Below are 53,437 nucleotides of genomic sequence, written 5' to 3'. Positions count from 1 at the left end.
GAGCGGTTCCTAGACAGCTCCACTCTCGCAACGGGAGGCCTTCGTCCGTCAGCAGATCACACTCGATTCACGCAACAACGTCCCTGGACATCACACCTAGCGCTGGTCACTCCGGCGCGGGCGGCTTAGCGCGGGTGACCGAACGTCGCAGCGCGGGCGGGCAGGTCGGCGTGGATGCGAGCTGACGCCTCGGCGGCCAGCGGGTTCATCGAGACGCCGTTCTCGCTCGCGAGCACCCCGCCGACATAGACCTGCTTCAGGTTGCGCAGGCTCATCGAGAGCACGTACGTGCGCACGGGGTGCCAGAGCGGGCCGACATCCGGAGTGCGGGGGTCGACGACGACGAAGTCGGCGAACTTACCGACCTCGAGGCTGCCGACGCGGTCGGCAACACCCAGGATCTCGGCACCACCCAGGGTGTGCAGGCGCAGCACCGTCTCGGGGGTCATCGACAGCGGGTCCTTCGTGCGGGCGCGCTGCATGAAGATGCCGGCGCGCATGTTGCCCCAAGGGTCGGCGAGGTCAGTGCAGGCCTGGTCGTCGAGGCCCATCCCGATACGGATGCCGAGCTCGAGCATCTCGGGAACGAGCGCGACACCCGACGCGAGACGTCCGTTAGACGCCGGCTGCCACGACATCGACGCGCCGCCCTCGGCGGTGGCCCGGATGATCTCGGGCGTGGTCTGGATGAAGTGACCGAACATCATGTCGGGGCCGAGCGCTCCGGCATCCTGGTACATCGCGAACTTCGCCTGCTGCAGCGGCACGGCCTCAGGCGACTCAAGGAAGTGCGCCTGATTTGTCACACCGAACCTGCGCATCGCCTCGACTTCGAGCTCGGCAGCCTCGGGGCGCGGCGACCACTGCACCTGGCCCATGATCGAGGCGCCGAGGGCGAGGGACGGGTCCATCGCGCGGGTGTGGGCAACCTCGGCGGCGAAGCGATCGAAGATCTCGTCGTCAGTGCCGGTGGAGACATCCATGCCGATCGCGTCGACAAACCGGAGTCCGGCGTCGCGGCATCCGTCGGCCTGACGCGTGTGGTACTCGACCGGGCGCAACGGCGCGTTGCCGCCGAGGCGCTTGCCGTCGACCATCGACTCCCACGCCTGCAGCGGGTCGGTGAAGTTGTAGGCGGTGGTGACGCCGTTGGCGAGGAAGTCGAGCGATCCGTGCAGCGTGGACCAGTACATGTCCTCGGGGCTGAGGTTTGCGGTGAACCCGAGCATCGAGTCGCACCAGCCGTAGAGCGTCTCGTTCGCGCCGAGCCCCCGCAGGCCGCTCGTGAACAGGTGGCTGTGGCTGGAGATGAACCCGGGCGCAACAAACGCGCCGGCAACGTCGAGGGACTCGTCGGCGGTGATTCCTGCGGGCGGCTGGCCAGAACCGGTCGCGGCGATGATGCCGTCTTCGACGAGCATCCAGCCCTCATCGAGGTAGCCGAGGTCGTCGGCGCCGGCGGCGACGGTGATGAGGCGGGCGTTGATGACGAGCAGGGATGCCATGAGTTCTCCGGTGGTGCGAGGTCCCGCAACGCTACCGCTCCCATGTTTCGCTGCTGCTACGCCGGCGCTCCCGCGCGCCTTTGCCGCGTCTGACTCGCGTCCTTCCCCCTCTTCGGTCGCGCCCTCCTGCGGGTTCCCCGCACCCCCACCCACATTTCGGCGCGACCGAACCCGGGAAGGCGCGCCGTGCGCGCTGAAGCAACATCTCCGGTCGCGCCTTCGTGCGGGGTCGCTGCAACCAAACCCGCATCTGGGCGCGACCGAACGTAGACATAGCCCCGTCTGGAGAGGTTCACCGTCGCGGATGTCGCACACCCGTTCCTCCACAACCCGAACAATCCGAGGCGCTCTCCTCGATCTGATCGCACTGCCGCTCACGGTGATTCGGAGGATCCACAGTCGAGACGTGCGCCCCAGCGAGCTACCCACCGACCTCGGATCGACGTTCTCCGTGAAGCGTGCCCGTCAGCGCGGCGTCACGCCGTCACGCCTTCGCGCGTCCGACCTCGAGATCCCGTTCCGGGGCGTCCGTCGGGTACGCGCGAACCAGGCCGACACGATTGAGACCCAACTGCTCGCGTCGATGGACGCCTACGCGCAGCGCATGACCGAGCATGAGTTCTTCAGTCACGTCTCGGCCGCCGTCCTCTGGGGTATTCCGCTCCCCCGACGGATGCTGAGCGCCGACGCACTCGACGTTGCCGTGCTCTGGCCGCGGCGCGCACCAGCTTCCGAGGGCGTACGCGGACACGCGCTGCGCCCGTGGATGTGCGAGATTGTGCAGCATCCGGAATTCGGGGTTTCCGTGTCGTCGCCGGCGACGACGTGGGCAATGCTGTCTTCCCGTTACCGATCGATCGATGACGCTGTCGTTGCTGGAGACGCGGTCGTTCGCGACAGGATGCACCGTGATGATCCGCCTCCACTCACGGATCTCACCGCCCTCCAGCTCGCGGCGAACGCGGGCCGGCGCATCAGAGGTGAACTCCTTCACGGCGCCTTGCCTCTGGTTCATCCGCGGTCGCGGTCGCGCCCCGAGTCGATCATGCGCCTGCTACTCGGACGTGCCGGTCTGGGCGAGTTCTTGCCGAACTTCGATGTGTTCGACGGTGACGTCTGGATCGCGCAGGTTGACTTCGCGCTTCCCCGCACCCGGCTCGCGCTCGAATACGAGGGTGAGCACCACCTCACCGACCCCGCCCAGTGGGCGAAAGACATCGCGCGTGTTGAGCGCCTGATAGAACTCGGCTGGCGGGTCATCCGTGTGACCAAAGCGGACCTCTTCGGCGCCCCGGGGCAACTTGTATCCCGCATCCATCGAGCTGTTGACCGGGCTCGCTGACGCAACGTCCTGCTTCAGTCGCGCCATTGTGCGCATCCTTCCGCCGACAGTTCCCACCAAGGCGCGACCGAAGTATTCGTCCCCTCCTTTTGTCGCGGCCTTCCTGCGGGCTCGCCCCCGTTGATTCAGTCGCGCCTCTTGCGCGGGCATAAGCCCCCAACAACCACACCAAGGCGCGACCGAGCGCAGAGTATGCCCGGATCTCGTGCGGCGGCGAGCAGGAAGAAGCGTGGAGGCCTCCGCTTCAGTCGCGCCGATGTGAGGGTGCACACCCACGGGTCCCGCACGAAGGCGCGACCGAAAACGCTGGCCCCAGCTTCAGTCGCGCCGATGTGCGGGTGCAGGCTCATGGGACCCGCACGAAGGCGCGACCGAAAGTTCTTCCGGGCGTCAAAGACGGTCGGCGGCCAGCTGGAGCACGGATTCGGTCAGGGCACGGATGCCGAGGGCAACGTCTGCGGCCGAGACGGCTTCGTCGGGGTGGTGGCTCACGCCGTCGGGGTTGCGCAGGAACAGCATCCCGACATCCGTGATCGAGCCGATCGCCATGGCGTCGTGCCCGGCGCGACTGAAGATCACGGGCGGCTCGTCGCTACGGCGCTCGACGGCGTGCACGATGCCCTCGCGCACGACATCCTGCAACAGGAGTCCGCACCGCACTGCCGGCGCGTTGTGCACTTCGCGCGCCTGCCAACGCAGTCCCCGGCGGCCCATGATGTCGTCGAGCTCTCGACTGATCTCGTCCCAGACCCGGTCGCGTTCGCCATCCAACTCGCCGCGCAGGTCGACGCTCAAGTGCGCCTCTCCGGGCACGACGTTGACCGCGCCGGGGAACGCCTCGAGTTGGCCGACCGTCCCGATGATGTGGTGTTCGCTGCGGCAGATGCGTTCGACCGCCAGCGCGGCCTCACTCGCCCCGAGCAGCGCATCCCGGCGCATGTCGTAGGGCGTGCCGCCGGCGTGGCGGGCTTCGCCCTCGACAGTGAGCTGAAAGCGGCGGGCGCTGGCGATCGAGGACACGACGGCGAGCGGTTCGCCGGCGCGATCGAGCTCTGGACCCTGCTCAATGTGCGCCTCGAGGTAGGCGACGAGATGGTCGGGTCGGCGCGCGGCTTCGCCGATCCGACCCGGGTCGAGTCCGAAGTCGCGGAAGGCCTCGCGCAGGGTCACGCCGTCTTCATCGGCGAGCGTCCACCAGGCGTCGTTCCAGGTACCGGCAACGGCAGAGGATCCGAGCAGCGCTTTGCCGAACCGCGTGCCCTCTTCATCCGAGAAAGCAGCGACCTCGACAGCGAACGGCAGCGGCACCCGGGAGACCCCGTCGCTTTCCTGGCGCAACAGGCGAACGACTTCGAGGGCCATGAGCACACCGATGATGCCGTCGAACCGGCCCGCATCCTTCACGGTGTCCAGGTGCGAACCGATCATGAGGGCCGGCGCAGCGGGGTCAGGGTCGGCGCTGCGCTCGATGCGGCCAAGCTGGTTGCCCGCGGCATCCTGCCAGGATCGCAGCCCGACCTCGCGCATCCACTCGGCGGCGAGCCGGTTGACCCGGGCGTGCTCGGGCGAGAGGTAGACGCGCTCGATCTCCCCCGGCTGCGCGCTCACGCGCGCCAGTTCGTCGCAGCGCGCCATCACCCGGCGGGCGGCGGCGGCGATGCGATCGGGGGATGCTTCGAGCAGGGGCATGGGTCAGCTTCCCGCCAGAGCGTCGGATGCGGCATCCACGCCGGCACCGGACGGCACCGCAGCACCGAACCGGCGGAGCACGGCCTCGAGTGCCACGAGGGTCTGCAGCACGGCATCCGGGCGCGCGTTGTAGCCCATCGTGCCGATCCGCCAGACCTTGCCGTGCAGCGGCCCGAACGACGTGCCAATCTCGATCCCGAAGTCCTCGAGCATCTCGGCGCGCGCCACATCGCCCGGCACACCCTCGGGGATGTAGACCGCGACGACGTTGCTCATCTTGTGCGAGACGTCGCCGAAGACCGTGAGTCCCATGGCCTCGACACCGGCGAGCATCGCAGCGCCGACGCGGCGGTGGCGGGCGATGACGGCTTCGCGGCCCTCGAGCAGCAGCAGCCGCGCGCACTCGCGAGCGGCGTAGAGCATCGAGGTCGCCTCGGTGTGGTGGTTCAGGCGCCGCGGTCCCCAGTAGTCGAGGATCATGCCGAGATCGAAGTAGTTGGAGCGAACAAAGTCCGGCGACGACGGGTCACCGGGTTCCCGGATGCCTGCCTCGACCTTCTTGCGCGCCGAGATCACCTCGACGGCGCGGTCGCTGAGGGTGATCGGCGCCGACCCCGAGGGTCCACCGAGGCACTTCTGCAGGCCCGCGGTCGCGGCATCCAGCCCCCACGCGTCGGCCTCGAAGGGGTTGCCGCCGAGGGATGCTGTCGCGTCGGAGTAGAACAGCACACCGTGGCGGGCGCAGATCTCGCCGATCTCGTCGAGCGGCTGCAGCATCGTCGTTGACGTGTCGCCCTGCACGAGGGCGAGCAGGGTCGGCTTGACGCGCACGATCGCCTCTTCGATCGCCGACGGCGTGAAGACCTGCCCCCACTCCGTCTCGATCGTGTGCACCTCGGCCATCGCCCGCTCCGAGATCTCGGCGAGCAGGTGACCGAACCGGCCGAAAATGGGCACGAGCACGCGGTCGCCGGGACGGATGAGGGAGAGGATCGCCGCCTCGATCCCGGCCCGCGAGGTGCCGTCGATCAGCAGCGTTGCCTCGTTGCTCGTTCCCCAGACGCCGCGATACAGCTCCTGGGTTTCGGTCATCGTGGCCGTCATGAACGGGTCGTACTGGCCGACCAGCGGCGCCGACATCGCACGCAGAACGCCGGGGTAGGCATCCACAGGTCCCGGCCCCATGAGGAGGCGGCGGGGTGGGTCGATCGGTCCGGGGATGGTCGACGAGAGGTCGTGCGTCATGTCAGGGTCCTTTCGGCCGGGTCGGTCGCGACGAGAGCCGCGAGGCGCCGGGCCAGGCGGACGAGGGCGATGTCAGTTCCCGCGCGCGAGATCAGGCACACCCCGACGGGCGCGGGGCCGAGGGTCGAGCGCACCGTGAGCAGCGGGATCGAGAGCGCAGGCAACCCCGCGACAGCAGCTGGAGTCGTCATCCGCAGCGTCGCCAGGCGGGTGGCATCGATCTCGGCCGGAGCGGCAGTGCGCGCCGGTGCGGCACCCGGGACGGTCGGCAGCAACAGCACGGCGTCACGGACGAGGTGGTGCAGGCTCTCGCGCAGCGGGGCGAGCGCCCCGCGAGCGTCGGTCTCCGCCGCGGGAGAGACCGAGGCCGCAAGCCGGAAGCGCTCGGCGACGGCGGGGCCCACCGCGCCGGGATGCTCACGCAGCCACTCCCCGTTGTTGCGCCACGCTTCGGCGCCCTGGACCGTGCGAAACGGCGCAACGTACTCGTCGAGGTCGCCGATCTCGACCCGCGCCAGCCGCGGGGGATCATCGGATGCCGCGAGCCGCGCGACGAGGGAGTCGAAGGCTTCACGGGTTGCCGGGTCCGCGGCATCCAAAACCTCATCGGGCACGAGGAACCGCCACGGCAGGTCATCACCGGACTCGCCGTAGACGCTCTCGGTGGAATCCGACCCGTCGTAGCTCAGGCACCACTCGGCCACCCGCTGCAGGGTCGCGCCGTCGCGCGTCAACCACCCGACGGTGTCGAAGCTCTGCGCGAGAGGGAGCATCCCCTGCCGGGGCACGAGGCCGTGCGTCGTTCGCAGACCCCACAGGCCCTGGTACGACGCAGGGACGCGGATGGATCCTGCAGTGTCGGTCGCGAGGCCGACATCCGCCTGCCCGAGGGCCACGGCACTGGCCGGCCCGCTGGAAGAACCACCGGGCAGAGCCCCCGGCAGCGCGGCGTTCGGCGGCGTGCCGTAGTGGGCGTTGTCACCCGCGATCGAATAGGCGAACTCGTCGGTGCGCGCGAGTCCTCGGACCGACGCTCCGGCCCGGATGAGGTCGGCAAGCGCGGGAGCCGTGGTCTTCTCTGCCCGCGCCTCACGCAGGTAGGTGGGGTTGCCGGCGCCGATGCGGAAACCGGTCAGGGCGAAGAGGTCCTTCACCGCCACGGTGAGGCCCGCAAGCGGCCCCTCCCACGCACCCTGCCAGAGCGGGTCGCCGACGCTGCGCCAGATCGACCGATCGAACGCGGGAGTGCGGGGCGTCACGTGGGCCGCCGTGATCAGCCACTGGCCGTCGATGCGCTGCCACACCTGGGTCTGGATGCCGCGCCCTCCGCCGTGAAAGCGGGATTCGGCGACCAGGAGCGCGATGCCGGGACCAAGCGACCGGTACTCCAGGCGCTCGATCGTGCGCGGGGCCACTCCGCCGCGCGTGACGCGGAACGCGCTGATGGCCTCGTGGCCGACCAGGAGGCCGGCACCGTCAGCGCGGATCGTCTGCGGACCCGGTGCAAACGCCGCATCGAGCGCATCAAGGTCGTTCGCGAGGATCGCGCGCTCATAGGCGTCGAAGGCCGTGAACAGGTCGGCGGGGATGTCGTCGGGAAAGCCGCTCGGCGGCAGGGTCGCCTCAGCCACGGTCCACCTTCGCAAAATCGGCCTCACGGATGCGGGCATGCACCCCACACACGACATCCACGACCTGCGAGATGTCGAAGTCGGTGGCTGCCGACAGGTAGGCGTACGCGAGGTGTTCATCGAGCCCCCAGCGTGCCTCGATGAGACTGACCGCGGCGCGCACGGCGTTGCGCATCGCGACGTTGAGGTCGACATCCATGCCGGTGGGAACGAGATACTCGTCGGTGCGAACGAGGGGGCCAGCGAGCTGTCCGAACTCGGCGAGCGCGACCTCGCGCGGGATCACCTCGAACCGCAGTGTCGCACGCAAGGATGCCTCGAGTGCGGTGAGCGCGACCTCACCATCTCCCTGTGCGAAATGCGGATCACCGACGTACGCAAGCGCGCCCGGAACCTGAACCGGCAAGTAGAGCACCGACCCCTCGGTCAGCAGCTTGATGTCGATGTTGCCACCGTGCGGGCCGGGGGGAACCGAGTGTGGGCGCTCGTCGTCGGCGACCGCGACCCCCATGATCCCAAGGAAGGGTGCAAGGGGGAACTCGATTCGACCCTCGCCACCCTCGGTCACCGGGAGCACGCCGACGAGGCCCTCGGGCCGCGCCTCGACGGGAGTGAAGACGCTGACGTTGTGCGCGCCGCGCGGCAGTTCGCCGATCAGCGCTCCCTTGCCGTGACGGTTCGAGATCACGCCGTACGGCACGCGCGGTTCGAGGCTGACCACGGTGATCTTCAGGAGGTCGCCGGGTTCGGCATCCGTCACCCGGATGGGACCGGTCACGACATGCGGGCCGTCGGTGTCGGGGTTTCGCGTGAGCGCCGAGGCCACCTCGACGGCGTCGTCGAGCACCGCCTCGCGGGGGATGCCGTGGCTGCCGAAGTAGGCCACCGGGTCGGTGCCGTGGTCATCGAGGATGCCTTCGTGGCTGACCGTGTCGATGGTCACCGTCTCGCCGGATGCGACCGCGAGCACCGCGGTGTCGGTGACACACGGCAGGCGCCCCCACATCACGGTCTCGGGTGTGGAGCGCAGGTAGTGGTCACCGGGAATCTCGCCGACACCGGGTTGGAGGATCGGGAAGGGGAAGGTGGTCATCGGGCTCCTTCGTCCGAAGCGGGATTGGTGGCCAGGATCTCACGACCGTGACGGCCTGTGATCCCCCGGTTCGCGGTGTAGGCCGTCTCGCCGTGGACCCAGGTCGTGCGTACGGCACCACGCAGCAGCGCGCCGTCCCACGGCGAAAGCTTGTTGCGATACTCCAGGTCAGCGGCGCGAACGACGGATGCCGCATCCGGCGCGAACGCGACCAGGTGCGCGGGAGCGCCCTGCCGGATCACGCCGCGGCTGCGGATGCCGGCGATTGCGGCAGGCCCGGTCGTGAACCACGGGATCACGGCTTCGAGCGGGATGCCGCGACGGGATGCCTCTGTCCACACGGCACGGAGCCCCGTCTGTACCCCCGATATCCCGCCCCACGAGAGGCCGAGGTCGCCGTCTTCGCGCTCCTTGAGATCGCGGGTCGCCGGCGAGTGATCGCTGACGACCGCGTCGATCGTGCCGTCAAGCAGCCCCGCCCACAGGAGGTCTTGGTTGTGGCCATCACGCACGGGCGGGCAGCACTTCACGGTGCCCGACCCATCCGGGAGGTCCTCGGCCCGCAGGGTCAGATAGTGCGGGCAGGTCTCGGCGGTGAGCCGGATGCCGGCGGCCTTCGCCTCGCGGATGACATCGAGCGCGTGCCCGTCCGAGACGTGCACGATGTGGGCGCGCGCTCCGGTGCGGCCCGCGGCAGCGGCGACAGCGGCGATCGCCGATTCTTCGCTGATCGGCGGTCGGCTCGCGAGGAATCTGGCGTAGCTGCTGCCGATCGCCGGGTCATCGTGCAGGTGGGCGGGGTCTTCGGCATGAGCGATGAGCAACCCGTCGAAGACAGCAAGCTCGGTCAGCGCGGACTCCAGGGCGGCGGCATCCAGATGCCCGAACTCGTCGATCCCCGAGGGCGAGAGGAAGCACTTCACCCCCACCACCCCGGCCGTGAACAAGGGACGCAGCGACCCGAGGTTCTCGGGCACGGCGCCACCCCAGTACGCGACATCGACGGCGAGCTTGCCGGCCGTCGCGGCGCGCTTGGTCGCCAGCGCCTCAACGGTCGTCGTGACCGGCAGCGAGTTCAGCGGCATATCGACGACGGTGGTGATACCCCCCGCCGCAGCGGCGGCGGTACCGGTTTCGAAGCCCTCCCAGTCGGTGCGGCCCGGTTCGTTCAGGTGCACATGCGAGTCGACGAGGCCCGGTAGGAGCACCTCGTCGTCAGAGAGGATGAGGTCGGCATCCGGGTCGTACGGAGCAATCCCCGCAATGAGGCCATCACGGACGAGGACGGTCGCGGCGGAGAAGCCGCCGTCAAGGAACACCCGGCGTGACGCGAGGGCGATGGCCGGGGACGACATGCCGTCACCGTATGATCCGCGCATTTCTCGCATGTTACCTGTACCAACATTTCGGATCACGTCTGCCGTCGTGCCGGGTCGAGCGCGTTACGGTGTCCGCATGGAGCTGACGCACTTCAATGACCTGCCCGAGGCCGAGGCGATCGAGGTCGTGTCGGTGTGGGCGCGCGTCCCGACCTGGGCCGAGGCCGTCGCAGACGCGCGCCCGTTCTTCTCCGTCGACGAGCTCGAGGCCACGGCAGCACGACTGGCCGGCACGTGGCGTCTTCCCGAACTGGATGCCGCACTCGCCCACCATCCCCGCATCGGGGAGCGCCCGCGGGGCGAGGGTGCGGAGGCTAACGCCTCGCGACGCGAGCAATCGGCGATGACGGATGCCGCGGCATCCGTGACCGAGCAGATCGCCGCCGGCAACGCCGACTACGAGGCGCGATTCGGGCGGGTCTTCCTCATCCGTGCCGCCGGACGCACGCCCGACGAGATCCTGGTCGAGCTGCAGCGGCGCCTGGACAACACCGCCGAGGCCGAAGTCGACGAGGCGCTCGACCAGCTACGGCAGATCGCGATGCTGCGCCTTCGCGCCGCCATCGAACCCGACCCTTTGACCGGAGAGTGAAGACCGTGACAGCGCACCTGACCACCCATGTTCTCGACACGACCAGCGGGATGCCTGCCACAGGCGTCGCGGTCACGCTGCGCGACGCATCCGGTGAGGCGATCGCCGAGGCTGTGACGGATGCCGACGGTCGTGCCGGGCTCGGACCCGAGCTACTTCAGCCGGGAACCTACGCTCTCACCTTCGACACCGGCGCCTACTTCGCAGCTCACGGCACCGACTGCTTCTATCCGAGCGTCACGGTGGACTTCACGATCACCGACGCTCGCCACTATCACGTGCCGCTGCTGCTGAGCCCGTTCGCGTACTCGACCTATCGCGGCAGCTGAGGCGCCGTAACGCGGCCGTGACACACGCTCCCTAATGTTCGTCACATGAAGATCATCATCATCGGCGCAGGCATCGGCGGCGCCAGTGCCGGGATCGCGCTGGCACGACAGGGCCACGACGTCGTCATCTACGACCGGATGCGAGAGAACAAGCCGGTCGGTGCGGCGCTCTCGCTGTGGTCCAACGGGGTGAAGGTCCTCAACTGGCTCGGCCTTGCCGACGAGGTCGCCGCGCTCGGCGGCCGCATGGATGACATGGCTTACCTCGACGGCCTCACCGGTGAGGTCATGTGCCAGTTCTCGCTCGAGCCGGTCACCGCGCAGACCGGTCAGCGCCCGTACCCCGTGGCGCGAGCTGACCTGCAGGCACTTCTCATGCAGACCGTCGGGATCGACCGCATCCACCTCGGGCGCAAGGCGGTGTCGGTAGCCGACGACGGGCAGACCGTGACGGTGACCTTCGACGATGGCTCGACCGACAGTGGTGACCTGTTGATCGGCGCCGACGGTGCGCGGTCGATGGTGCGTGACCACGTCACCGGCGGCGGTATCGAACGCACCTATTCGGGGTACACGAACTTCAACGGTCTGGTGGCCCAGGATGCCGAGATCGGCCCCGCGAACCAGTGGACGACCTACGTCGGCGACGGAAAGCGCTGCGCCGTCATGCCCGTAGCCGGCGACCGGTTCTACTTCTTCGTCGACATCCCCCAGCCGGCGGGGCACGCCACCGAGGCCGGCGAGCCCCTCGCTGCGCTGCGCGAAGCGTTCGGGCACTGGGCGCCCGGGGTGCAGAAACTGCTGGAAGCGATCGATCCGGCATCCTCGCTCAACCGCGTCGAGATCTGGGACATCGACCCGTTCGACACGTGGGTCAAGGGGCGCGTGGCGATCCTCGGGGATGCCGCCCACAACACCGCGCCCGATATCGGCCAGGGCGCGTGCTCGGCGCTAGAGGACACCTTCGCCCTCGCGATCTCGCTGGCTACGAACACGAACTCGGTCGAGGACGCCCTCCTGCGCTACGAGCGCTCGCGCACTGAGCGGGCCGGTGACCTCGTGAACCGAGCCCGCAAGCGCGCTGCCGAGACGCACGGATTCGTGCCCGGTGCGACGGAGGCCTGGTACGAGAGCCTGCGCGGCACAGACGGAACCGACATCATCCGTGGCATCGTCGGCAACATCGAGGGCAGCCCGATCAACCTCGGCGTCGGGACCCTCTGACCCCTCGGGGGGCGCGAAGACCTAGACCACGAAGAGGGAGTGGACCTCGCCCGCGACGGCGCGACCATTCAGCGCCTCGAGCTCCATGAGCACCGTCGTGCCGATCACCTCAGCGCCGAGCGTCGTCATGAGCTCGCGCGCGGCTGCGATCGTGCCGCCGGTGGCTAGCACGTCATCCACCAGCAGAATCCGCGTGCCCGGGGCAAGGTCGTCGTGCGCCTCGATGGCCGCCTCGCCGTACTCGAGGGCGTATGAGACGGATGCCGCGGGCCGGGGCAGCTTTCCGGCCTTGCGGATCGGCACGAGGCCCACGCCTGCCTCGGCGGCGATGACACCCGCGAGCAGGAACCCCCGAGCCTCGATTCCGCCGACCACATCGAACCCGCCAGCGAACGGCTCGATCAGCGCACGCGTGACGGCGCGCAGGGCAGCGGCATCCGCGAGCAGCGGAGTGATGTCGCGGAACTGGATGCCGGGACTCGGGTAGTCGGGGATCGTCCGGATCAGGGACTCTGCGCGGTCGAGAGCGGCGGTGTCGGGCACGCGGACAGACTACGGCTTACGCGCGTCGCGCGCGTGTCGGACCTCTGCAGCAAGAGGACCGCCTGACACGCATATGCAAGCGCTTACATCGGTGCAGTATGGTGTGCTCCATGACTTCTGCAGAATCCGTCGCTACCCCCGCGCCCTCCCGCGAGGAAGCTCCCGGCGGCGAATGGTGGCGCACCGCCGTCATCTACCAGATCTACCCCCGCTCCTTCGCTGATCAGTCGGGTGACGGCATCGGCGACCTGCGCGGGGTGACGAACCACCTCGGCGACCTCGCGGCCCTCGGCATTGATGCCATCTGGCTCAGCCCGTTCCAGCGCTCGCCCCAGAAGGATGCCGGCTACGACGTCGCCGACTACTGCGACGTCGACCCCCTCTTCGGCACCCTTTCCGACTTCGACGAAATGCTCGCGCAGGCGCACGCCCGCGGCATCCGGATCATCGTCGACCTCGTTCCCAACCACTCCTCAGACCAGCACGCCTGGTTCCAGGAGGCTGTCGCCTCTCCCGCCGGCAGCCCCGAGCGCGCGCGCTACATCTTCCGCGACGGCAAAGGCGCGAACGGCGAGCTACCCCCGAACAACTGGGAGTCGGTGTTCGGAGGGGGCGCCTGGACGCGCCTGACCGAGCCCGACGGCACGCCCGGCCAGTGGTACCTGCACCTGTTCGACGCCTCGCAGCCCGATTTCGACTGGTCCAACCCCGAGGTGCGTGAGGAGTTCCGCCGCATCCTGCGCTTCTGGCTCGACCGCGGCGTCGACGGCTTCCGCGTGGATGTCGCGCACGGGCTCGTCAAGAAAGAGGGCCTCCCCGACTACACGCCGCCCAAGGATGCCGGTTCGATGGGTGGCGGCGAGGCAGCAGTCCCCTACTGGGGTCAGGACGGAGTGCACGAGATCTATCGCGACTGGCACGCGCTGCTCGCCGAATACGACGGCGACCGGGCCCTGTGCGCCGAGGCTTGGCTTCCCTCGGTAGCGCAGACCGCGCTGTGGGTGCGTCCCGATGAGATGCATCAGGCATTCAACTTCGAATACCTCGAGACCCCGTGGAATGCCGAGAAGCTGCGCCTCGTGATCGCCGACTCGCTGGCCGGCTACGGCGCGGTCGGTGCCCCCAGCACCTGGGTGCTCTCGAATCACGACGTTGTCCGCCACGCGTCGCGTCTGGCCCTGACCGCCGAGAACCCGCAGGGTGCGGGCATCGGGCCGAAGTCGCCGGGCAAGCCGATCCCCGAGGTCGGGCTGCGCCGCGCTCGCGCCGCCACCACGCTGATGCTCGCTCTTCCCGGATCGGCCTACCTCTACCAGGGCGAGGAACTGGGCCTGCCCGAAGTCATCAACCTGCCAGACGAGGCACGCCAGGACCCGACCTGGTTCCGCACGAACGGCGAGCGCTACGGGCGCGACGGATGCCGCGTCCCGCTGCCGTGGACCTCGGAGGGCCCCGCCTACGGGTTCAACGAGACTGGAGAGTCCTGGCTGCCGCAGCCCGCCGAGTGGGCTGGCCTTGCCCGCGACGCTCAGCGCGACGACCCCGATTCGACGCTCACCCTTTACAAGAGCCTGCTCGCCGAGCGGCGGGCGCGGGGCCTCGGGGCGGGGACCCTCGAGTGGGTAGACGGTCTCGGCCCGGATGTCGTGGCCTTCCGCAACGGCTCGATCACCGTGGTGGCGAACCTGAGCGCCAGGCCCATCGAGCTGCCCTCAGGCGTTGTCGTCGTCTCCAGCGGCCCGCTCACCGGCAGGATGCTGCCGGTCGACCAGGCGGTGTGGCTGACCGGCGAGTAAGCCGCGAGGGTCGTCATGGTCGGAATCGATGAGGTAGCCCGCGCGGCCGGGGTCTCGACCGCGACCGTGTCGCGCGCGCTCAGCGGCAAGCACAACGTTTCGGACTCGACCCGCGAACGCGTGCAAGAGGCCGCGCAGCGCCTGGGCTACGTCGTGTCCTCGTCGGCGTCGAGCCTGGCATCCGGCCGCACCCGCAACATCGGCGTCGTGATCCCTCACCTCGACCGGTGGTTTTTCAGCACACTCCTCAGCGGCATCGCCGAAGAGGTGACGCGGGCGGGCTACGACATCACGCTGTACAACGTGACGCCCGACCGCGAGCACCGCCGCCAGGTGTTCGACACCTTCCTGCGCCGGCAGCGGGTCGACGGGGTGATCGCTGTTGCGCTGGAGCTCGGCGAGCACGAGTCGCGGGCGCTGCTCTCGCTCGGGATGCCGGTGATCGCGATCGGCGGGCCGAACGAACTGCTTCCCACGCTCTCCATCGACGATGTGGGCCTCGGGCGCCTGGCCACCGAGCACCTGCTTGCGATGGGACACCTCGACATCGGTCACATCGGAGCCGACCCCGAGTTCGACATCGACTTCCACATTCCGTCCAGCCGCAGGCACGGTTTCGAGTCGGCGCTGCGGGCAGCGGGCATCGATCCGCGACCGGAGCTGTTCGAGCCCGGCGACTTCACGATCGAGGGCGGCTTCCGCGCAGCGAAGCAGCTCCTGGGCAGGCCCGGAGCATCGCCGACCGCCATCTTCGCGGCATCCGATGAGATGGCTATCGGGGCGATGCTCGCCGCTCGCGACCTCGGATACCGCGTGCCCACAGACCTGTCCATCGCAGGGATCGACGGTCACGAACTCGGCCGATTCTTCGACCTGACGACCGTCGACCAGTTCCCCGCGGGGCAGGGCGCTCGTGCCGCTGCCACGATCCTCCACGAGCTCGAGCAACCGGCAGGCAGCGTCCCCGACCGCGAAGAGCTGCCCTACGAACTCGTCGTGCGGGGCAGCACCGCGCGTATTGGCACCTGACCGTGGGTCTTCTGCAGCTTGCGCGGGCGCCCGTGCAGGCGTAGTCTCGCCCGCCGTGACACTTGACGCGCCCGAATCGGGCGTACCCGAGACGCCCGTCGCTAAGCGCATCCTCCTGGGCCAGCCGCTGTCCTCCGATGCGATGGACGAGCACCTGCTCCCGAAGAAGATGGCACTGCCGATCTTCGCCTCCGACGCACTGTCGTCGGTGGCCTACGCGCCGCAGGAACTGCTCATGATCCTGCTGACCGGTGGGCTCGCTTTTCTCGCCTTCTCGCCGTGGATCGCCGCCGCTGTCGTCGTGCTGCTGAGCGTCGTCGTGCTCAGCTACCGGCAGCTCATCAAGGCTTATCCCTCGGGCGGTGGGGACTACGAGGTGGCCCGCACCAATCTCGGCGAGGTACCCGGTGTCGTCGTGGCGGCCGCCCTGTTGGTCGACTACGTCCTCACCGTGGCGGTGTCGGTGGCCTCGGGGGTCGACAACATCATCTCCGCCCTCCCCGGGCTCGACCCGGCGCGCGTCGAACTTGCGATCGGCTTCGTCGTCGTCATCGTGCTCATCAACCTGCGGGGCGTGCGCGAGGCATCCCTCGTCTTCGCAATCCCCACCTATGTCTTCATCGGCTCGGTGGTGTTCATGATCGGCACCGGGCTCGTGCGCACCGCGCTCGGGGACCCGCCGGTCGCGTCGTCCGCTGAGTTCGCGGTGCAGGCCGAGAGCCTGTCGCAGGCTGCCGTCATCCTGCTCGTTCTGCGCGCCTTCTCGAGCGGATGCTCCGCCCTGACAGGTGTCGAAGCGGTCTCCAACGGAGTCCCGGCCTTCCGCCGCCCCAAGGTGCGCAATGCCCAGACCACCCTCACGATGATGGGCGGCGTCGCGATCCTGATGTTCGCGGGCCTCACGGCACTAGCCCTGGTATCGGGAGTGCACTACGCCGAAGACCCCTGCACGCTCGTCGGGTTCGACTGCGCGAACCAACCGCAGCCGAGCCTCATGGCACAGGTCGCTGCCGCAACGTTCGGCATGGGGTCGATCCCCTTCTACCTGATCCAGGCTGCGACCGCGCTCGTGCTGCTGCTGGCAGCCAACACCGCCTTCAACGGCTTCCCCCTTCTCGGGGCGGTCCTGGCCCGCGACGGCTACGCCCCGAAGGCGCTGAACACCCGCGGCGACCGTCTCGTGTTCTCCAACGGGATGCTGGTGCTCGGTCTTATCGCGATCGCCGTGCTGGTGATCTACCAGGCCAACCTCACGACGCTCATCCAGCTGTACATCATCGGGGTCTTCGTGTCGTTCTCGATCGGCCAGATCGGCATGGTGCGACACTGGCGCCGCATCATCCGGGCCACCACCCGCGTCGAAGCGCGGCGAGATCCGGCATCCGGCCTCGAACGCCGTGGCGCGATCACGGGACTGATCATCAACACGACCGGAGCAACCTTCACCGCCGCCGTTCTGATCATCGTGACCGTGACGAAGTTCACGCACGGGGCCTGGCTCGTCTTCCTGGCGATCCCGATCCTTGCCACCCTGATGCTCGGGGTGAACCGGTATTACCGCGACGTCGAGCACGAGATCCGAATGGATGACGAGATCCACTTCGGCTCGGACGGTGACGTTGCACTCGTCATGGTCAGCCGGCTGCAGAAGCCGGTGGCGAAGGCGCTCGACTATGCGATGGCCGCGCGCCACGACAAGACGATAGCCCTGCACGTCGCGACCGACCACGAGGATGCCGACGCCCTGCAGCAGGAGTGGAAGGCGCACGGAATCCCCATTCCCCTCGTGATCATCGACTCGCCCTACCGCACCTACGCGGGGCCCATCGGCGAGTTCATCCGGCGCTACCGCGAGAAGAACGGGCCTGCCGTGATGACCGTGTACCTGCCGCAGTACATCGTCGGGCACTGGTGGGAGACACTGCTGCACAACCGCCGCTCCCGGCGGCTCGCGCAGCAGCTCATGCTGATTCACGGCGTCACGATCACGCTCGTGCCGTGGTTGCTTGACTCGTCGGAGCTGATCTACGGGCGCCGGTCGCGCCCCCTGCCCGGCCAGGAGCGGGCGGGGCGGCCCTACGATCCGGTCGAGAACTTCGAGCACGCCGAGCATTCGAGCCTCGAGCGTCCGCAGGATTAGCGCGCAGCATCCGTCGCACCGGGCCCGCCGACCCGATCCGCCGACACGTACGGCGCGTACGCTGGAGGGGTGACCGTTCCTGCCGTGACCCCGCTGGATCTCGCCGCCGTCCGCGCCGATTTCCCCCTGCTCGCGCAGGAGGTGAACGGCCACCCACTCGCCTACCTCGACTCTGCCGCGACGAGCCAGAAGCCGCAGCAGGTGATCGATGCCGAGGTGGAGTTTCTGACCCACACGAACGCAGCGGTCCACCGCGGCGCCCACACGCTTGCTGCCGAGTCCACTGACGCGTTCGAGGATGCCCGTGAGGCGGTTGCGGCGTTCGTGGGCGCCGGCGAGGGCGAGCTCGTCTGGACATCCGGCGCCACCGCTGGCATCAATCTCATCGCATACGCGATCGGGAATGCGACCCTCGGGCGGGGCGGCGAAGCAGCGAGGCGCTTTGCGCTGCAGCCGGATGACGAGATCGTCGTGACGGAGTCCGAGCACCACGCGAACCTCATCCCTTGGCAGGAGCTCGCCGCCCGCACGGGTGCGCGGCTGCGCCACATCCCGGTGCTGGACGACGGACGCCTCGACATGGATGCCGCTGCCAAGCTGATCGGCGACCGCACCCGGATCGTCGCGTTCCCGCACGTGTCGAATGTGCTGGGCATCATCAACCCGATCGACGACCTCATCGCTCTTGCGCGCAACGTCGACGCGATCACGGTGATGGATGCCTGTCAGTCGGTTCCCCACCTGAGCATCGACCTCCCGGCGATCGGCGTGGATTTCGCCGTGTTCTCGGGCCACAAGATGCTCGGCCCGTACGGCATCGGCGGGCTCTACGGCAGGCGCGAGCTGCTGAATGCGCTGCCCCCGTTCCTCACCGGCGGGTCGATGATCACGACAGTCACGCTGGATGAGGCCCAGTACCTGCCCTCGCCGCAGCGCTTCGAGGCCGGGACGCAGCCGGTCTCGCAGGCCGTCGGCCTCGCCACCGCCGCCCGCTACCTCCAGTCGCTCGGGATGGACGCGGTTCACGCGCACGAGGTCGAGCTCGAGCGGCGCATGCGCGACGGACTGCGCGAGATTCCCGGCATCCGTCTTCTCGGAGACACTGACGCCGCACCCCGCGTGGGTCTCGCCTCGTTCGCCGTCGACGGCGTCCACGCCCACGATGTAGGGCAATTCCTCGACTCGCGGGGCGTCGCAGTGCGCGTGGGCCATCACTGCGCGCAGCCCCTGCACCGCCGGTTCGGTCTCACGGCCTCGGTGCGGGCCTCGGCATCCGTCTACACGACCCCCGACGAGGTCGACCGATTCCTGGACGCAACCCGTGGCGTCCGCGCATTCTTCGGAGCATCCTGATGAGTCTTGAATCCCTGTACCAGGAGCTGATCCTGGACCACTCGAAGCGTCCGCACGGCTTCGGTCTTGCCGAGGCCGATGACCACTCGGGCACGAGCTACCAGCGCAACCCGATCTGCGGTGACGAGGTGACACTGCGGGTGCGGGTCTCGGATGACGGCCAGACGATCCGCGATGTGACGTGGGAGGGCCAGGGCTGCTCGATATCGCAGGCGTCGGCATCCATGCTCGTGGACCTCATCGACGGCGTCCCGCGCGAGAAGGCAGCGGAACTGATCGATGGCTTCCGCGAGGCGCTGCGCTCGCGCGGCACGATCGAGCTCGACGAGGACGTCTACGAGGATGCCGCAGCACTCTCGGGCGTCTCGAAGTTCAGCGCCCGCGTGAAGTGCGCGATGCTCGCCTGGGTCGCCCTCGAAGAGAGCCTCGCCCAGACATCCTGACCCTCCCACGGCACCCGCGTGAGCCTCAGCGGATGCGGCGGCGGTAGCGCAGCATCGCGAGGACGTAGCCGATCACCAGGATGCCGAGCGTCCAGGCCAGCGCGATCCAGATGTCCGTTCCCACGGGCTGCCCCGCGAGCAGCGCGCGGATGGTGTCGACGATCGGGGTCACAGGCTGGTTCTCGGCGAACCACGCGACCGGCGCCGGCATCGTGTCGGTCGGCACGAAGGCGGAGCTGATGAACGGCAGGAGTATCAGCGGGTACGAGAAGGCGCTCGCCCCGTCGACCGTCTTGGCTGACAGTCCCGCGAGTACCGCGAGCCACGTGAGAGTCAGCGTGAACAGCAGCAGGATGCCGACGACGGCCAGCCACGCGAGCACTCCGGCACCCGAGCGGAAGCCGAAGATGAACGCCACCCCGATGACGATCGCCAGCGACACGAGGTTCGCAGCCAGCGAGGTCAGCACGTGCGCCCACAGGGCGCTGGACCGTGCGATCGGCATCGACTGGAACCGCTCGAACATCCCGCCCTGCAGATCGAGGAACAGTCGGTACGACGTGTACGCGACGCCCGAGGCGATTGTGATGAGCAGGATGCCGGGCAGCAGGTAGTCGATGTAGGACTGAGCGCCGGTGTCGATCGCACCGCCGAGGACGAAGACGAACAGCAGCAAGATGCCGATCGGCATGACAGCTGTCGTGATGATCGTGTCGGGGCTTCGCAGGATGTGCCGGAGCGACCGGCTGGTCAACGCCGTTGTGTCGGCGATCACGTGCGTGGTCATTTCGCCTCCTCAGGCGTTGGGGTGTCGGCATCGGCCGCGGCGGGTGCGCCGATGATGGCGAGGAAGACCTCTTCGAGCGTCGGCTGCTTCTCGACGTACTCGACCTGGGCGGGAGGGAGCAGTGCCTTGAGCTCGGCGAGCGTACCGTCGGCGATGATCCGCCCCTCGTGCAGGATCGCGATCCGATCGGCGAGATGCTCGGCCTCATCGAGGTACTGCGTCGTAAGCAGCACGGTGGTGCCGCCGGCAGCGAGCTCGCGGACGGCATCCCACACCTCGATGCGCGCCTGGGGATCCAGGCCGGTCGTCGGCTCGTCGAGGAAGATCACCGGGGGGTTCCCGATGAGGCTCATCGCGATGTCGAGGCGCCGCTTCATGCCGCCCGAGTACGTGCCGGCGGGGCGACTCCCGGCATCCGTCAACCGGAACCGGGCCAGCAGCGCATCGGCGATGCTGCGCGGGTCGGGGAGGTGACGCAGCCGCGCCACGAGCGCCAGGTTCTCGCGGCCGGTCAGCACGTCGTCGACCGCGGTGAACTGGCCAGTGAGACTGATCGTCTCGCGCACCCGGGCCGGGTCGGCGGCGACATCCGCCCCCGCGACCTCGGCGGTGCCGGCATCCTGATGCGTGAGGGTCGCGAGGATGCGGACGAGCGTCGTCTTGCCCGCGCCGTTGGAGCCGAGCAGGGCGACGATCGCACCGGTCGGCACGTCGAGGTCGACGCCGCGAAGGACGTCGAGGTCTCCGAAGGACTTCGTCAGTCCGGATACGCGGATCGCGGATGCCGGCGCAGATGTCGCGGCGGTCATGATGTTTCTCCGTCACCGGTCGCGGCTTCGGCCCGGGCGATTGCGTCGATCAGCCGGCGCTGTTCCTTCGTGATCCACGACCCGAGGCCATAGTTCGCCTTGAACTCCTCGACGAAGGCGACGGGGTCGTCACCGACGATGTCTCGAACCGGGGTTCCGTCGAGGGCGGCGCGTTCGAACAGGTCGGCGAGGTCGTCGAGCATCTGAAGCATGAGCGGGCCGCCATCTGCCGTTCCGCCGACGTACATCAGGTATCGCTCGATCCCGTCGACCGCTGTGCGGTACGGCGCGGGCAGCTGCTTGACGCGCTCCTTGTATGCGCGCCAGCGGCGCTTGTCTTCCATCGAGCCCGTCACGAGCTCGATCCACTTCGCGGCCATAGTCAGTCGCTCCCTTCGGTCTGGTCATCGGTGGTGTGAAGCTGATCGAGGCGCTCGGACAGGAAGCTCCAGGTGCGCCAGAACTCCTCGAGGTCGTCGCGTCCTCGGTCGTTGAGTGAGTAGACCTTGCGGGGCGGGCCTTTCTCGGACGGGACCTTCTCGACATCCACGAGCCCGCGCTGCTCGATCCGCACCAGGAGGGCGTAGATCGTGCCCTCGGCGATGTCGGTGAAGCCGCGCTCGCGCAGCCGCGCCGTGATCTCGTACCCGTAGGCCGAGCCGGTCGCCAGCAGCGCGAGAACGATGCCCTCGAGCGTGCCCTTGAGCATCTCGGTCATCTGCTTGCCCATCGGCATCCTCACTACTCAGTGTTATTGACTACCAGTAGATAGTAACACTGAGTACTGAGTCCGCAACCCCCGGGAAGACCGAAGGGTCGCAACACGCCGTACGCTGCACCTCGGCAGCGGCGTGTTGCGACCCTTCGTGTGAAACGGATGCCGCGAGCGGCGACTCAGGCCGGCAGGAGCTCCCGCTCCAGTCGGGCGTAGCTAGTCTCCATGCCCTCGGTCATACCGGTGGCCAGGACCATGTCGCGCGTGTCCTTGTCGGGGTACTCGATCACGAGCGTGATGAGGGTCGCGCCGTCCTCTTCGTAGAGGGACATGTCGTTGAGCGTCGACGGGAAGTCGGTGCCGGTCATGTGCTCGGTGGTCACCGCACGCCTCGGGGCCTCGCTCACGAGTGTCTCGCCGTCGAAGCCGAACGTCTCACCCTCGACCCCCTCGTCGGGCGTCCACTCATAGCGGTAGCGCCCGCCGACCGTCGGATCGACCTCGCACACCGTCATCCGCCAGCCGTCCGGACCCAGCAGCCACTTCTTCATGAGCTCGGGCTCGGTGTGGGCCCGCCACACGAGATCGCGGGGCCCCTCGATCAGCCGCGTGATGCGCACGTGCGTGTCACTGAGGATCTCAGTCTGCGTGCCCTTGCCCTGCGCGTACTCGCGCAGGTCCTGCAGCACTGCGTCGAGCTGATTGATGGCCAGGGTCGAGCCTTCGACGGCGCCGAACTCGACAACCTGCTCCAGGGCTTCGAGCGAGTCGAAGTAGGTGATGTTGGTGAGTCGCGAGCCCTCGGGCGTCGCCTCGAAGAGGAACTCGACGCGCATCGTGGGCATGCCTTCGAGCACGTCGCCGTCACCGTTGAGAAACGAGTCGAGCACCTCGAATCGGTGTGGCTCGTCGATGGCCGTGAACTCCCAGCCGCCGCGCGACACCTCGCCCTGCGGGCTGGTCATCTGATACTGCGTGCGCCCACCGGGAGTGAGATCGAACGACGTGAAGGTCGCCGGCCATCCCGGAGGGCCCCAGAAGCGGTCGAGCTGGGCAGGGTCGGTGAACGCACGCCAGAGTCGCTCGACGGGCGCGGCGAAGTCGCCGACGAGCGTCATCGTGAGCGCGTCGGGGTCGGTGGTGACAGCGGTGACGGGCATCGTCAGTTCCCTTTCGTGGTGATGGATGCCGATGGGTCGGCTGGCTCGGCGAGCAGGTCGTCAAGTCGCTGGATGCGCGCCCGCCACAGGTCTTCGTAGCGGGCGAGGAGGGCACGAGCCCGGGCGATCATGGTCGGATCGGCGCGAACGAGACGCTCGCGCCCCTCCGCTCGCTTGATGATGAGGCCGGCCTCTTCGAGGACGGCGACGTGCTTCTGGACCGCCGCGAACGACATGTCGTAGTCCCGCGCGAGCACCGAGACCGAGTGCTCGGACTCGATTGTCCGCCGCAGGATGTCGCGCCGGGTCGCTGCCGCGAGCGCGTGGAACAGGCGGTCGATCTCGTCATCCGTGAGGTCCCTTTGTACAACCATTTGGTTGTACGTTAAGGCACGCCAAGGCCGCCGTCAACCCCCTCGGATCAATCTCGATAGTGGCCGCGGAGCCGCTCAGATCGCGCGGGACCCTTCCGCGCGATCCCGGATCGGATCGAGAATCGCCTCCGCAGCCCAGGTCGCAGCGTCGGCGATGTCGCGACCACTCATCCCCAGCTGTCGGCGCATTGCCACCCAGGTCGCCGCCGAGTCGAGGTGACACAGTGCTGCGACAATCTGCTGTCGCTCGTTCTCTCCCAGAGAAGGGACCTCGTGCCTCAGGAGCGCGCTGAACGCCTCGCGATACGGGGCAGGCTCGGCACCGTTGACGCCGCGCATCGAGGTTTCGGCGACCACATAGGCCAACTCCGGGCGACGATCGTACGCTTCCATGGCCTCGCGAATCGCGATCGGGACATCGAAGATGGACTCGCACTGCGATCGAGAGAACGTCGTCCTCTCGATCCAAGCGGATGTCGCAAGCAGCAAGTCGACGCGGGTCGGGTAGTGACGGAACACCGTGCGCTCTCCGACTCCCGCCCGCAGCGCGATCACGCGAAAGGACACGTCATCCGTGCCCACTTCCTCGATCAGTTCGGCGTATGCCGCGAGGATCGCCGATTGGGTGGCAGACAGTTCGGCGTCCGCGTCGGTTGCGGCCACTACGCCGCCCTGCTCGCCTTCGTCTCACGTGGGAGCACTTGAGCCATCGCGGACTCGAAAGCCTCGAAGGTCTGGTCTCCGCTCATGTCGAAGCCCGTCCGCATCCGCGCCCAGAACTGCGCAGATGCGAAGTAGCGGGCGTTGGCGGCGATCCGCAGCGCGTCACGTCGGTTCAGACAGGGGACCGACTCCTGCAGCATCACCATGATTGCGTCGGTCATCGGCGTGGCCTGCTCGTCGCCCATCGGGGAGAGTGAGGCACCCCGGGCCGCCACGAAAGCGAAGGCCGGCTCCGCGGCATACGCGGCGAAGCGATTCCGCACGGCTTCCCGGAACTGCGCGAACGTGTGGAACTCGGCGATCCGAAAGTGCTCCTCCTCGATCCAGCGACCCAGCGCATCCAGAAGGTTCGACCTCGTCGGGAAGCGGCGGTAGAGGGTGCGCTCTGAGACGCCGGATGCTTCGGCGAGGTCGAGGTACGTGATGTCCTCGAATGTCCGATGTCGCAGCAGGGTCGCCGCGCAGGCGAGAATCGCACCAGAGGTGTCGATCGTCTCGTCAACGACCACTGTCGCGCTCTCCTCTCGTCGGCGGCGGCTCCGGCGGTAGGACGTATCGGTCCGAATCGTCGAGGGTCAGAGCTAGCGACGAGACGTATTGCACCTCGCCCCGGGGCCCCAACTCAGCCGACATCAGCATATCCGGCCGCTCAAAGGTGTACCCCGTGACGTGGCAACGAAGTCGCTCTCCGGAAGGATTCCCGTCCGCATCCAGAATCGGCGTCGGGATGCCGTCTGAGGACCGGCGCAGGTAGTACCGACCCCGCGTCGCGATCGCCATGAGCGGGGTCACGATGAGAGCTACCCCAATAGCAATCAGCACCGAGAATGGCTGCAGATTCGGTCCGAACGCCCCGGCAAAGGTCAGCAGCGACAGCAGGGAGGCAAGGCTCACCGACAAGAGGCCGACCGGGTTCCAGTCGTGCAGCATGCCCCGCCGGAACTCGGGGTAACGCGGCGAGATCTTCAGGATCAGCTTGTTGATGACAATGTCGGCCGAGATCGTCACGAGCCAGGCCATCACAACGTTGGCGTACAGACTCAGGACGAACGAGATGAGGCTGAAGACATCCATGAGCATGAGGGCAAGCGCGATGATGAGGTTGAACAGCACGAACACCGTGCGCCCGGGATATCGCTTGCGCACCCGGGTGTACACGTTCGACCAGGCCAGCGACCCGGAGTAAGCGTTCGTCACATTGATCTTTATCTGAGCGATCACGATCAACAGCAGGACGAGGGCCAATGCGAGCCAGTCCGGCACGAGCGACTCGTACATCCCCAAGAACTGAGCGACCGGCTCGACTGCTCGGTCCCCGATCATCGGATCGACCTTCGTGACCAGATAGACCGCCAGGAACAGTCCGATGAGCTGCTTGGTCCCGCTGAAGACCACCCACCCCGGCCCGCTGAAGACAAAAGACACCCACCACGAGCGCGAGTTTCGCGCGGTGCGTGGCGGCATGACACGGATGTAGTCGATCTGCTCGGCAAGCTGCGGGGTCAGCGCGAAGCACACCGCAGCACTGGCAACGATCGCGCTGAAACTGACCTCGCCGTCCGAGAGTCCCGTGAACTCGACGAACTCGACGACCGACTCCGGTTGGGTACCGACGATCCAGATCAGGGGAAGCAGTGCCAGCGCCAACCACAGCGGCGTCGTCCAGAACTGCAGTCTCTCCAGCGCCCGCATCCCGTAGATCACGATCGGGATTACGACCACGGTCGAGATGACATACCCGAGCGGTAGCGGAATCCCCACCGCCACAGCGAGTCCCTGCGCCATGATCGCGCCCTCGAGCGCGAAGAAGATGCAGGTGAATCCTGCGAACACGACGGTGGTGATGATCGACCCGTAGTAACCGAAGCCGGAGCCGCGTGCGACGAGGTCGAGGTCGAGGTTGTACCGCGCCGCGTAATAGGCGACGGGAAATCCCACCGCGAAGATGATCACGGATGCCAGCAGGATGCCGAGCATGGCGTTTGCCGTCCCGTGCTCGAGCCCGATACTGGCGCCGATAGAGAAGTCGGCGAGAAAGGCGATCGACCCTAGTGCGGTGCCTCCGACGGACAGGGCGCTCCACCGGCGGAAGGAGCGCGGAACGTAGCGGAAGGCATAGTCCTCAAGACTGTCTTCTGCAGCCGCTCGCGCGTCGCCCGCACGGTTCAGGGTCCGCATGCCCAGCGCACCCACTCTCACCTCCGAGATGTCGTCTGCTTCGGATTGTGCCGAGAGTGTGTTTCACCGGCGTTGCCGCGAGGAATCGATCTGAATCAGATCGCCATCGCGGCGCGTACATCGTCGATCGCCGACGCCCCACCCTCACCGCTCATCGTGATTCGACCCGACTGCAGCACGTAGTACGTGCTCGTCGACCGCAGCGCGAAGCCGACATGCTGCTCCACCAGCAGGACCGAGAGATCGCCACGACGCGTGAGGTCGATGATGACCCGTTCGATATCCGCGACGATATTCGGCTGGATACCCTCGGTGGGTTCATCGAGCACCAAGAGTCGTGGCTTGGTCAGCAGGGTACGAGCGATCGCCAGTTGCTGGCGCTGACCGCCCGACAGAAGACCGGCCCTTCGCCCCAGGAGTTGTTTGAGGACCGGGAACAGGTCGAACACCTCGTCGATGTCGGAGTTGCGCTTTGCCACCAGCTGGAGGTTTTCGAGCGTGGTCATCTGCGGGAAGGACTGCTGCCCTTGCGGCACGTAGCCAAGGCCGCGGTGCACCCGCTTCGAGGGCGGCATCTTGGTGACATCCTCACCGTCGATGCGTACCTGTCCACTCATCACCGGAATCAGGCCTGTAGCGACGCGCAGGAGGGTGGTCTTGCCCGCACCGTTATGACCCATCACCGAGACGGCGGAGCCGGTCGGAATCTGGATGGTGACGTCATGGAGCACCTTGGTGCGCCCATAACCTGCTGTGACGCCGGTGATCTCGAGCATCAGTGGCCCCCCTCGCCTTCCACGGCGGCGTCGGCGGCCGTCCCCAGATAGACCTCCTGGACCCGCCGGTCCGCCTGCACCTGTTCAACAGTCCCGGCAGCCAGGAGCTTGCCCGAGTGCATCACGGTGACCCACTCGGCGTAGTTGCGCACGAAGTCCATATCGTGCTCGATGACGATGATCGTGCGCTGATCGCCGATGCGCTGGAGCAGTTGCCCGGTCTCGTCCCGTTCGTCGGCATTCATGCCGGCCACGGGCTCGTCCAGGAACATGACCTTCGCGTCTTGGACGAGGAGCATGCCGATCTCAAGCCACTGCTTCTGCCCGTGCGCGAGGATGCCGGCAGGCTTGTCGCGAAGCCCGGACAGGCCGATCGTCTCTAGCGCGGACTCCACGTACTCGGGCACTCCGCGCCGAGCAAGAGGAAGTCCCCAGGCCCGGCGATGCAGACCGCCCGCGATGTCGAGGTTCTGGAGCACCGAGAGCTCGTCGAACACTGTCGCGGTCTGGAAAGTTCGCCCCACGCCGGCACGCACGATCTTGTTCGCCTTCATCGAGACAAGATCCATCCCGTTATAGGTGGCAGTCCCGGTCGCGGGAACCAGACCGGTGAGCGCATCCACGAGGGTCGTCTTGCCTGCTCCGTTCGGTCCGATGAGAAAGTGGACCTGCCCCTTGAGCATGAGCAGATCGACATCGTCGACTGCCTTGAACCCGTCGAAGCTGACCGTGAGGTGGGACACGGTCACGGAGGTTTCGGCATCGGGGACGAGGACGCCCGAGTCGGATGCTGCGGGCGACGTGCTCGCGTTCTCACTCATGCTTTCGCCTCGCCTTCGATCGGCAACGGCGCGGGTGCAGACGTGCGGTCACGCGCCAACAAGTCTTTGACCCGCCCCACCAGGGAGGCCAGGCCGTTGGGGAGGAAGAGGGTCACGACGACGAAGAGTAGACCGAGCAGGTACACCCATCCGTCGGGCCAACTCGAGGCGAGGCTGGATTGACCCCATCCGATCGCCATGGCACCGAGCACCGGGCCGAACAGGGAGGCACGGCCCCCGAGTGCGACACCGGCGATCATGAGGATCGACGCGGAGGCCCCGATCTCTTGCGGAGTGATGATCCCGACCAGGGGGACGAACATGGCGCCCCCGATGCTGGCCATGACCGCGGCGATGACGAAGGCAGCGAGCTTGACGTTGGCCGGGTCATAACCCAGGAACCGCACGCGCTCCTCGGCGTCGCGGGTCGCCAGCAGCAGCTCGCCGAAACGGCTGCGGTAGAGCTGCCACACCACGACCATGCAGACGACGAGAAGACTCGCGGTGATGAGGTAGACCATCACCTGGTTGGCGGGATCCTTCAGGTCGTACCCGAAGAACGACGTGAAGCCGCTGAGGCCTGTGTCACCTCCGGTCTCGCGGATCGTTGAGCTGATCCAGATGGCGAGCGCGACCGCGAGCGCCTGAGTGAGGATGGCGAAGTAGGCGCCTTTGACGCGGCGCTTGAACAGCGCAAAACCAAGGATGCCGGCCACGATGATCGGCAGCACGAGGATGGCCAGCAGAGTGAACCAGGGGCTGCGGAAGGGCTCCCAGAAGACAGGGAGCGGGGCTAGCGGGTCGTAGAGGATCATGAACCCGGGCAGCGCGTCCGGGCCGGCAGTTTCGAGTGTCAGGTGCATGGCCATGGCGTAGGCACCGAGGCCGAAGAAGACTCCCTGCCCCATGACGAGCATCCCGCCGCGTCCCCACGCCAGTCCGATCCCGACGGCGACGATCGCCCAGGCGCAGTACTTGCCGAGGTTGTTGACCCAGTGCATCGTCAGGATCGACGGCGCCACCGCGAGGAGGATGACGGCGAAGATGCCGATGCCGATGAGCGAGTACCAGGGCTTGAGCTTGGTCAGGATGGTCATGCCAACCCCCTCGTGCGGACGGTGAACAGACCCTGCGGGCGGATCTGCAGGAAGACGACGACGAGCACGAAGGCGAGCACCTGAGCAAGGCTCCCGCTGGTCAGGTCGGCGAAGAAGGCCATCGCAATGCCGATCGCGAAGGCGGCGATCACGGTGCCCTTGATCTGCCCGATACCCCCAGCCACGACGACGAGGAAGGCGGGAATGATGTACTGGGTCCCCATCTGGGAGTTGGTTCCCCCGATGAGGGAGGCTGCGACACCCGCGACTCCAGCCAGTCCCGAGCCCACGAAGAAGGTGATGCGGTCCACGGTGCGGGTGCGTACTCCCACGGTCTCGGCCAGGTCGCGGTTTTGCACCGTGGCGCGAATCCGGCGCCCGAACGAGGAGTACTTGAGCCAGGCGGCGAGGATCGCCACGCACGCCGCGGCAAGTCCGATGGTGAACACCTGGCGCAGTGGCCAGGCGTAGCCGAAGACGTTGATCTGGCCCTGGAGCCAGCCGGGGTTCTCCACCGGCACTCCCTGGGCGGGGAAGATCTGCAGCGCTGCCTGCTGCAGGATCAGGGCCACACCGACGGTGACCAAGAGCGTGTCGAGGGGGCGGCGGTACATCCACTGGAGAATTCCCGCCTCCAGCAGAAGACCCAGGAGCCCGGCGACGACGAAGGCGACGGGCAACGCGACAGGGATAGAGATGTTGCTGTCGGGGATGACGAGCTGAACGAGGAATGTCGTGAAGGCGCCGACCATGATGAACTCGCCGTGCGCCATGTTGATCACCCCCATCTGGCCGAAGGTCAGGGTGAGGCCGAGTGCTGTCAACAGCAGCAAGGCGCCCAGCGCGGTGCCGTTGAGCAGCGGCGGAATCAGTGCATCCATTCGAGTTCACTCCCTTCTGTTCTCGCGCGTGTTCATGGATGAGCCGGTGCTGCGGGGCCCCGGACAGGCCGGGACCCCGCAGTGCCTTGTGTGTGTCAGCCCGCGGCTGCCACGAGGGCGTTGCGCACGTCCTCGGGGAACCAGGAGTACTGCTCGAGGTACGGGTCGGGCTCGATGAACCCGTCCGATGCCCAGACGATGTCGAACTGGTTGTCGGCGTTGATGCGTCCGATGTGGCCCGGCTTGGAGATGTGGTGGTTCTCCCCGTTGAGGGTCACGACACCCTCGGGAGCGTCCACCGTGATCTCGTTGTCCAGGGCAGCCTGGTTGATCGCGTCGACGTCGAAGGAGCCAGCGGCTTCAACGAGGGCCTTGTAGAGGTAGAGCGAGATGTACGCGGCCTCCATGGGGTCCGAGGTCACGCCGCTGCTGCCCGGGTAGGCCTGCCAGGCCTCGATGAACGCCGGGTTGTTCGGGGTGTCGAGGGACTGGAAGTAGTTCCACGAGGCGTAGTTGCCGGTGACCTCGTGACCCATCGCGGGAGCTTCTTCTTCAGCGATCGAGACCGAGATGATCGGTGTCTCTTCGGGAGTGAGGCCCGCGTCGTAGTACGCCTTGATGAACCCGACGTTGGAGGAACCGTTGATCGTGTTGAAGATGTAGTCGGGGTCAGCCTCGACGATCTTGGCAACCTGGGTCGTCCAGTCGTCACGATCCAGCGGCACGTACTCTTCGCCGACGATCTCGATGCCGAGCTCCTCTGCGTAGAGCTTGATGATCGCGTTCGCGGTGCGGGGGAAGACGTAGTCCGATCCCGCCAGGAACAGGGTCTTCACTCCCTGCGATGCCAGGTAGTCCATGGCGGGAATGATCTGCTGGTTGGTCGTGGCACCGGTGTAGTAGATGTTCGGTGAGGACTCGAGGCCTTCGTACTGGACCGGGTAGAAGAAGAGGCCGTTGTACTCCTCGACGACAGGCTTGACAGCCTTACGCGACGAGGAGGTCCAGCCGCCGAAGATCGCGGCGACGCAGTCCTGCGTGAGCAGCTTCTCGGTCTTCTCGGCGAAGGTGGGCCAGTCGGTGGCGCCGTCTTCCTGGATGTATTCGATCTGCTTGCCCAGGATGCCGCCGTCGGCGTTGATCTCATCAGCCGCCATGTGCAGCACGTTCGAGACCGTGGTCTCGGAGATCGCCATGCCTCCGGTCAGCGAGTTGAGGAATCCGAGCTTGACGGTGTCGCCCGAGGTGTCGACGCAGCTCTCCGCGGCCGCAGGGGCTTCGCTCGAGGCTGCGTCGTCGGTGCGGGCGCCGCATCCGGCGAGGACGAGGGCTGCGGCTGAGGCCATGGCGCCTGCCGCAAGCAGCGTCCGTAGACGCCTGCCAGTGGTGATCATGCTGTGCTCCGTTTCAGGTTGCGTGTGCGAGAGCGCAAGCCGCACCGTCCGCACGGATGGCGCGACGAATACCGCTTGCGTGGCGTTCCGCGTCGGATGCGCCGTTCGCCCGGTCAGAGGATCTGTGGTGCGGGGTGGGACCCCTCGCCGAGGTCTGAGCGAAGAGGTCCCGAATCGCCGGTGGCAGAACACCGCCGACTGCTGCAGGTGAGTTCACCATGGACCCGTGGCATTACATTGCCATTACTCGAATGTGTCGACCATGTAAAACTGCCAAAGCCAGATTCTTGCTATTTCCTTGAAATTGCGGGGTTTTTCGCTGGCTTGAGTCAAGTGATCACACCGATCATGATGAGTGAGTAACGCAGAGATGACAGACTTTTGTCACTGCTCGGGATGCTGTCCGACAAGCATCCTGACAGTGATCCGACTCGCCGGCCCCTCAGTGAGGGCCAAGCCGAAGGGAGCGCCCCGTGCATCTGTCACCTGCGGATACCGAGAAGCTGCTGCTCGCCGTGGCGGGCATGGTGGCCAGAGACCGTCAGGCACGCGGCGTCAAGCTCAACCACCCCGAGGCCGTAGCCCTCCTGTCGACGTGGGTGATCGAGCGCGCCAGGGAAGGTGTCGGGGTAGCGGAGCTCATGGCGGCGGGGCGCACAGTGCTCACCCGCGATGACGTCATGGAGGGCGTGGCCGACATGCTCGTCGACGTACAGGTCGAAGCCACCTTCCCCGACGGCCGGAAGCTCGTCACCGTTCACCATCCGATCGACTGAGAGGGTCACCGTGGCATCGGGAACATCATCAGGACCGGGAGCCATCCGCGTGCGTCCGGGGCAGATCGAGCTCAACAGCGACCGCGCGGCAGACGAGCGGCTCGAGTTGATCATTCTCAACACGGGGGATCGTCCCGTGCAGATCGGCTCCCACATCCATCTGCCCGACGTCAACGACGCGCTCGACTTCGACCGCGCAGCAGCTGCGGGCTTTCGACTCGACATTCCCTCGGGGACGTCGGAGCGTTTCGAGCCAGGGGTCTCCAAGCGCGTGGCAGCGGTGAGCCTGCGCGGGCATCGCCGAGTGGCAGGCATCCGTATCCGTCACGAGGAGGGAGACCTCTGATGGTCAGTATCGATAGGGAAAGATACGCCGCGATCTACGGGCCCACCACCGGCGATCAGGTGCGCCTGGGCGACACCGACCTCTGGATCGAGATCGAGAGGGACCTCACCGCCGGCGGCGAAGAGGCAGTGTTCGGGGGCGGCAAGTCGATCCGCGAGTCCATGGCGCAGAGCACTGTTTCGCGCGCCGATGGCGCCCTGGACACCGTGATCACGAACGCGATCATCCTCGACTGGTGGGGAATCGTGCGCGCCGATGTCGGCGTCCGCGAGGGCCGGATCGTCGGGATAGGGCGCGCGGGCAACCCCGACATCGCCGATGGGGTGGACCCTCGGCTGATCATCGGACCCTCCACCGACGTCATCTCCGGGGAGGGAAAGATCCTCACCGCGGGGGCCATCGACTCGCACGTTCACCTGCTGTCCCCGTCGCAAATTCACGAGGCGCTCGCGGCGGGAATCACCACGGTCGTCGGGGGAGGAACGGGACCCTCGGAAGGATCGAAGGCCACCACCGTCACTCCCGGGTCCTGGCATCTCGAACACATGCACCGCGCTCTGGACGGCCTTCCGGTGAACGTCCTGCTGCTGGGCAAGGGGAACACCGTCTCGGCCGCGGCATTCGAGGAGCAGGCGCTCGCGGGGGCAGCGGGTTACAAAGTCCACGAGGACTGGGGCTCGACTCCCGCAGCTATCGACGCGAGCTTGCGCGCGGCCGAGGAATGGGGCCTCCAGGTAGCCCTGCACAGTGACTCGCTCAACGAGGCGGGCTATGTCGATTCGACGATCGCCGCGATCGCGGGGCGCACGATCCATGCGTTCCACGTCGAGGGGGCGGGGGGCGGTCACGCTCCCGACATCCTCTCGATCGCGAGTCTTCCCTACGTTATTCCCGGCTCGACGAACCCGACACTGCCCCACACGGTCAACACGGTCGCCGAGCACCTCGACATGCTGATGGTCTGTCACCACCTCAACCCGGGTGTACCCGAGGATCTCGCCTTCGCGGAGTCCCGCATCCGGGGGACAACGATCGCCGCCGAAGACATCCTGCACGACATGGGCGCCATCTCGATCACCTCCTCCGACGCGCAGGCGATGGGACGGATCGGCGAGGTCATCACCCGCACCTGGCAGGTCGCCCACGTCATGAAGGCCAGGCGCGGAAGCCTCGGCACCTCCCTCCCCGCCGACAACGAGCGGGCCCGTCGGTATGTCGCGAAGTACACGGTCAACCCCGCGATCGCTCACGGCATCGACGGGGAGGTCGGCTCGATCGAGGTGGGCAAGCTCGCCGACCTCGTGCTCTGGGATCCGCGGTTCTTCGGTTTCCGCCCGAGCGTGGTCATGAAAGGTGGCGGGCTGGTGTGGGGCGCCCTCGGCGATCCGAACGCCTCGATCCCCACCCCGCAACCGGTGCTCATGCGTCCCGCCTTCAGCGATGCGATCGGCGGCGCCCTGTCGGTGTCGTTTGTCTCTCCCGCCGCGCTGGCGGCGGGGATCGAGGAGCGCCTCGGGCTGACACGCCGGATGCTGCCGCTGCAGTCCACCCGCGCGGTCACCAAGGCCGACATGCGCAACAACGATGCGCTGCCACGAATCGACATCCGGCCCGACACGTTCGACATCCGCATCGATGGCGAGCTCGTCGAACCCGCCCCCGCCGCCCGCCTGCCGCTGGCCCAGCTCTACCAGTTGTTCTGATGGCACTGTCCTCGACCTCCGCCGCGATGCTCCTCGCGGATGCCAGGCTGCCCTCCGGCGGTCACGCGCACTCCGCCGGCGTGGAGCCCGCGCTGATGTCGGGCCTGCAGGCAGCGGAGCTTCCCGCTCTGCTGCGCGGTCGGGCAGCCACGGTGACCCTCATCGAGGCGGGGACTGCTGTCGCCGCACGCCACGTGCGCATGATCGACGGTGATCTGGACGCTGTCGAGGCGGCATGGGCGGCCCGTACCCCGAGCGCCGCGCTGAGGGATGCCGCGCGCCACCTCGCCCGCGGATACCTGCGGGTCGGGACCGAGCTCCTCCCCGGCGACTCGGCTATCCACACCTGGCGCGGGCGGGCGACCCCTCCGCCGCGGGCCTGCGTGCTCGGGGTCATCGCGGCGGGGCTAGACATGCCAGCGCTGGATCTGGCGCGACTGGTCGTCTACGAAGACATACAGGCAGCTGCAGCCGCGGTCCTCAAGCTCGAGCCTCGCGATCCGCTCGATCTGGTCTCTCTCGTGGTCGAGGTCTGCAGCGAGATCGAGAACGAGCTACCGCTGATTGCGCAGATCACCGACCCGACCGACATCCCCGCCCTGTCCGCACCGCAATCCGAACAGTGGGCCCAGGCCCACGCCCAATCGACCAGGAGGCTCTTTCGTGCCTGACCACTCACCCCGCGCCCTGCGGCTTGGCGTTGCCGGCCCCGTCGGCACCGGCAAGTCCTCACTCATCGCGACGATCTGCCGCATTCTTGCCGACGAGATCCGCATCGGCGTCATCACCAATGACATCTACACCGACGAGGATGCCCGGTTCTTGCGCTCTGCCGGAGTGCTCGATCCTGAGCGCATCGTCGCCGTGGAGACCGGGGCCTGCCCGCACACCGCCATCCGCGACGATGTCACCGCGAACCTGCTCGCCGCCGAAGACCTGGAGCGTGCCTTCGCGCCCCTGGACCTCGTCGTCATCGAGTCGGGCGGCGACAACCTCACCGCCACCTTCTCGCCCGCGCTCGTGGATGCGCAGATCTTCGTCCTCGATGTAGCTGGGGGCGGCGATGTCGCCCGAAAGGGTGGTCCCGGTATCGCCCGGGCCGACCTGCTTGTCGTGAACAAGACCGACCTCGCGCCCTATGTCGGGGTAGATGTCGAGCAGATGGTCGCCGACGCCACCCTCGCCCGCGACGGCCGCACGGTGCTCGCTCTCTCGCGCACCGACGCCGTCTCGGTCGCGGCGTTGCGCGAGTGGGTGCTGTCGATCCTCGCCGCACACCGCGACGGATCGCACGTCCCCCAGGATCCCGGCCCCATGGCCCCCCACTTCCACGCCGACGAGGAAGGCGGCGGGTTCCTGCACAGCCACGCCGACGGCGAGCACGCTCACGCACACGCGGACGGGGCCCTGCACGATCACGCGGACCACGCCCACTCGTGAGACCCACCGTCGTCGAGGTGAGTGCGCGGGGCGACTCTGTCGCGTGCGCACTGGACGGCGAGCTGGTTCTCCCCCGCCTCGTGCATCGCCGGGGGCACTCGGTCGAGATCGCGCTGGTCTCGGGCCGAGCGATGCTCATGCCCGGGGACCACGTCGAGCTCGACATCCGTGTCGGGGACGGATGCTCAGTGCGCCTGGTCGACATCGGCGGTCTCATCGTCTACGGGCGAGAGGAGGTCGGCCAGTCGCAGTGGCACGCGCGCCTTGACCTCGGCGCCGATGCTCACCTCGTGTGGGATGGCCTGCCCACGGTGGTCACCGACGCGGGCTCTCTCACGCGGTCGATGACCGTGCGACTGGGCGCCGGAGCATCCGTGATCGCCCGCGAAACGCTCGTCCTCGGTCGCTCCGGCGAGCGCGGCGGCGCGCTTACTGCCGATGTGGAAGTGACGGATGCCGCGGGCCCGGTGCTGCGCGAGCGCCTGCAGGTTCGCGGCGACCAGCCCCGGCCCGGCATCCTCGGCTCACACCGCGTGGTGGATTCAGTCCTCTACCTCGGCGAGGGGATCGAGGCGCCGCCTGTGCCCGACGCTGTGCGTCTGGACCTGGAGCGCGGTGGCACCGTGCTGCGTTACCTCGGCGACCACGCCCACGACAGCCCGCTCGAGGACCTGCTTCCGCTCGGCACGACGCTCCGGTGCGCTCGGAGCGCCAGCGATGATGAGGGTTTCGCGCCTTACGCCGACACCGGCCGGGTCGATGCTGGTCGTCCGCGCTTGGGACGGTGAGTGTCGAGTTCGAGCACCATTGCGTGCGCGGCGCGCGCCGCGAGTTGCGCCTCGACGTGATCGAGCCACCGAAGTTCCGCCTCCGCACCGAAAACCATCGACTCGTTGAGAAGCGACCAGGCGAGCTCTTCCGGTCCGCCGACGATCTCACCACCGAACGTCGCCCTGCGCAGGGACTCGAGGCGCCGAGTCGAGGCTCGCCGCTGCGTATCGATGACCTCGAACGCATCGACTCCCGGCAGCGTCGCTGCGAGGGCGAGCTTGATCGCGAGCTCGTCCCGGGTTCCGGGGTTGCGTTCGACCGGAGACGCCAGCCAGGCGCGCGCCTCGCCGCGGCCGGCATCCGTGATCTGCCAGTAGATGTGGCCGTCCGTGTCGGGTGCGCCCCGCGAAACGAGGCCGTCGCGCTCGAGCCGCTCGAGAGTGCTGTAGATCTGGCCGACGTTGAGCGACGAGCTCGAGCCGGTGCGCCGCTCGAACTCCGACCGCAGCTGGTAGCCGTAGCACGGCCCCTGCGCCAGGATCGCCAACAGGCTCTGCCTCACCGACATTCGAGTCTCCCTGCGCGCGATATGTATACCGGGTAGTGTCGCGCTCCTTATGGATACCGCCGCGACGACGCTATGGAGTGGTGCTGGCCGGGCGTTTGGCGGAATCCGCTATATGGTCTGACCACATTAGGGGTGAGCGTCGTGGGCTTCACTGAACGATTGGCGATGCGCCGACTCTCGGCGTAGAACGGCACCGTGTTCGGTTCGTCTCGGCGCCGCATGGTCGGATGCCTCGCCCTCATCCCCGCTGTCACGATCGTCGCCGTCGCCTGCTCGCCGGCGGCTGCCACCGCTCCCTCGCCTGCACCCCTCGACCCGACAGCAGGAATCATCGTCGGCGACGGCGCGGTCGACATCCAGCTCTGGAGCGACCCTTCCTGCCCGCACTGCATGAGCCTCGACGAGGCGATCGGTGACGACCTCGCCGCCTTCGTCGGCGATGGCACGGCGACGTGGACCCTGCATCCGATGACGTACGTGAGCGCCAAGCGCGGTGACGTCACCGACTACTCGACCCGGGCCGCGGCACTTCTCCTCGGCGTCGCAGTGGCGGGCGAGGATGACGCACTCCTGCCGCTGTACGGACTGATCCAGCAGAACCAGGTCACGGCAGATCACTCACCTAGCGACGAGGAACTCCTCGGATTCGCGGCCACGGCTGGCGCGACATCCGACCTGTCGACAGCGATCGCTGACTACGCGGGACTCGCGAGCGCCGCCAATGACGCGTGGCTCGGCAAGCCGATTCCCGGCACCGACCAGGTCGTCGACCACGTCCCGTTGCTGGTCATCGACGGCACCGTGTTCGAGATCCGCGAAGACGGCACGGATGCTGCGCGCTTCGCAACTGCGGTAGCCGACGCCGCCGCAGACTGATCCTCAGCCGAGCCCCTCCCGGCGCGGCGCAGACGCCGCATCCCCCTCGCCGACCACGGGCTTGCGCGACAGGCCGACGGAGCCGGAGGCGGCATCCTTCGACAGTGCCGCGGCGACCGCGGCCGACTCGTCGACATCCGGGTACTGAGGCCGCAGCTGCACGGCCTGGCGCTTCTTCTGCTCGCGCTTCGCCTTGCGTGACGAGTACGTGAGGTTCAGGGCCTCGACGAGGTATCTGCTCCAAACGCAGCAACTTCGCCGAGTACTCCACCCGTGCCGTCGCTCTTCTTTCCGCCGGACCCGGCGCAGACCCCCGAGTGGCTATGATTCGAGAACATCGAAACAGGGAGCGGGCCAGACCCGCCCGAACCGAACCGCATTACGGTCGCTTTGGAGAGAGATGTCTCAACTCGGAAACCTCAAGCAGCAGGTCAACGGCATCGGAACTGCGGCCAAGGCCTCAGCTGCCAACCTCAGCTCGTTCAACCAGCAGTTCTCCACGAAGATCGGCGAAGTGCAGTCACTCATCGGCGGCGCTGCGTCGGGTGCCGATCAGCAGGCGATGCAGTCCTTCCAGGCTGCCGCAAAGGCCGTGCAGCAGGCCGTCGCTGCACTCGAAGGAGCCGCGCAGGCGGCCAACAGGTGGACACAGAGCGCCTGAGCCCCAGCGTCAACTCACGACGATGTCGGACAACGGGAATGCCCTCCGCGCAGCAGCCGTCAAGGCGGAGCGGTTCGCAGATCAGGCCAAGCGCGTCACCGTGATAGCGAGGACGATGTCGACTCATCTGCGCGGAATGGCCGACGAACTCAACGCCACGATCGGGGGGGACGCGAACAACTTCTCGAACCGGGGAATCTCGTTGCTCAACGAGGTGGGCCAGCACGAAGAGTACATGGCGCGAGCGACCGAGCAGATGGCACGGATCGCGGCGTCTCTCGCTGAGAGGCTGCGCATGAGCGCGCGCCGCGAGGATGACGCGTCGGCAGCTCGCTGACCGCTGGATCTGGGGACCCGCGATGCCGTCATCCCTCGAAGAGATCGCCAGGAAGGTCGAGGCGACAGGACGAGATCACGCGCTTGAGAAGTGGGCCGCGGACGTCAGGAGAGAGGTCGACGCACTCGCGTCGCAGTTCTCAGAGCTCTCGGCCTCCATCGCCGCCGCCGGCGACCGCGGCGAGGCCGGCTCAGACCTTGCCGACATCCGTGTGGCGTTCGGTTCGATCTATGGCGACCTGCGGGCGGTCTGGGAGTCCTCGTCCGAACTGGACAGGCTGCTCCGCCAGATCGTTCATCATCTCGTCCGCACCTCGCCGTCCGCGGCACTGGCAGCTTCGAGCCAGTCCGCGACGCCGGATGATCGCCTGCGGGACCCCTCCAAGTACGATCTGGCCGAACTCTCCTTCGCCGTCGTCTTCGGCCCGGAGGCTCTCCCCGCAGCGCGTTCCACCGACCTTGCCGTGGATCTCATCAGTCCATCCGTGGGAAGCATCAACGCCGTCATAGATGCGTTCGGACCGGTTCCCGAGCTCCTGCAAGCCGTAGGCCATGCGTTCACCGCATTGGGAATACTCTCGAGCGGATGGGACCTGGCCCGCGGCCTGTACAGACGTGACTGGTACCTGGCCGCCGACGGCGCCATCACCTATGCTGTCGGCGTAGTCGGCCTCGGAATCCTGCTGGCTGGAGCTGCTGCACCCTTCATGCTGACGGCGTTCGAACTCGGCTGGGCCGGAGCGGGACTGATCGCTCACCGGTGGGGCGGGGAGAAGCCGGTCAGCCTACACCTCGCCAGTTTTGCCACGGCGTTGCTGGGACCTCGCACACATGATGACTCAGCGTGAACGGAGCTACCCGACCTATGGATGACAAGGAACTTCGCGAGTCCGCGCTCCTGCTCACCCCCGCAGAAGTGAGCGCTCTCCTCGGATTCACTCAGACCGCGGGCGCCCTCAGGACGGCGGAAGTCCTGGGTCTCACGCTCGTACCGCCCGATGTCACCGATCCCCTGAAGGGCCTGGAAACCCTGGTCGAACGGGGTCTCGTCCTCGCGGACGGTGAGTTAAGAACCGCCACCGGCCAAGCCGAGACCGTCGCGCTCGTCGTCGCGGCGGCGGAGGAGTGGGTCCGCTTCGGCTTCATCCGCGGAGAGATGATGGATGTCGCCGTCGCTGCATCCGGTCCCGCGGGGCGCGTCCTGGTGAGCGCGACACGGGGGACCCAATACCAGGTCGTTCCCCTGAACCCTCAGCGCACGCTCGCCGACTTCGCCGCCGACTCCACCGGCCGATTCCTGGACCACTACGACAACTCCACCGCCGTGGTGAATCGACTCCGCGCCGCTAGTGACTCCACCATCGCGGTCCGGCGAGCGGGCGAGAGCTGGTCTGTTTCGCATCACGTCGGCGGGGACGTCGAGAACCCAGACTTCACCACAGTAGCCGGGCGAGACGAAGCTCTGAGAGGGGTCAGTCAGCTCTGGTCGTGACCCACGATGGGGACGCTCACACCAGCACGATACGTCTTCCGGCCCCGCCGTCGAAGCTCGGAAGCACAGGAGCGGTACCTGCGGGAACCGCTCGCGAAGAGCCCCAGGCTCGGATCTCGGCGAGGTCTTCAGGGTTCGACTGGGAGAACGGAATGGTGTTCTCGAAGAACGAGAGCACCGTCTCATCGTCATACATCGCGGACTGGTGGTTGTTGAACATTGACAGAGCGATGTCGTTCACCACAGCGTCGATCTCCGCACCGCTGAATCCCTCCGTCGCATCGAGCAAGCGAGCGCACAGATCCGGGGGCAGGTCGAAACGAGCCTTTGAGGTGAAGTACAGTCGCAGGATCTCCTCCCGGTCCGAACGGTCAGGGAGGTCCACGAAGAAGATCTCGTCGAAGCGCCCCTTTCGGGTCAGCTCCGGTGGCAACGCCGAAATGTCATTCGCCGTGGCGACCATGAAGACCTTCGACGTCGACTCCTGCAGCCAGTACAAAAATTGCCCGACCAACCGGCGTGACGTTCCGCCGTCGTTCGATCCAGAAAGCGCCTTCTCGATCTCATCGATCCAGAGCACGCAGGGAGCGACCCGGTCCGCCGTCTCCAAGGCTTCCTTCAAACGTCCTTCCGATTGTCCGACGTACATCCCCAGGATCGCCGACATGTCCAAGCGGTAAAGGGGAAGCCCCCAGTCCTGGGCAATCGTCTTGGCAGACAGCGATTTCCCGCAGCCCGGGACGCCGACCAGGAGCACACCCTTGGGCGGCTTGATGGCAAGACCCGAGAAGTCCGCGCGCATCAACTCCGACTTCTTTCGCAGCCAGTTGCGGAGGTTTCGCAGGCCCCCGACTCTGTAGTCGTCGCGCAGCTTGACCCGCTCGAGGCCTGCCAGTTCCCCGAAGATCCGGTCCTTGTGCTCGCTAAGCTTGGTCAGGTCCTCCTGCGCCAGGCTGCCCCTCGCGAGCATCGTCGCTATCACGTTGGTCGCCTCCGTCTGGGTCACCCCGAGAAGGGTGGACGCAGCCTGGCGGAGTTCGTCTCGCTGCCATGAGATCTGCACCTGGGCGCGATGTGCGTCCACCATGCTCGTGATCTCGGTCAGCAACTCTTCCTCGTTGGGCAGATCAAGCTCGGCGCTCATCCCGAGTCGGCCCAACCCGCTCCAGACGGGCTTGTCACTGACGATGATCACCGTGCCAGCCTTTGTCTCCGCGAGCCGTGCGAGTTCCGCAAGGTGTCGTGAGGTCGAGGACTCGTCCATCAGATCTTCGATATCGGTGAACGCGAAGTTCACGTACTCGGTCCGTCGAAACAGTGAAGTCGCGTACTCCATGGCCGCTGCCAATGATGTGTCGTCGGAAACTTGCTGACCACTGGGGAGCTGTTTCAGCCCCTCCGTGCGGCTCTGCAGGTAGAACGGCATCGTCTTGAACTCTGCGGCGACAGACGCGATCAACGACAGACACCGGTTCAACTCAATCGAGCGAATCACCACCAGGGGAACCCGCGCGGCGAGGTAGTTGCGAACGAGCTCTCGGGTCTCGGCAAATGCAGGCATGGGGTCGTCGTTCCTTACTTCCTTGCGGAGCGTGAAAAGAGCCGCGCCCTCTTATGTGGCTCCGCCGCTTCGGTTGTCGTTGCAGAAGTGGGCCTCGGATAATCATCCAACGCCCGCACCAGAGTGTTTTCCCGGACCACTCGCAGCAACCGGTCGTTCTCAGTGCGCAGGGACCTGCCTGCAGCGACTTCGGTCGAGAGGCTCTGTTCGATCTGTCTCTGAAGGTCTGCCAGGTCCGCGCTGAAGCCTGCGTAGAGTGCATCGCGAATCGGCTCGGGGAGCCGCTCATCGTAGATGAGCTCGAAGCGCGGCCTGAGCCGCTGTCGTTGCGCCACGAGGGACCTCGCAAGCTCGTGCGTGCTTGGCGCGCGACCGATGGCGGCGCTGAGTTCGCTGCTCCACTTCCTCATGAAACTCTCCAGCGCGTCGTTGATCGCTCGCTGCACATCCCCCCAGGTCTGGCGGTCGAACGTTGAGACGTCAAGCGGCGGAAGATCTTGCGTCGCCAGAACGGACGGGTTGTCTGGCCACAGCCGGAGCGCCGACATCCAGGCTTCATAGGGTCCGGCACCTGGCCTGACCGAATCCGGTCGCTGGCCGAAGATCATCGCGATCGGGAATCGCCGGCACGGGTCACCAGCTGTTCACCCGGGGGGACGGGCGACCAGGAGGGCAACCCACCCGCGATCCGTCGATCGCGCCCGATGGATGCCGAGGTCGTGGCGGCCCGCGGCGCCAGGAGGTCTCGACGAATCACGGTAAGAGGTGAGTCGGCACTTTCCTCCAGAGGGCGCGGAACCATGTTCACCGGAGAGGGCCGTCGAATGAAGGTGGGCGCGGAAGCGTCATAGATCGGCTGCGAAGGCGTGACCGGTGTGACCACCGGCGCCAAGTCATAGCCCCCAGGCAGGGGCGGGTCAGAGGGCGCCGACCCGACGTCGTACCCAGACGCAGCCGGCTCCGCCTCGGACGGGCTTGCGGAAGGCGTGGCGTTGAACTCCTCAAAGGCCCGGGTCACTATTGCGTGCTGGGCGTGGAGTTCCACGAGCTTCTGGTCCGCCGCCGCGTGTGCGGCTTGGTCTCCAGCGGCAGCCTGGCCGAGCAGGCTGTTGTACTCCGCCTCCAGCTGCCCATAGCGGTCGAGCGCTCGCTGGTACTGCTCCGCTGATGCCCCGGTCATTTGTCTGCCCCTGCCTCGTTGGCGTTGAACGCAACACCGATCTGCCACATTCTCAGCAGCCCAATGAGCTCCGTCTCGCGCTGATCGAATTCCGCATAGTCCTGGCTGGCGTCGTAGAACTCCTTCATCGTCAAGCGGTATAGCTCGACCGAGTCCGCAATGGCTCGCTCCCGATTTCGTTCCAGCTCGGCGATGTCCTTCTCGGCACGCTTCTTCGCGATCATCCACAGCCCTCCGGCCAGACCGCCCACGAGCACCAACAAGATCAGCGCCAGCACCCACAGATGAAGGAGGAGCATGACGATGAACAGGAAAAGCCCCGCTGCCCCGGCGAGCACGTATTTCGCCGGCTTGACCCTCCTTGCATCGATGTACTTCTCGAACGTCTCCTCCCAGTGTCGGCGGAGGGAGGAAACCGAGTCTGCATCCGAAACATCCGAGCGGGTCTCCCAGCCAGGAAAGCCGTACGTACTCGCCCACGGAGTGTGGTCCGCACCCAGCACCACCCGCACCCAGGTCGGTACTTTGCTCCGGTAGTTCGCGACGAACTGGCTGATGCCCGATTCGATCTCGCCCCGGGTCGCACCGACTGCCAGTTGCTGCGTTCGAGGACTCACGGCAAGCAGCTCCGGCTCCATGGCGACGAACGTCTGCAGGCTCAACGCATCGATCGTGGTTGCGAGAGCCTCATCCATGACCTCCGCCTGGACCAGAGCTCGGTCGAGATCGCCGTCTTGCTCGATGATCGCCTCCTGCATGGCGATGTCGCGCCGAAGCGGGAGTTCCTCCTCGTCGTAGTTCGTGACGAGCTGCTCGAGAAGCTCATCCAACTGATCGATAGTGCCGCCCTGTGCGGCGAAGACGCCCTCGTGGATCTTGCGGAAGTGATCGATGAGCACGGGAAGGGATGACGATGCCTCGATCAGCTCTTTGAGAAGCGGCCATTCGGGGCAGAAGCTCCGCAGATTCGGGTACTCGTCATCGTGCAAGAACAGGCCCGAGACTTCGGCGTACGAGCGCCAGTCCTGTACCTGCTTATCCACGAGCTCAGGGTCCTGCCGGAGCTGCTCCATCCATGAGGCCAGTTGATCACCCGCGAACTGCGCTCCAGCGGGACCAAACGCACCCTGCGCGAGCGACTCGAAGATCACCGCAAAGTGCCGTCCGAGTCCGCGCGGATCCTGTCCCCGAAGGTAGTGCTTCAGCCACCGAACAGCGAGCTCTTCCCGGCCTTGCCTCCGCAATACCAGGGCGAAGAACATGGAGGTCTTGCGAGGGTCTCTCCGGAATGCCTCCTCGACGGAGATCTTCGCTATCTCTTCGTTGTCCTTCGACCACGCGGCAAGTGCCACGAGCGCCGGAGCAAGCCAGTAGCGGGGGGTCTGAATCATCAGTTCCTCGCTGACCTGGGTGACGGTGTGGTTGCTCACGTTTCCCACGTCGAAGGCCTGAAGGATTCCGATCGACGCGCGCCGCACCGCCTGGTAATGACCGTACTCGCGCTCGAGGTCGTCCTTCAGACCGCTGAGCTTGGTCTCTGCGCGCTGAACGATTGCGGTACGTCGGGCTTCATTGACATAGTCCTCGAACGCAGCGCGAAGGATCTCAAGCTTCTGATCGGTCCTGACCAGATCAGACCTGAGTCCGCCGACCTCGACCTGGATCGTGTGGGTGACCTGGTTTTCCAACTGCTGCAGTTGTCGAAAGACCGGACTGAGATCGATCGAGATTTCACCAGCCATGAGGCCTCCTTGAACGTATGGGTGAACTATGCGGCGGGAATGCCATCGGGGCGGACAGGGATGATCTGGCCATCCGCGTAGACCTCTATGTACGCGTAGGCGTCAGTCACGGCGAGAGAACGCGCGGGTTCGAATCCAGAGGGGACCGGCTCCGCGTGAGTGAAGTGACGGATGATCGATCCGTCGAGAGTCATCAGGTGATCCGCGTACGGATGCCCGAGATAGCAGTGGCCGAACAGACCCAGCAGCGCGCCGCCTCCGCGCGATTCGAACTCTCCGTTGAGCCACTCGGCGATCTCCCTCGCCGCCAGTTCGTTCGGTGCCGAGTCGAGGATCTTCATCGACGCGACGATGTCGGCACTCCGCATCGATCTGCGAGCGATCAGCTGAGCATCCGTAGCAATACTCCGCGCGGGAAGGGTCGTGTCGCCCTGACGGCCCCGCCCGCCTCGTTCGATGAACTCCTGGCCTCGGTTCCTGAAAAAGGCCATCTCAGTAGCCTCCCTCGGGCAGCCCGCGGCGCCGCCGTTCAGCGATCGCCCGGGCCGTCTCGCGAGCAATCCACTGGACCGCCTGTTGTGCGGTCTCCGCGTCACTCCTGATCTGGGCCAACGACTCATCGAGCTGGCTCGGGTTCATCATCGATACTTCCTGCGACAGAGCCGGGCGCACTCGCGCGTCTTGCACCAGGTGCCTCACCAAGGTGTCGGTTTCCCCGATTGCACGCTCGCGCATCGCCCACTCGTGCTGCGCTCGCTGAAGACTCGACTGCGCCACTCGCACGGCTTCATCTCTATACGCAGACGCCTGACTGTGACGCTCCTCCTGAACTCGGGGAGCGTTGGCGAGGAGCTCGACCATCTCCACGTAGTTCTGATAGTCACTCATCACGCTCAACCATTCCTCTCTCGAGTTCCGCCGCCCACGGCTCGAAGGGGATGACGACCTTCAACTGGGAGTCGGCGTTCCTGTCGATCACACCGATCCTCGGCTCTCCGTCGACCCGGGCCCTGACGTCTCCCGTGAGGTCGCGCAAGTCGTCGAGGCCGAGCCGGACCGTGATGAACGCGCCGATTCCCTTCAAGCCATAGTCGAAGACGTCCTTCGCAACACTCACGCTGGGCCACTGTGTGACCAGGTGGACCCCGCTGAGCGCGCCTTCCCGAGCGGTTCTGACGAGGACATCGCGCGCAGAAGGGCTTGCGGGTGACGCCGCGAACGCCGCACCGAAGTCTGGGAGCACGAACTCGGACACAGGATCCGCGTTCGTCTCACCGGAGGTGGCCTCCGGGACGAGATCCAGGTCGGGGATTCGGGAGGCGCCCAGCACCACAAGGAGGATCGAACCGCGGCTCTCCCGGACCCGCCCGCCGATCTCGTCTCGCAGGTACCCTGCCGCGTGACGTGCCGGAATGTGCCGCACTCGCGCACCCGGGCGCTTATCCAGGGACGGCAACCATGCGGGCACGGAGTCGGACCCTCCGGATACGATCACGATCTCATCGTCGGGACCTAGCTGGCGGGCAGCGGAATGCAGAATTCCGGAGATGAGCCCCGGGACGATCGGCTCGTGCTCATCGTCTTGGCCGACGATGGCCACCGACTGATCGCGCTCGTTGCGCACGACGAGTTCTTCGACCTTCCGAGAAACGGCGATCGGACGGCCAACCCACAGGCGAAGCGGGTCACGCGCGTTCGCCCTCAGACTGAGCTCATCCAGCGCGAGGCGATCCCAGTCGGCCAATCGCTTGCCGAAGAAGACTATCGGTGGCGCACCGTGGCCGCGCTTCCACAACCGCTGCTGCACTCCAGCGAAGCGCGGCTTGTCCACGTAAGCCGCGATACCGCGCTGGTTCGCTCGCTCATAGCCGAGCTCCTTGTTCCAGATGAACTCGCCGCGATGCCTCAGTTCCGACGCAGCGAAATTGCGGCTACTAAGGATCTCCTCAGATCCCTGAGGAGAGTTCTTCAGCGACAGCCTCAAGGGGAACTGTCCGAAGATCGCATCCCCCTTACTGCGAAGGGCGACGACCCCAGAGGTCGTCTGCGACGCAAGGATCATGTGAACACCGGCAGAGCGGCCCTGCCGTGAGAATCGGTCGAACAGCCCGACCGCTGCATCCGTGAGCGCATCGACGCCAGTGAACATCTCATGGAACTCGTCGATGACCATCACCATTCGCGGTAGCACGCGGCCCGTCTTCCTGCGGTATGTGAGGATGTCAGCGACGCCCGCGTCCTTGAACAGTCGGGAGCGTCGTTCCAGTTCGGCGTCGACATATCTGAGCACTGCGAGACCGAACTCTTGGTTCGATTCGAGCCCCAGCACGCTCACGTGGGGCAGCCAATTCTCCCCGGCTCGATCCGGGCCGAACGTACTGAACTCGACCCCCTGTTTGAAGTCGAGCAGAATGAGTTCGAGTTCCTCGGGCGAGTACCGGGCGGCAAGGGAGTACACGATGCCCAGGATCAGATTCGACTTGCCCGACCCCGACGCCCCGCCGATGAGCAGGTTCGGGTGAGCGGGATTCTCGGTTCGCAACGAGATCCTCAACTCGTTGCGACCCTGGCGCCCGATCGTCGCCTCGACAGCCTCCAGGGATGACTCGCGCCAAAGGTCCGCGAGATCTTCCGAGATCAACTCCTCCAGTGGAATCGTCGGGCCGGTGTTGCCTGAGACCAGTTCCCTGAGCCTTTCGAGCGACCGTGAAACCGCCTGGGCCGTCGGCGGCCGATCGAGCGTAGCCTGGGCACGGTCAGTGAAGTCGGAGGCAGTCACAGCGCCTCCATCGACTGTGACTGCCTGTAGCCGCTCACGAAGTCTTAGAGGTTCGACTCCCCGCTGCGACGGCGCCTGCGCGTCCTCCTGGACGAGGACGACAACGCCAGCGCTGGGCCGCATCTCCGAGAGTCGAAGTAGCACATCGTGGAGCCGCTCGCTGACCCCATACGGATAGCTGAGCACCACGACAACGCTCAGCACCCCCTCAGGCATCTGCTCGTTCCTCCACAATTCCGTCAAGGACCGCGCCCCCGCCGCAATCACTCCCTCGGCGTTGCTGGCTACCCGCGACTCGATGAGACTGTCGAGTCGGCGAAGGAAGGCATCGCCGTCGGCGGCAGGAGAGGGAAATGCTGCCGGGTTGATTTCGCGAAGCGGCGCGAGCGGGGCCATTCGCGCCGTCGAACGAGGGTCGAAGACCTCGATCGCGAGATTCTGCGTCGGCGACTGCAGCGCCAGCCTCAGGACGGCGTCGAAGACGAGGTCCAATCCCTCTGCGGGATCGCCCGACACGTACCACCCTCGCGCCGGCTGCAGCGCGGTCAGCGCCGGAACCTCGCCACGGGAAACATGGGCTGTTCCGATTCGGACATAGTCCGCCGGTCCCGCTGCAACGGGAGCGGAGAGGATGCCATCGCTTTCCCATGACTCCCCCGCTAGGCCCGGAGCCAGCATCCGGACAACGTCATGGATGCGGGCAACGGCCGACGCAGCCGCCTGGGCGATATCCATGTCGGCGTCCGAAACGGCTTGGCGATGCACGGCGTCAGCTCGTCCGCGCGCGCGGTCGTAGTCCTCCTGCTCCGCACGCAGAGCCTGGTCTCGGGCCATTGAAAAGGCCGCTGCAACCGTACTCATCTGCGCCGAGAGCCTCACGGCATCAGCCGCTAACTGCGCCGAGTTGTTCGCGATCCGTCGTTCCAGCGATTCCAGATCAAACGCCTCAGTCGGGCGGTTGACGGATTCCGCGCCGGTCGGCACGCCCCCCCCACAGCGGACGCTTCCAGGGCGGGACTGATTCGTCGTTCGCCCGCAGCCGTGGAATCACTGCAGGAGAACGCTCGGCCGCCTCAGGCGCTGCTCCAGCGGGAATACCATTGATAAGCACCCGCCGGGGCGTCCCCGACGATCCTGCGGACATCTTCTCACCCCCGACCTTGTGAGTGATTCACACCGTACTGTCAGGTTTGGAGGGGTGTCAAAGCAGTTTGGCTCCTATTGGCCGGGCGTTCGCTGTCTGTCCTGCAGCCCGCAGACTGATCCTCAGCCGAGCCCCTCCCGGCGCGGCGCAGACGCCGCATCCCCCTCGCCGACCACGGGCTTGCGCGACAGGCCGACGGAGCCGGAGGCGGCATCCTTCGACAGTGCCGCGGCGACCGCGGCCGACTCGTCGACATCCGGGTACTGAGGCCGCAGCTGCACGGCCTGGCGCTTCTTCTGCTCGCGCTTCGCCTTGCGTGACGAGTACGTGAGGTTCAGGGCCTCGACGAAGATCGCGAAGGCCATCGGGCCGTAGATGAAGGCCTTGTCGATCTTGATGTGGAAGCCCTCGGCGATCAAGAAGACGCCGATCAGCAGCAGGAACGACAGCGCCAGCATCTTCACGGTCGGGTGCGCGTTGACGAACGCGAAGATGAACCGCGACGCGAAGAGCATGATGCCGAACGAGAGCACCACGACGGTGATGATGATGACCATGTTCGAGGTCATGCCGACCGCCGTGATGACGGAGTCGAGCGAGAAGACGATGTCGAGCAAGAGGATCTGCGCGATGACCGATCCGAAGCTCACACCCTTGCGGCCGCCCGCGCCCTCGCCGTGTTCCTCTTCGGCGCCCTCGAGCTTGTGGTGGATCTCGGTGACTGCCTTGTATACCAGGAAGAGCCCACCCGCGATGAGGATGAAGTCCTTCCACGAGAACGAGATGCCCCACAGCGTCACGACGGGTTCCGTGAGGGTGATGATCCACCCCGCCGCGAAGACGAGGCCGACGCGGATCAGCATCGCGAGCGTCAGTCCAAGGTTGCGCGCTCGCGCCTGCTGCTCCTTGGGGAGCTTGGAGGCGAGGATCGAGATGAAGATGACGTTGTCGACGCCCAGCACGATCTCCAGCACGAACAGCGTGACGAAGACCGCGATCAGGTCGGGCGTGAAAGCGAAGGAAAAGTCCACGCAGCCAGCGTAGGGCCTGGATTCGGTCGCGCTGTTGCGCTGGTTCGCGCCGCGCCAACCCGCATCATGGCGCGACCGAAGAATCTGGCGCTCAGTTCAGTCGCGCCGATGTGTGGGTATGGGGGCGGGCGACCCACAATACGGCGCGACTGAACCGGGTCCGAAGCACACCGATCGGACCCATATACCCCCTAGGGTATAGTTTGCGTCATGCCACCGTCCCCTGCCGACCGCGTCGACCGGCCCGTCATCGGCGAGTGGGTTGACGGCATCGACATCCCCGTCATCAACGAGCGTGCCGTGCGCGCCTCGGCCGGCATCCTGTTCCTCCTGGGCTTCGGCGCCTGGCTCTATGGCGTGATCACCGGCGACCTGCAGTACATGCGCGGGTTCGGCATCCTGTTCGCCGCCGAGATGTTCCTGCGCCTGTTCGTCGGAACCCGCTTCACGCCCACCCTTCTGATCGGCACCCTCATCACGCGTCCGCAGCGACCCGAGTGGGTGGATGCCGCCCCCAAGCAGTTCGCCTGGGGGCTCGGATTCTCGATGGCCCTTCTCGGGTGTCTGTCGCTCGGATGGCTCGGGCTGCCGGCGGCGATCGCGCAGACGATCTGCGCCGGATGCCTGCTCCTGCTGTTTGCAGAGTCGGCCTTCGGCATCTGCGTGGGCTGCGAGCTGGCCCGCCGCTTCGCGCGCACTAAGCCGCAACTGTGCGCCGGCGACACGTGCACCTACACTCCTCCAGCCCGCGGCGAGCGCCATTCGGTCGAGTGAGGAGCGGCGTGCCAACACAGAACGGGTCTGACGCGCGAGTCGCAACAGCGCACGGATTGCACGACACCCCGCCGGGGGTATACGTCGCCCGGCGAGTCGGGCACGATCTGCGCCGTTGCGACGAGACCGCGCCGGCACGTCGAGCGCCCGAGGACGAGCACGAACCGACACGGATGCCGAAAGCGGCCGCCGCGTAGACTGGAGCGGCCCGCACGCTGGCGCCGGTCTCGGCATCCTCGACCACTGGAGTCCCACCCCGTGAGCACCCCGATCACTCCCGCCCGAGCAGCCGCCGACACCGTCGAGAACGCCGCAGCCACGCCCGAGCGCGAGCAGCCGTACGGCGCGCTCGGCCTGAAGGATGACGAGTACGCGCAGATCCGCGAGATTCTCGGCCGCCGACCCACGAGCGGTGAGCTGGCCATGTACTCCGTCATGTGGAGCGAGCACTGCTCCTACAAGTCCAGCAAGATCTATCTGCGCCGGTTCGGGCAGAAGGTCTCGGATGAGATGCGCGAGCGCCTCATGGTCGGCATGGGACAGAACGCCGGCGTCGTCGACATCGGCGAGGGCTGGGCCGTGACGTTCAAGGTCGAGTCGCACAACCACCCGAGCTACATCGAGCCGTTCCAGGGCGCCGCGACCGGCGTCGGCGGCATCGTCCGCGACATCATCTCGATGGGCGCACGCCCCGTCGCCGTCATGGACCAGCTGCGCTTCGGAGCGATTGACAACCCCGACACCGCCCGCGTCGTGCACGGCGTCGTCTCCGGTATCTCGTTCTACGGCAACTGCCTGGGCCTTCCGAACATCGGCGGCGAGACGGTGTTCGACTCCGTCTATCAGGGCAACCCGCTCGTCAACGCCCTCGCCGTGGGCGTGCTGCGCCACGAAGACCTCAAGCTCGCCAACGCCTCGGGTGCGGGCAACAAGGTCGTGCTCTTCGGTGCCCGAACCGGCGGCGACGGCATCGGCGGAGCATCCATCCTCGCCTCCGACACCTTCGCCGACGGCGGCCCGACCAAGCGCCCAGCCGTGCAGGTTGGCGACCCGTTCGCCGAGAAGGTGCTCATCGAGTGCTGCCTCGAGCTCTACAAGGCGAACCTCGTCGAAGCGATCCAGGACCTCGGCGCCGCCGGCATCTCGTGTGCCACGAGCGAGCTGGCCGCCAACGGCGGCAGCGGCATGCGCGTCGACCTCGAGCAGGTGCTGCTGCGTGACCCGAGCCTGACTCCCGAAGAGATCCTGATGAGCGAGTCGCAGGAACGGATGATGGCGATCGTCGCCCCCGAGAAGCTCGACGCGTTCCTCGAGGTCGTCGGCCGCTGGGAGGTCGAGACGAGCGTGCTCGGTGAGGTCACCGGAGACGGCCGCCTGCAGATCTTCTGGCACGGCGAGCAGATCGTGAATGTCGACCCCTCCACCGTCGCGGTGGATGGCCCCGTGTATGAACGGCCCGTCGCCTACCCGACCTGGATCGACGCCCTCCGCGACGACTCGGCGAGCGCGCTGCAGCGACCGAGCGAGCCCGACGAGCTGCGGGAGCAGTTCCTGGCGCTGGTCGCGAGCCCCAACCTCGCCGACACCTCCTGGATCACCAACCAGTACGACTACTACGTGCTCGGCAACACCGCACTCTCGTTCCCCGACGATGCCGGCATGGTGCGCGTGGACGAGGAGTCGGGCCTCGGCTTCTCGATCGCGACCGACTGCAACGGCCGCTACTGCCAGCTCGACCCGTACCAGGGCGCACAGCTGGCCCTCGCCGAGGCGTATCGCAACGTCGCCGTCACGGGAGCCAAGCCCGTCGCGGTCACCGACTGCCTCAACTTCGGCAGCCCCGAGAACCCCGAGGTCATGTGGCAGTTCGGTCAGGCCGTCGATGGCCTCGCCGACGGATGCCTCGAGCTCGGCATCCCCGTCACCGGCGGCAATGTCTCGTTCTACAACCAGACCGGCGACCAGCCGATTTTCCCGACTCCCGTGGTGGGTGTGCTCGGCATCATCGACGACGTCGCGCGTCGCATCCCGTCGGGCTGGCAGGATGCCGGCGAGAACATCTACCTGCTCGGCGTGACAGCCAACGAGCTCAGCGGCTCGGCGTGGGCGCAGACCGTGCACGACCACCTCGGCGGTCGGCCGCCGGCCGTCGACCTTGCCGCCGAGCGGCGCCTGGCCGACCTCCTCCACGCCGGAGCGCTGCAGGGTCTCATCTCCAGCGCGCACGACCTCTCCAGCGGCGGCCTCGCGCAGGCTCTCGCCGAGTGCGTCATGCGCTTCGGCGTCGGCGCCCGCGTGTGGCTGAACGAGATCATCGAACGCGACGGCGTGGATGCGGCATCCGCCCTCTTCTCCGAGTCCACCGGTCGCGTCCTGGTGTCCGTCCCCCGCGAGGATGACGTGAAGTTCCGCGGCCTGTGCGAGGGGCGTGGCTACCCCGTGCTGCGGATCGGCGTGACCGATGCCCCCGGCGATGGCGCAGACCCGAGCCTCGAAGTACAGGGACTCTTCACGGTGTCGGCATCCGATCTGCGCGCAGCGTCGAGGGCCACGCTTCCCGCCGCGTTCGGGCCGACGATCACCGAGCCTGCCCTCTAGACTGATCGCATGTCCGACGACGACACCAACGTCTACAGCGAGACCCGACAGCGACGTATCAAGATCGTCGCGTGGGTCGTGATCGTTTCGCTGATTCTCGTGGGCGGTGGCGCCACCGTCCTCGCCCTGCTGTTCGGCTGAGCCCTCTTCGGGCTTTCCCCCGTGCCCGGCGGGGGATAGCGCGATTAGCATGATGGCGTGGAACCGCTGTTCCAGTTCGTCGGCAGCTACTGGTGGCTCGTCTTCCCCCTGATGGGTGTCATGGGGATGATCGGCAGCGCCTGGGAGCGCGGCGCGCGGCGCCGGCATAAGCGGCGGCTCGAGATCCTGCAGGCCAAGGGCGAGATTCGCGCTGCCCAGGCCGCTGCACGCGGCCGCCCTCTGATCGGCGTCACGCTTCCCGGCGCCAAAGCACCGAAGGATCCTCTCGCACAGCGTGTCGAAGAGGCCGTCGCCGCCGGAATGGGCACGGCACCACGAACCGCGACCGCATCGAGCTCGGCATCCGTCACGCCGCTTCAGAAGCTGCTGGCAGAGCACGATGCGGTGACCAAGCGCTGGCTCGAGTACGAACTGGATGTCGCCAAGATCATCGCCTATCCCGCCATGAG

55 protein-coding genes (1 of these 55 only partly in view) are annotated in these 53,437 nt (G+C 66.8%); 24 read left to right on the top strand and 31 right to left on the bottom strand.

Annotation, left to right across the window (positions count from 1 at the left end; translation table 11 throughout):
- Positions 1-125: 125 nt before the first annotated feature.
- Complete coding sequence (locus AB0O89_RS05530) at positions 126-1,505, bottom strand: amidohydrolase family protein (RefSeq protein WP_363494941.1); 1,380 nt, start codon at positions 1,503-1,505, stop codon at positions 126-128.
- A gap of 406 nt (positions 1,506-1,911) precedes the next feature.
- Here AB0O89_RS05530 and AB0O89_RS05525 point away from each other — a divergent pair, with 406 nt between their 5' ends.
- On the top strand, positions 1,912-2,847 hold the full coding sequence (locus tag AB0O89_RS05525; protein WP_363494939.1) for a DUF559 domain-containing protein: 936 nt from the start codon (positions 1,912-1,914) through the stop codon (positions 2,845-2,847).
- A gap of 390 nt (positions 2,848-3,237) precedes the next feature.
- Here AB0O89_RS05525 and AB0O89_RS05520 read toward each other — a convergent pair whose 3' ends face one another.
- The 5 genes from AB0O89_RS05520 to allB are packed head-to-tail and all read right to left on the bottom strand — an operon-like array spanning position 3,238 to position 9,860.
- Positions 3,238-4,536: an allantoate amidohydrolase gene (locus AB0O89_RS05520; RefSeq protein WP_363494937.1), complete on the bottom strand. Its 1,299-nt coding sequence runs from the start codon at positions 4,534-4,536 to the stop codon at positions 3,238-3,240.
- A gap of 3 nt (positions 4,537-4,539) precedes the next feature.
- Positions 4,540-5,781: an alanine--glyoxylate aminotransferase family protein gene (locus AB0O89_RS05515; RefSeq protein ID WP_363494935.1), complete on the bottom strand. Its 1,242-nt coding sequence runs from the start codon at positions 5,779-5,781 to the stop codon at positions 4,540-4,542.
- On the bottom strand, positions 5,778-7,412 hold the full coding sequence (locus AB0O89_RS05510) for an AtzH-like domain-containing protein (RefSeq protein WP_363494933.1): 1,635 nt from the start codon (positions 7,410-7,412) through the stop codon (positions 5,778-5,780). The genes AB0O89_RS05515 and AB0O89_RS05510 overlap by 4 nt, the downstream gene beginning before the upstream one ends.
- A complete protein-coding gene (locus AB0O89_RS05505; protein WP_300590578.1) occupies positions 7,405-8,505 on the bottom strand; it encodes an acetamidase/formamidase family protein in 1,101 nt (366 codons plus the stop codon). Before AB0O89_RS05505 ends, AB0O89_RS05510 begins: the two co-directional genes overlap by 8 nt.
- Entirely contained in the window at positions 8,502-9,860 is a 1,359-nt protein-coding gene (gene allB / locus AB0O89_RS05500; protein WP_363494931.1) for an allantoinase AllB, read from the bottom strand. The genes AB0O89_RS05505 and allB overlap by 4 nt, the downstream gene beginning before the upstream one ends.
- A 100-nt stretch (positions 9,861-9,960) precedes the next feature.
- Between allB and uraD the strand changes: the two genes are divergently transcribed.
- The 3 genes from uraD to hpxO are packed head-to-tail and all read left to right on the top strand — an operon-like array spanning position 9,961 to position 12,029.
- Positions 9,961-10,476, top strand: coding sequence for a 2-oxo-4-hydroxy-4-carboxy-5-ureidoimidazoline decarboxylase (gene uraD / locus AB0O89_RS05495; RefSeq protein WP_363494929.1), 516 nt, complete (start codon positions 9,961-9,963; stop codon positions 10,474-10,476).
- 5 nt (positions 10,477-10,481) lie between these two features.
- A complete protein-coding gene (gene uraH / locus AB0O89_RS05490; protein ID WP_292712803.1) occupies positions 10,482-10,805 on the top strand; it encodes a hydroxyisourate hydrolase in 324 nt (107 codons plus the stop codon).
- A 45-nt stretch (positions 10,806-10,850) separates the two neighbouring features.
- Entirely contained in the window at positions 10,851-12,029 is a 1,179-nt protein-coding gene (gene hpxO, locus AB0O89_RS05485; protein ID WP_363494926.1) for an FAD-dependent urate hydroxylase HpxO, read from the top strand.
- A gap of 21 nt (positions 12,030-12,050) precedes the next feature.
- Here the strand turns inward: hpxO and AB0O89_RS05480 are convergent, their stop codons facing one another.
- Complete coding sequence (locus AB0O89_RS05480) at positions 12,051-12,572, bottom strand: adenine phosphoribosyltransferase (protein WP_363494924.1); 522 nt, start codon at positions 12,570-12,572, stop codon at positions 12,051-12,053.
- A gap of 110 nt (positions 12,573-12,682) precedes the next feature.
- Between AB0O89_RS05480 and AB0O89_RS05475 the strand changes: the two genes are divergently transcribed.
- The 5 genes from AB0O89_RS05475 (at position 12,683) to sufU (ending at position 19,333) form a co-directional block, all read left to right on the top strand.
- Entirely contained in the window at positions 12,683-14,368 is a 1,686-nt protein-coding gene (locus AB0O89_RS05475; RefSeq protein ID WP_363494922.1) for a glycoside hydrolase family 13 protein, read from the top strand.
- A 15-nt stretch (positions 14,369-14,383) separates the two neighbouring features.
- Complete coding sequence (locus AB0O89_RS05470; RefSeq protein ID WP_331790937.1) at positions 14,384-15,397, top strand: LacI family DNA-binding transcriptional regulator; 1,014 nt, start codon at positions 14,384-14,386, stop codon at positions 15,395-15,397.
- A gap of 142 nt (positions 15,398-15,539) precedes the next feature.
- Positions 15,540-17,537 (top strand): APC family permease, encoded by a 1,998-nt coding sequence (locus AB0O89_RS05465; RefSeq protein ID WP_363494958.1) that lies wholly within the window; start codon positions 15,540-15,542, stop codon positions 17,535-17,537.
- A gap of 69 nt (positions 17,538-17,606) precedes the next feature.
- Positions 17,607-18,890 carry a cysteine desulfurase gene (locus tag AB0O89_RS05460; RefSeq protein ID WP_363494919.1) on the top strand — a complete coding sequence of 428 codons (1,284 nt, stop codon included), beginning with the start codon at positions 17,607-17,609 and terminating at the stop codon, positions 18,888-18,890.
- The gene (gene sufU / locus AB0O89_RS05455) at positions 18,890-19,333 is read left to right on the top strand and encodes a Fe-S cluster assembly sulfur transfer protein SufU (RefSeq protein ID WP_363494917.1); all 444 of its coding nucleotides are present in this window, start codon (positions 18,890-18,892) and stop codon (positions 19,331-19,333) included. Before AB0O89_RS05460 ends, sufU begins: the two co-directional genes overlap by 1 nt.
- Before the next feature lie 25 nt (positions 19,334-19,358).
- On the opposite strand, the gene AB0O89_RS05450 is transcribed toward sufU, so the two are convergent.
- From AB0O89_RS05450 to urtA, 14 genes are all read right to left on the bottom strand, one after another.
- Positions 19,359-20,120 (bottom strand): ABC transporter permease, encoded by a 762-nt coding sequence (locus tag AB0O89_RS05450; protein ID WP_363494915.1) that lies wholly within the window; start codon positions 20,118-20,120, stop codon positions 19,359-19,361.
- Positions 20,117-20,929: an ABC transporter ATP-binding protein gene (locus tag AB0O89_RS05445; RefSeq protein WP_363494913.1), complete on the bottom strand. Its 813-nt coding sequence runs from the start codon at positions 20,927-20,929 to the stop codon at positions 20,117-20,119. The genes AB0O89_RS05450 and AB0O89_RS05445 overlap by 4 nt, the downstream gene beginning before the upstream one ends.
- Positions 20,926-21,309: a DUF1048 domain-containing protein gene (locus AB0O89_RS05440; RefSeq protein WP_363494911.1), complete on the bottom strand. Its 384-nt coding sequence runs from the start codon at positions 21,307-21,309 to the stop codon at positions 20,926-20,928. The genes AB0O89_RS05445 and AB0O89_RS05440 overlap by 4 nt, the downstream gene beginning before the upstream one ends.
- Before the next feature lie 2 nt (positions 21,310-21,311).
- Positions 21,312-21,659 (bottom strand): PadR family transcriptional regulator, encoded by a 348-nt coding sequence (locus tag AB0O89_RS05435; protein WP_363494909.1) that lies wholly within the window; start codon positions 21,657-21,659, stop codon positions 21,312-21,314.
- Between the two features lie 164 nt (positions 21,660-21,823).
- Positions 21,824-22,804, bottom strand: coding sequence for an SRPBCC family protein (locus tag AB0O89_RS05430; RefSeq protein WP_363494907.1), 981 nt, complete (start codon positions 22,802-22,804; stop codon positions 21,824-21,826).
- A 2-nt stretch (positions 22,805-22,806) separates the two neighbouring features.
- Positions 22,807-23,178 (bottom strand): helix-turn-helix domain-containing protein, encoded by a 372-nt coding sequence (locus tag AB0O89_RS05425; RefSeq protein ID WP_363494905.1) that lies wholly within the window; start codon positions 23,176-23,178, stop codon positions 22,807-22,809.
- Positions 23,179-23,253: 75 nt separating this feature from the next.
- Positions 23,254-23,841, bottom strand: a complete 588-nt coding sequence (locus AB0O89_RS05420) for a helix-turn-helix domain-containing protein (RefSeq protein ID WP_363494903.1) — start codon at positions 23,839-23,841, stop codon at positions 23,254-23,256.
- Entirely contained in the window at positions 23,841-24,410 is a 570-nt protein-coding gene (locus AB0O89_RS05415) for a helix-turn-helix domain-containing protein (protein ID WP_363494901.1), read from the bottom strand. The genes AB0O89_RS05420 and AB0O89_RS05415 overlap by 1 nt, the downstream gene beginning before the upstream one ends.
- The gene (locus tag AB0O89_RS05410; protein WP_363494899.1) at positions 24,400-26,079 is read right to left on the bottom strand and encodes a hypothetical protein; all 1,680 of its coding nucleotides are present in this window, start codon (positions 26,077-26,079) and stop codon (positions 24,400-24,402) included. The genes AB0O89_RS05415 and AB0O89_RS05410 overlap by 11 nt, the downstream gene beginning before the upstream one ends.
- Positions 26,080-26,174: 95 nt before the next feature.
- A complete protein-coding gene (urtE, locus tag AB0O89_RS05405; protein WP_363494897.1) occupies positions 26,175-26,855 on the bottom strand; it encodes an urea ABC transporter ATP-binding subunit UrtE in 681 nt (226 codons plus the stop codon).
- Positions 26,855-27,676 (bottom strand): urea ABC transporter ATP-binding protein UrtD, encoded by an 822-nt coding sequence (gene urtD / locus AB0O89_RS05400; protein WP_363494895.1) that lies wholly within the window; start codon positions 27,674-27,676, stop codon positions 26,855-26,857. Before urtD ends, urtE begins: the two co-directional genes overlap by 1 nt.
- The gene (urtC, locus tag AB0O89_RS05395) at positions 27,673-28,773 is read right to left on the bottom strand and encodes an urea ABC transporter permease subunit UrtC (RefSeq protein WP_363494893.1); all 1,101 of its coding nucleotides are present in this window, start codon (positions 28,771-28,773) and stop codon (positions 27,673-27,675) included. Before urtC ends, urtD begins: the two co-directional genes overlap by 4 nt.
- Positions 28,770-29,654: an urea ABC transporter permease subunit UrtB gene (gene urtB / locus AB0O89_RS05390; protein WP_292729664.1), complete on the bottom strand. Its 885-nt coding sequence runs from the start codon at positions 29,652-29,654 to the stop codon at positions 28,770-28,772. The genes urtC and urtB overlap by 4 nt, the downstream gene beginning before the upstream one ends.
- Positions 29,655-29,749: 95 nt before the next feature.
- Entirely contained in the window at positions 29,750-31,048 is a 1,299-nt protein-coding gene (gene urtA, locus AB0O89_RS05385) for an urea ABC transporter substrate-binding protein (protein WP_292729661.1), read from the bottom strand.
- A 473-nt stretch (positions 31,049-31,521) separates the two neighbouring features.
- Here urtA and AB0O89_RS05380 point away from each other — a divergent pair, with 473 nt between their 5' ends.
- The 6 genes from AB0O89_RS05380 to AB0O89_RS05355 are packed head-to-tail and all read left to right on the top strand — an operon-like array spanning position 31,522 to position 36,101.
- Positions 31,522-31,824 carry an urease subunit gamma gene (locus tag AB0O89_RS05380; protein WP_292729658.1) on the top strand — a complete coding sequence of 101 codons (303 nt, stop codon included), beginning with the start codon at positions 31,522-31,524 and terminating at the stop codon, positions 31,822-31,824.
- Between the two features lie 10 nt (positions 31,825-31,834).
- Positions 31,835-32,170, top strand: a complete 336-nt coding sequence (gene ureB, locus AB0O89_RS05375) for an urease subunit beta (protein ID WP_363494889.1) — start codon at positions 31,835-31,837, stop codon at positions 32,168-32,170.
- Entirely contained in the window at positions 32,170-33,873 is a 1,704-nt protein-coding gene (locus AB0O89_RS05370; RefSeq protein ID WP_363494887.1) for an urease subunit alpha, read from the top strand. Before ureB ends, AB0O89_RS05370 begins: the two co-directional genes overlap by 1 nt.
- Entirely contained in the window at positions 33,873-34,544 is a 672-nt protein-coding gene (locus AB0O89_RS05365) for an urease accessory UreF family protein (protein WP_363494885.1), read from the top strand. The genes AB0O89_RS05370 and AB0O89_RS05365 overlap by 1 nt, the downstream gene beginning before the upstream one ends.
- Complete coding sequence (gene ureG / locus AB0O89_RS05360) at positions 34,537-35,313, top strand: urease accessory protein UreG (RefSeq protein WP_292735277.1); 777 nt, start codon at positions 34,537-34,539, stop codon at positions 35,311-35,313. Before AB0O89_RS05365 ends, ureG begins: the two co-directional genes overlap by 8 nt.
- Positions 35,310-36,101, top strand: a complete 792-nt coding sequence (locus AB0O89_RS05355; RefSeq protein ID WP_363494882.1) for an urease accessory protein UreD — start codon at positions 35,310-35,312, stop codon at positions 36,099-36,101. Before ureG ends, AB0O89_RS05355 begins: the two co-directional genes overlap by 4 nt.
- Here AB0O89_RS05355 and AB0O89_RS05350 read toward each other — a convergent pair.
- A complete protein-coding gene (locus AB0O89_RS05350; RefSeq protein WP_363494880.1) occupies positions 36,050-36,652 on the bottom strand; it encodes a PadR family transcriptional regulator in 603 nt (200 codons plus the stop codon). The genes AB0O89_RS05355 and AB0O89_RS05350 overlap by 52 nt on opposite strands.
- A 195-nt stretch (positions 36,653-36,847) precedes the next feature.
- On the opposite strand from AB0O89_RS05350, the gene AB0O89_RS05345 reads away from it, so the two are divergent.
- On the top strand, positions 36,848-37,528 hold the full coding sequence (locus AB0O89_RS05345) for a DsbA family protein (RefSeq protein ID WP_363494878.1): 681 nt from the start codon (positions 36,848-36,850) through the stop codon (positions 37,526-37,528).
- 3 nt (positions 37,529-37,531) lie between these two features.
- Here AB0O89_RS05345 and AB0O89_RS05340 read toward each other — a convergent pair whose 3' ends face one another.
- Entirely contained in the window at positions 37,532-37,690 is a 159-nt protein-coding gene (locus AB0O89_RS05340) for a hypothetical protein (protein WP_363494876.1), read from the bottom strand.
- A 238-nt stretch (positions 37,691-37,928) separates the two neighbouring features.
- Here AB0O89_RS05340 and AB0O89_RS05335 point away from each other — a divergent pair, with 238 nt between their 5' ends.
- Genes AB0O89_RS05335 through AB0O89_RS05320 form a run of 4 tightly spaced genes read left to right on the top strand, consistent with a single transcriptional unit; the run spans position 37,929 to position 40,017 of the window.
- A complete protein-coding gene (locus AB0O89_RS05335; protein ID WP_331790948.1) occupies positions 37,929-38,189 on the top strand; it encodes a hypothetical protein in 261 nt (86 codons plus the stop codon).
- Between the two features lie 22 nt (positions 38,190-38,211).
- Positions 38,212-38,526, top strand: coding sequence for a hypothetical protein (locus tag AB0O89_RS05330; protein ID WP_363494874.1), 315 nt, complete (start codon positions 38,212-38,214; stop codon positions 38,524-38,526).
- Positions 38,527-38,548: 22 nt separating this feature from the next.
- Positions 38,549-39,373 (top strand): hypothetical protein, encoded by an 825-nt coding sequence (locus AB0O89_RS05325; protein WP_300594213.1) that lies wholly within the window; start codon positions 38,549-38,551, stop codon positions 39,371-39,373.
- 17 nt (positions 39,374-39,390) lie between these two features.
- Positions 39,391-40,017, top strand: a complete 627-nt coding sequence (locus AB0O89_RS05320; RefSeq protein WP_300594210.1) for a hypothetical protein — start codon at positions 39,391-39,393, stop codon at positions 40,015-40,017.
- Between the two features lie 16 nt (positions 40,018-40,033).
- On the opposite strand, the gene AB0O89_RS05315 is transcribed toward AB0O89_RS05320, so the two are convergent.
- The 8 genes from AB0O89_RS05315 to AB0O89_RS05280 all read right to left on the bottom strand — a co-directional run bounded on the left by AB0O89_RS05315 (position 40,034) and on the right by AB0O89_RS05280 (position 49,454).
- Positions 40,034-41,578: an AAA family ATPase gene (locus AB0O89_RS05315; protein ID WP_331790952.1), complete on the bottom strand. Its 1,545-nt coding sequence runs from the start codon at positions 41,576-41,578 to the stop codon at positions 40,034-40,036.
- A gap of 14 nt (positions 41,579-41,592) precedes the next feature.
- Positions 41,593-42,126 (bottom strand): hypothetical protein, encoded by a 534-nt coding sequence (locus AB0O89_RS05310; protein ID WP_300591903.1) that lies wholly within the window; start codon positions 42,124-42,126, stop codon positions 41,593-41,595.
- Positions 42,127-42,182: 56 nt separating this feature from the next.
- Entirely contained in the window at positions 42,183-42,758 is a 576-nt protein-coding gene (locus AB0O89_RS05305) for a hypothetical protein (protein ID WP_300591901.1), read from the bottom strand.
- Complete coding sequence (locus tag AB0O89_RS05300) at positions 42,755-44,500, bottom strand: hypothetical protein (RefSeq protein WP_300591899.1); 1,746 nt, start codon at positions 44,498-44,500, stop codon at positions 42,755-42,757. The genes AB0O89_RS05305 and AB0O89_RS05300 overlap by 4 nt, the downstream gene beginning before the upstream one ends.
- Positions 44,501-44,526: 26 nt before the next feature.
- Positions 44,527-44,991: a hypothetical protein gene (locus tag AB0O89_RS05295; RefSeq protein WP_300591897.1), complete on the bottom strand. Its 465-nt coding sequence runs from the start codon at positions 44,989-44,991 to the stop codon at positions 44,527-44,529.
- Position 44,992: 1 nt separating this feature from the next.
- Positions 44,993-45,388, bottom strand: a complete 396-nt coding sequence (locus tag AB0O89_RS05290) for a hypothetical protein (RefSeq protein ID WP_300591895.1) — start codon at positions 45,386-45,388, stop codon at positions 44,993-44,995.
- Positions 45,381-48,263: an FtsK/SpoIIIE domain-containing protein gene (locus AB0O89_RS05285; protein ID WP_363494869.1), complete on the bottom strand. Its 2,883-nt coding sequence runs from the start codon at positions 48,261-48,263 to the stop codon at positions 45,381-45,383. The genes AB0O89_RS05290 and AB0O89_RS05285 overlap by 8 nt, the downstream gene beginning before the upstream one ends.
- Before the next feature lie 282 nt (positions 48,264-48,545).
- A complete protein-coding gene (locus tag AB0O89_RS05280; RefSeq protein ID WP_363494867.1) occupies positions 48,546-49,454 on the bottom strand; it encodes a TerC family protein in 909 nt (302 codons plus the stop codon).
- 210 nt (positions 49,455-49,664) lie between these two features.
- Between AB0O89_RS05280 and AB0O89_RS05275 the strand changes: the two genes are divergently transcribed.
- From AB0O89_RS05275 to AB0O89_RS05260, 4 genes are all read left to right on the top strand, one after another.
- Complete coding sequence (locus AB0O89_RS05275; RefSeq protein ID WP_363494865.1) at positions 49,665-50,228, top strand: DUF4395 domain-containing protein; 564 nt, start codon at positions 49,665-49,667, stop codon at positions 50,226-50,228.
- Positions 50,229-50,486: 258 nt separating this feature from the next.
- The gene (purL, locus tag AB0O89_RS05270) at positions 50,487-52,826 is read left to right on the top strand and encodes a phosphoribosylformylglycinamidine synthase subunit PurL (RefSeq protein ID WP_363494863.1); all 2,340 of its coding nucleotides are present in this window, start codon (positions 50,487-50,489) and stop codon (positions 52,824-52,826) included.
- A gap of 9 nt (positions 52,827-52,835) precedes the next feature.
- Positions 52,836-52,967, top strand: a complete 132-nt coding sequence (locus tag AB0O89_RS05265; RefSeq protein WP_267189853.1) for a hypothetical protein — start codon at positions 52,836-52,838, stop codon at positions 52,965-52,967.
- 57 nt (positions 52,968-53,024) lie between these two features.
- Positions 53,025-53,437 carry the 5' portion of a hypothetical protein gene (locus tag AB0O89_RS05260; RefSeq protein WP_363494861.1) on the top strand. The gene runs 493 nt beyond the window's last position, so 413 of the gene's 906 nt are visible here — the first part of the coding sequence; it begins with the start codon at positions 53,025-53,027; the stop codon falls past the right edge of the window.

The organism is Microbacterium sp. NPDC076895 (assembly GCF_040687115.1).
Lineage (GTDB): Bacteria > Actinomycetota > Actinomycetes > Actinomycetales > Microbacteriaceae > Microbacterium.
The sequence above is the reverse complement of the archived record's forward strand: the minus strand, read 5'-3'. Positions and strand labels throughout refer to the sequence as shown.

Coding starts and splice junctions, on each gene's coding strand:
- AB0O89_RS05530 (WP_363494941.1), bottom strand. CDS start 1,505: ATGGCATCCCTGCTCGTCATCAACGCCCGCCTCATCACCGTCGCCGCC.
- AB0O89_RS05520 (WP_363494937.1), bottom strand. CDS start 4,536: ATGCCCCTGCTCGAAGCATCCCCCGATCGCATCGCCGCCGCCGCCCGC.
- AB0O89_RS05515 (WP_363494935.1), bottom strand. CDS start 5,781: ATGACGCACGACCTCTCGTCGACCATCCCCGGACCGATCGACCCACCC.
- AB0O89_RS05505 (WP_300590578.1), bottom strand. CDS start 8,505: ATGACCACCTTCCCCTTCCCGATCCTCCAACCCGGTGTCGGCGAGATT.
- allB (WP_363494931.1), bottom strand. CDS start 9,860: ATGTCGTCCCCGGCCATCGCCCTCGCGTCACGCCGGGTGTTCCTTGAC.
- uraD (WP_363494929.1), top strand. CDS start 9,961: ATGGAGCTGACGCACTTCAATGACCTGCCCGAGGCCGAGGCGATCGAG.
- hpxO (WP_363494926.1), top strand. CDS start 10,851: ATGAAGATCATCATCATCGGCGCAGGCATCGGCGGCGCCAGTGCCGGG.
- AB0O89_RS05475 (WP_363494922.1), top strand. CDS start 12,683: ATGACTTCTGCAGAATCCGTCGCTACCCCCGCGCCCTCCCGCGAGGAA.
- AB0O89_RS05470 (WP_331790937.1), top strand. CDS start 14,384: ATGGTCGGAATCGATGAGGTAGCCCGCGCGGCCGGGGTCTCGACCGCG.
- AB0O89_RS05465 (WP_363494958.1), top strand. CDS start 15,540: ATGGACGAGCACCTGCTCCCGAAGAAGATGGCACTGCCGATCTTCGCC.
- sufU (WP_363494917.1), top strand. CDS start 18,890: ATGAGTCTTGAATCCCTGTACCAGGAGCTGATCCTGGACCACTCGAAG.
- AB0O89_RS05450 (WP_363494915.1), bottom strand. CDS start 20,120: ATGACCACGCACGTGATCGCCGACACAACGGCGTTGACCAGCCGGTCG.
- AB0O89_RS05445 (WP_363494913.1), bottom strand. CDS start 20,929: ATGACCGCCGCGACATCTGCGCCGGCATCCGCGATCCGCGTATCCGGA.
- AB0O89_RS05440 (WP_363494911.1), bottom strand. CDS start 21,309: ATGGCCGCGAAGTGGATCGAGCTCGTGACGGGCTCGATGGAAGACAAG.
- AB0O89_RS05435 (WP_363494909.1), bottom strand. CDS start 21,659: ATGGGCAAGCAGATGACCGAGATGCTCAAGGGCACGCTCGAGGGCATC.
- AB0O89_RS05430 (WP_363494907.1), bottom strand. CDS start 22,804: ATGCCCGTCACCGCTGTCACCACCGACCCCGACGCGCTCACGATGACG.
- AB0O89_RS05425 (WP_363494905.1), bottom strand. CDS start 23,178: ATGGTTGTACAAAGGGACCTCACGGATGACGAGATCGACCGCCTGTTC.
- AB0O89_RS05410 (WP_363494899.1), bottom strand. CDS start 26,079: ATGCGGACCCTGAACCGTGCGGGCGACGCGCGAGCGGCTGCAGAAGAC.
- urtE (WP_363494897.1), bottom strand. CDS start 26,855: ATGCTCGAGATCACCGGCGTCACAGCAGGTTATGGGCGCACCAAGGTG.
- urtD (WP_363494895.1), bottom strand. CDS start 27,676: ATGAGTGAGAACGCGAGCACGTCGCCCGCAGCATCCGACTCGGGCGTC.
- urtC (WP_363494893.1), bottom strand. CDS start 28,773: ATGACCATCCTGACCAAGCTCAAGCCCTGGTACTCGCTCATCGGCATC.
- urtB (WP_292729664.1), bottom strand. CDS start 29,654: ATGGATGCACTGATTCCGCCGCTGCTCAACGGCACCGCGCTGGGCGCC.
- urtA (WP_292729661.1), bottom strand. CDS start 31,048: ATGATCACCACTGGCAGGCGTCTACGGACGCTGCTTGCGGCAGGCGCC.
- AB0O89_RS05370 (WP_363494887.1), top strand. CDS start 32,170: ATGGTCAGTATCGATAGGGAAAGATACGCCGCGATCTACGGGCCCACC.
- AB0O89_RS05365 (WP_363494885.1), top strand. CDS start 33,873: ATGGCACTGTCCTCGACCTCCGCCGCGATGCTCCTCGCGGATGCCAGG.
- AB0O89_RS05350 (WP_363494880.1), bottom strand. CDS start 36,652: ATGTCGGTGAGGCAGAGCCTGTTGGCGATCCTGGCGCAGGGGCCGTGC.
- AB0O89_RS05335 (WP_331790948.1), top strand. CDS start 37,929: ATGTCTCAACTCGGAAACCTCAAGCAGCAGGTCAACGGCATCGGAACT.
- AB0O89_RS05330 (WP_363494874.1), top strand. CDS start 38,212: ATGTCGGACAACGGGAATGCCCTCCGCGCAGCAGCCGTCAAGGCGGAG.
- AB0O89_RS05325 (WP_300594213.1), top strand. CDS start 38,549: ATGCCGTCATCCCTCGAAGAGATCGCCAGGAAGGTCGAGGCGACAGGA.
- AB0O89_RS05320 (WP_300594210.1), top strand. CDS start 39,391: ATGGATGACAAGGAACTTCGCGAGTCCGCGCTCCTGCTCACCCCCGCA.
- AB0O89_RS05315 (WP_331790952.1), bottom strand. CDS start 41,578: ATGCCTGCATTTGCCGAGACCCGAGAGCTCGTTCGCAACTACCTCGCC.
- AB0O89_RS05310 (WP_300591903.1), bottom strand. CDS start 42,126: ATGTCGGCGCTCCGGCTGTGGCCAGACAACCCGTCCGTTCTGGCGACG.
- AB0O89_RS05305 (WP_300591901.1), bottom strand. CDS start 42,758: ATGACCGGGGCATCAGCGGAGCAGTACCAGCGAGCGCTCGACCGCTAT.
- AB0O89_RS05300 (WP_300591899.1), bottom strand. CDS start 44,500: ATGGCTGGTGAAATCTCGATCGATCTCAGTCCGGTCTTTCGACAACTG.
- AB0O89_RS05295 (WP_300591897.1), bottom strand. CDS start 44,991: ATGGCCTTTTTCAGGAACCGAGGCCAGGAGTTCATCGAACGAGGCGGG.
- AB0O89_RS05290 (WP_300591895.1), bottom strand. CDS start 45,388: ATGAGTGACTATCAGAACTACGTGGAGATGGTCGAGCTCCTCGCCAAC.
- AB0O89_RS05275 (WP_363494865.1), top strand. CDS start 49,665: ATGCCACCGTCCCCTGCCGACCGCGTCGACCGGCCCGTCATCGGCGAG.
- AB0O89_RS05265 (WP_267189853.1), top strand. CDS start 52,836: ATGTCCGACGACGACACCAACGTCTACAGCGAGACCCGACAGCGACGT.